Genomic DNA, 57,046 nt, shown 5'->3' with positions numbered 1-57,046 from the left:
CGGGCGCTCCACCCGGGTGGGCGGACGACACGAAAGGAAATAAGTCATTTAATGAACCATTAGCGGCTTATGACGTCTCTTGTCCTTATATGTCCGAAAAAACGAGAGAAGCTAAGAGATGAGGCCGGGTCAGGGACCCGGTGGAAAGCCGAGGGCCGTCATGACTACCGGACACATCGTTATGCTCGCGATCGTCGCTCTCATCATCGTCGCCGGCCTCGCCGTGTCGCTGATCGCCATCACGCTCCGGAACATCAGGGAAGACGGCGGGCAGACGCCTCAGTGGCCGGTGAGCTGGCCGGAGCCTCCCACGGAGCTGCCGCAGCAGCGGGTGAAGCTGCCCCACCAGCGGCGGGCGAGCCTGCCGCGGGCGAAGAGCCGCCAGCCCCACTGAGCGCCCCGCCGTACGGCCCGCCGGGGCCGGGTGAAGGGCCGGTGAGGGCGTCGCGCGGGGAGGTGACGGGAGACCGGCGCGGTCCGCCGAGCCCGATCGCGATCCCGGCGACCACCAGCGCAGCCCCGGCCAGGTCGGGGAGCGTGGGCGCGCCCAGGCCCAGCACGGTGCCCGCGACGATGGCGCCGACCGGCATCATCCCGGCGAACAGCCCGGCGGTCCCGGGCCCGAGACGGGGCAGCGCGCCGTACCAGAGGAGGAACGCGACGGTGGTCACGAGCACCGCCTGGTACGCGAGACCCGCTGCCTCCGCCGCGGACGGCACGCGCAGCATCGCCGTGCCGTCCGCGAGCCATCCGGCGGCGGCCAGCAGCGGCACGGCCAGCGCCGACGAGTAGGCCGACACCCGCACCGCCCCGAACCGGGGCAGCAGCGGCACGGCCAGCAGCGTGAAGGACACCTCGCAGCCCAGCGCCGCCAGCGACCACAGCAGGGCGGGGAGGTCGCCGCTGCCCAGCCCGGTGGCGAGGACGGCCCCCGCGGCCACCACCGTGGCCGCCCCGACCGTCCGCGGCGACGGCCGCCCGCTGATCAGGGCCATGACGATCGGGGACATGCCGAGGACGGTCCCGGCCAGCGCCGGCCCGCCGTGCCGGGCGGCCTCGCTCAGGCACACGTTGAAGGCGGCCAGCCCGAACAGCGCCAGCGCCACCAGCAGGGCCGCCTCCCGGGGGCGGGGCCGCAGGAACCGCAGGCCGGACGCGCGGGCGACGGCGAACAGCAGCACGGCGGCCACCAGGTAACGCAGCGCCTGGCCGCCGTAGACCGGGTAACCGCCGATCGCCTCGGACACCCCGGCCAGGGTGCCGACCATGAACATCCCCGTGGCGGCCTGCACCGGGCCGCGCATCTCCCGGCGTCCCCGGCCGACCGGCCCTCCCCGGGACGCCGTACGGCCTCCCGCCGGGCCCCCGGCGCCGTCTCCGGCCCCGCCTCCTGATCCTCCCCGGCGGGCCGCGCGGCCGGTGAAGGTGACATCCGCTTTCACGCGGTGAATGCTATGGAGCCAATGGTCCCCGTGAAGGGTCCAATGAAGCTGTAAGAATGAGGACCAATTGGCCGATCTGCACCTCACCATCGACCGCGCGGCGGGCGGGATCACCGGCCAGATCGCCCGTGAACTGCGCGAGGCCGTACGGCGGGGCCGGCTCGCCCCGGGAGAGCGGCTGCCGGCCAGCCGCGAACTGGCCAGGGACCTCGGGCTGTCGCGCGGCGTGGTCGTGGAGGCATACGAGCAACTCGTCGCGGAGGGGTTCCTGGTCTCCCGGGTCGGCGTGGGCACCAGCGTGGCCCCGGCGGCGGGCCGGGCGGGCGACGAGGAGGCCCGCGACCTTCCTGCGCCGGCCGCGGAACCGTACTACGGTCCCCGTTCCACCATTCCCGACCTGGGATCCTTTCCCCGGGAACGGTGGCTCGCCGCGCTCAGGCGGACGCTCGCCACGCTGCCCGCCGACGCGCTGGACTACGGCGACCCCGGCGGCGTCCGGGAACTGCGCGAGGAGCTGGCCGCCTACCTGGGACGGGTCCGGGCGGCCGACGTCCGCCCGGAGAACCTGATGATCGTGGGCGGGGTGGCCCAGGGACTGAGCCTCACGGTCCGGGCCCTGGCCGGACCGCCGCCCGACGGCAGGGCCGGGCGTGACCTGGCCTGGTTCGCCGACCGCGCCACGCGCCCGGAGCCGCCCCCGGGCCGGATCCGGCTGGCCGTCGAGGACCCGGCCAGCCTGCGGCAGCTCCCTCTGCTGCACACCGCAGGGGCCGACCTGGTCACGGTGCCGGTGGACGAGGAGGGCGTCGACGTCCGCGCCCTGGCCGCCACCGGCGCGCGGGCGGTGCTGCTCACCCCCGCCCACCAGTACCCCACCGGTGTGGTGCTCTCCCCCCGCCGCCGCGCCGAGCTGATCGAGTGGGCCGCGGGGACGGGGGCGACGATCCTGGAGGACGACTACGACGCGGAGCTCCGCTTCGACCGCGACCCGGTGGGCTGCCTGCAGGGGCTCGCCCCGGACCGGGTGGTCCTGGCCGGGAGTGTGAGCAAGTCGCTGGCGCCGGGCCTGCGCCTCGGCTGGGTGGCGGCCCCGCCGGAGATCGCCGAGTCGATACGGCGGGCCCGCGGCGAGCTGGACCTCGGCTCACCGGTCCTGGAGCAGTACGCGCTGGCGGACCTGATCCGTGACGGCGGCTACGACCGGCACCTGCGGAGGATGCGCCGGGAGTACCGCGTCCGGCGCGACGCCCTCACCCGGGCGCTGGCCGGGCACCTCCCCGAGGTCACGGTGCGCGGCGTCTCCGCGGGACTGCACCTGCTCGCCGAGCTGCCCGGCGACTGGGACGAGCGGCAGGCCGCCGAGGCCGCCGGGCGGTGCGGCCTCGGCGTCGAACCGGTGGGCCCGATGCGGCGCGCGCCGGGGCCGCCCGCGCTGGTCATGGGGTTCGCCCGGCTGCCGGCCCACCGCGCGGCCGAGGCGGTCCGGGCCTTCGCCCGCGAACTCCACGAGTTCCACGAGCCCCGGGAACTCCACGAGTTCCACGAGACCCGGGAACTCCACGAGCCCCGGGAACTCCACGAGACCCGGGAACTCCACGAGCCCCGGGAACTCCACGAGATCCGCGAGCTCCGGGAGTCTTGAGAGAACCCGGGAGGAACCCGGGAACCCCGCGGGACCCACGAGTTTCGGAAGCTTCGCGGGTCCCGCGAGCCCCGCGGAACCCGGGCGGACCACCGGTCCGGCGCCGACGGATCATCGATATGTCCTGACAAACCTTGACTGACCAGGATTCCTTGCCTAGAACGGGAGTTCCAGCGGCTTGTCCCACGGAGGCGTCATGCGCGGTGCTCTGCCGTACGTCAGCCGGCCCGGCGTGCTTCCCGCCGTGCCCCCGGTCGCGCGTTCCCGGCGCGGAACGGCGGTGACCCCGTGAGGACGGCCGGAGCCCCCATCTCGTGGGGGGTGTGCGAGGTCCCGGGCTGGGGCCGCCAGCTCGACCGTTCCCGGGTGCTCGCCGAGATGCGGGACCTCGGCCTGACGGCCACCGAGCTCGGGCCCTACGGTTTCCTGCCCCTCTCTCCGACACGCTGCCGCTCCATGCTGGAGGGGTACGGCCTGCGCGCCGTCGGCGGGTTCGTCCCCGTGGTCCTGCACGAACCCCGCTACGACCCCCTCCCCGAGGTGCGCGCCGCCCTGCGGGCGTTCCGGGACGGCGACGTGGAGGTGCTCGTGCTCGCCGCGGCCGCGGACGAGGAGGGGTACGACAAAAGGCACGCCCCGGGCGCCCAGGGCCGCGACGCCAGACACGTCCCGGACGCCCAGGGCTGGAAGACCCTGCTGGCCAACCTGAAGCGGATCATGAAGACCGCGGAGGAGTTCGGCCGTACGGTGACCCTCCACCCGCACGTCGGGACCGTGGTGGAGAGTGCCGAGGAGGTGGAGCGCGTCCTCGACGGCAGCGCCGTGCCGCTCTGCCTGGACACCGGCCACCTGCTCGTCGGCGGCGCCGACCCCGCCGGGGTGGCCGCCCGGGCCGCCGGGCGGATCGCCCACGTGCACCTCAAGGACGTCGACGCCGGTCTCGCCGCGCGGGTCAGGGCGGGGGAGACGCCCTACGCCCGCGCGGTGCGGGAAGGGCTGTACCGGCCCCTGGGCCGGGGCGATGTGGACGTCGCGGGCGTCGTCACGGGCCTGGCCGCCGCCGGATACGACGGGTGGTACGTCCTGGAGCAGGACGTCGTCCTCGGCCAGGACGACGACGCCCCCCGGCGGCACATGGCGGAGAGCCTGGCCTACCTGCGCGGCCTCGACGGCGGGCCGGCCGCCGGGGAAGAAGGGCCGTGAGCGAGGCCGTGCGGGCCGCCACGCCGCCGATGCCGCTTTCGGGCGGCGATCCGGGGGAAACGCCCGAACGGGCCCGCACCGCCTGGCGCGCGGCGCTCCGGCTCCCCGGCGCGCGGGGGCTTGTGACCGGCCGCGCGTTGCTGTACCCCTCCGATGACGACGTGGCCGCGGCCGGGGACACGGCCGTGGGAATGCTGGAGGTTGCACCGATGAGCGAGCGACCCGACCGCGACACCCGATCCGGGCCCGCCCGGACGCCGCACGCCGGGCCCGCCGCCCAGGCGCCGGCCGGGGAGGCGCCATGACGTTCGTCCCGGCGGGCAGCACGGCGCGGTCCCCCTGGGCCCTGTGGATCACTCCGGAGACGGCGGGCTGGACCTACGCCGGCCTCCGCGTGCTCTGCCTGTCCGGCGAGAGCGTCGACTTCTCCACCGGCGACGAGGAGATGCTGGTCCTGCCGCTGTCGGGCTCGTGCGAGGTCCGCTGCGACGGGACGCGGTTCGTCCTGCACGGCCGTACCTCGGTCTTCTCCGAGATCAGCGACTTCGTCTACCTCCCCGTCGGCGCGAGCGTGCGGATCACCGGCTCGGGCCGTTTCGCGTTCCCCGCCGCCCGTGCGCGGCGCAGCTTCCCCGTCCGGTACGGCGCGGCGCGCGACGTGCCCGTCGAGGTGCGCGGGGCCGGGCAGGCCACCCGCCAGGTCAACAACTTCTGCGCGCCCGACGCCTTCGAATGCGACAGGCTGGTCGCGGTGGAGGTGCTGACCCCGGGCGGCAACTGGTCGTCCTACCCGCCGCACAAGCACGACACCGCCTCGGCGCGCGAGGCGGTGCTGGAGGAGATCTACTACTTCGAGGGCGGGCCCGGCTACCAGCGGGTCTACGGCGGTCACGAGACGCTGGCGGAGGTGGCGGGCGGGGACGTGGTGCTCGTGCCGCGCGGCTACCACGGCCCGTCGATGGCCGCCCCCGGCTACGACCTGTACTACCTCAACGTGCTGGCCGGCCCCGCGGAGAAGCGGACCATGGCCTGCGCCGACGATCCCCGGCACGCCTGGGTCCGCTCCTCCTGGGCCGAGCAGACGATCGACCCGCGCGTCCCGATGGCCAAGGCGCCGTGATGAGCACCGTCCGGCTGATCGTGGCGCAGGCGCTGGTGCGGTTCCTCGCGACGGTCCCCGGCCCGGCGCCGGAGACCACCGCCTGGTGGGACGTCCCGGTCGCCGAGGTGTCGCGGGACCCGGTGACCCGGGCGGCGCGGGAGCGCTACGAGGACGCCAGACGCGACCGGCGCCCCTACCTCTGAGGACCGGGCCCCTGAACCGGGTCTCTGAACCGGGTCTCTGAACCGGGCCTCTGAGGACCGGGGCGGACGCGCGCCCGCTCCGGCCGTCGCGGCGGCTAGGGTCGAAGGCGTGGAAAGTTCTCAGCCTCCGGTCGTCCCCGGTCGCGGGGGAGAGCCTCGCCCCGGCGACCTGCGGGCGGGCATCGCCGACCGGGAGCGGGTGGCCGCCGTGCTCGGCGACGCGCTCGCCGACGGGCGGCTCGACCCCGCCGAGCACGAGGAGCGCGTCGAGGCGCTCTACCGGGCCAGCACCCTCGGGGAGCTCACCGCGCTCACGGCCGACCTGCTTCCCCCCGAGGCCCAGCCGCTGCGGACCGACATCCGCGCGGTGACGGCGTTCTTCGGCTCACAGGAGCGCTCGGGCCGCTGGGTGGTGCCCACCCGCTTCCCCGCGACCGCGATCTGCGCCAACGTCGTGCTCGACCTGCGCGAGGCCATGCTGCAGTCGAGCCGCGTCACCGTCCAGGCCACGGTGCTGTGCGGAACCCTCACGCTGATCGTCCCGGAGGGCGTCCGGATCGAGATGGCCGCCTCGACCGTCATGGGCGGCATGCACAACCAGGTGCCGCCCGCGCCCGGCGGTCCGGTCATCGAGATCACCGGGATGGTCGGCATGGGGAGCGTCGTGGCCAAGCCGCCCAAGCGCCCACGACGCTCCTGGTTCCGCCGCTGACGGCCCCGCCGCTCACGATCCCGTCGCCGGGTCCGCTCCGGCCCGGTCCGTGCGAGGTCCGGCTCACACCGGGCCCGGACGGCGGCGGGCTCAGCTCGCGCTGTCGAAGTTGATCGCGCTGTAGGCGCGCAGCTTCCAGAGCTGGTGCTCGCTCTCGATCCTGCGGATCGTGCCGGACCGGCCCCGCATGACCAGGGAGTTGGTCACGGCGTGCCTGCCGTGGTAGCGGACGCCCTGCATGAGCTCGCCGTCGGTGATCCCGGTGGCCGCGAAGAACACGTCGTCGGACCTGACCAGGTCGTCGGTGGTCAGCTTGGCGTCCAGGTCGAGGCCGGCGTCCAGCGCCCGGCGCCGCTCGGCGTCGTCCTGCGGCCACAGCCTGCCCTGGATGACGCCGCCCAGGCACTTGATCGCGCAGGCCGCGATGATGCCCTCGGGGGTGCCGCCGATGCCGAGCATCAGGTCCACGCCGGTGCCCCGGCGGACGGCCATGATCGCGCCGGCCACGTCGCCGTCGGTGATCAGCTTGATCCGCGCGCCGGCCTCCCGGACCTCCCTGATGATCTTCTCGTGGCGGGGCCGGTCGAGGATGACCACGGTCACGTCCGACGGCTCACCGCCCTTGGCACGTGCCACGGCGGCGATGTTGTCGGCCACGGGCGCGTCGATGTCCACCGCGTCGGCGGCGTCCGGGCCGGTGACGAGCTTGTCCATGTAGAAGACGGCCGAGGGGTCGTACATCGAGCCGCGCTCGCTGACCGCGATCACCGAGATCCCGTTCGGCATGCCGAGGGCGGTCAGGCGGGTGCCGTCGATCGGGTCCACGGCCACGTCGCACTCGGCGCCGCTGCCGTCCCCCACCTCCTCGCCGTTGTAGAGCATCGGCGCGTTGTCCTTCTCGCCCTCGCCGATCACCACCACGCCCCTCATCGACACGGTGTTGATCAGCTGGCGCATCGCGTTCACCGCGGCGCCGTCGGCACCGTTCTTGTCGCCGCGCCCGACCCAGCGGGCGGCGGCCATCGCGGCGGCCTCGGTGACCCGGACCAGCTCCAGGGCGAGGTTGCGGTCGGGCGCGTGCTCACCCGTGGCGAGTGCGGCGGGGACGGACATCTGGTCGGACATGGAGAAGGGCCCCTCTCGTCGATTACGACAACGATCGTAGTTGTCCCCCTTTTCTGCCCGGCTGGGGAGGATAATGTGCCGTCCCGACTCCACCTCCCGCCCGAGAGCGGGGGTTCCCACAGAGGTGATCGATGAGCGGCGAAACGGTACGGCCCGCGGCACGGCCGGTGGCCGGCGCGTCCCAGCGGGGCTCCGAGCGGGGCGCCGCCACGCGCGTCGCGCTCCTGGCGGCCGCGCGGGAGACCTTCGTCGAGAGCGGCTTCGCCGAGGCCGGGGTCACCGACGTGGTCGGACGGGCCGGGGCCAGCGTCGGCAGCCTCTACCACCATTTCTCCGGCAAGGCCGACCTCTACCTGACCCTGTTCGAGGAGTTCCAGACCCGCCAGACCCAGCGGACCAGGCAGGCCGTCCAGGAGGCCCGCGCCGGCGGCGAGAGCGACCCGATGCGGCTGTTCATCGCCGGGGCCCGCGCCTACCTGGAGGGGTGCCTGGCCGAACGCGAGCTGTCCGCGCTGTTCCTGCGCGGCGACGGGCCGCCCGGCTTCGAGGTCGTCATGCGCGACCGGCTGCGCCAGTGGGCCAAGCGCAACGCCACCCTCTTCGACGGGGACGAGGGCGCGCTGGTGGTGGTCCTCACCGGGGCGCTGGCCGCCGCCGTGTCGGAGGTCGCCCTCTCGGAGGACGAGGCCGCCTCCCGCGAGCTGGCCGAGAACGTACTGGCCATCATCGGGCAGATCCGCCGCCCCTGACCCTCCTCGGAGGGCCGTCCCCTCCGGTGGCCCCGGCGGTGCCGGCCACCCGGGAGGACCGGGGGCGTCCCCGGCTCGGGGACGCGGACGCGCCTTCCCGGAGGCTCCGGGACGCCTCGCCGTACCCGCCCCGGAGAACGGACCGCCCCGCCGGGCGGCTAGTCTCGACAATCGTGCGACGGTTCACTCAGGGTCTCTACGGCTACGCGTTCGCGATGCTCGTCTGCCTCGCGGCCGTCGGCCTCTTCCTGCTGGTCACGCCGCAGAGCAGGACCGAGCACATCCCCAGGGTCGACTACTCGATGGACGTGGCCAACCTGCGCCGCTCCGCGCCGTACGAGGTGTGGGCGCCGTCCCAGGTGCCGGCCCGCTGGATCCCGAACAGCTCGCGGGCGACCCAGGAGAAGGGCGTGACGACGTGGCGGCTCGGGTTCGCCACCGCCCGCCGCTCCCACGCGATGCTCGCCCAGAGCGACGAGAAGCCCGCCGCCGGCTTCGCCTCCCGGATGGCCGGCACCACCGAGGTCACCGGGAACATCCAGATCGGCGGCGTGACCTGGGAGCAGCGCTTCCGCGAGGACAAGAACCAGCGCTCCCTCGTCCGGCTCCTGCCCGACGCCACCGTCGTCGTCACCGGCACCGCCCAGTGGGACGAGCTGACCGCCCTGGCCGCCTCCCTCAGGCAGCAGCCGAAGCCGACCCCCTGACGCGCTCCCGGCGAGGCCGGGGGGGCCGGAGATCAGAAGGGCGAGTCGCCCGACAGGTCGGGCTGGCGGCGCTGCGCCATGGCGGCGGCGAGCTTCACCCGCGCGCCCTGCAGCCATTCCTCGCACACGGTCGCGAGCCTCTCGCCGCGCTCCCACAGCTCGATCGACTGCTCCAGCGTCAGCCCGCCCGCCTCGAGGCGGCGGACCACCTCGGTCAGCTCCTCGCGCGCCTGCTCGTACGACGGTGTCTTCTCATCGGCCACGTACCCACCATAGGCCGTACGGCCCGGCTCCCCGGTCCTCCCGCGGCCGTCACGGACACGTCCGCGGCGGAACGCCCGCTCCGGCGCCACCGGTCCGCCCCGGGGCCGTCCCCGGAACCGTTCCGTCCGGTGGTCAGCCGGTCGGCTCCGCGTCCCTCCGGACCGCCACCCGGTCGTCGGAGAACCGGACCGTCAGCTCCTCGCCGGGGGCGGTGTCGCGGGCCAGCCGTACGACGTCGCCCGAGGGGCGCTGCACGATCGCGTAACCGCGTTCCAGGGTCGCGGCGGGCGACAGCGCGACCAGGCGGGCCCGCAGGTGCGTCAGCGAGTCTCCCGCCCGGTCCAGGGAGGCGGTCAGGCTGCGCCTGGCGCGTTCCCTGAGCTGCTCGGCCTGCTCGGCCCGGCGCTCCACCTCGCGGACCGGGTCGGCGAGCGAGGGGCGGGAGCGGACCGCGGACAGCCAGGCCGTCTCGCGGTCCAGCCAGCCGGCGGTCACCCGGCGCCCCCGGTCGCGGAGCTGGCGGATGAGGGTGAGCTGCTCTCCCACATCCGGGACGATCTTCTTGGCCGCGTCCGTGGGCGTGGAGGCCCGCACGTCGGCCACCAGGTCGAGCAGCGGGTTGTCCTGCTCGTGGCCGATCGCGCTGACCACCGGGGTCAGGCACGCCGACACCGCCCGGACCAGCGACTCGTCGGAGAAGGGCAGCAGGTCCTCCATGGACCCGCCGCCCCGGGCGATCACGATGACGTCGATCTCGCCGTCCGCGTCGAACTTGCGCAGCGCCTCGGTGACCTCGGTCACCGCGTACGGCCCCTGAACCGCCACCGGCTCGACCTTGAACCGCACGGCCGGCCAGCGGCGCCGGGAGTTCTCCAGCACGTCACGCTCGGCGGCCGAGTCACGGCCGCAGATCAGCCCGATCGTGCCGGGCAGGAACGGCAGCCTCCGCTTGCGGTCCACCCCGAACAGGCCCTCGGCGGCGAGCACCTGGCGCAGCCGCTCCAGCCGTGCCAGCAGCTCGCCCACGCCCACCGGGCGCATCTCCAGCGCGGTGAACGCGAAGGATCCCCGGTTGACCCAGAAGTCGGGCTTCAGGTTCATGACGACCCGGGCGCCGTCCACCGGCCGGGGGACCGTCGCCTCGTAGACGCCGCGCGGGCAGGTGACCCGCGCCGACATGTTGGCCACGGGGTCGCGCAGCGTCAGGAACACCGTGCCGCCGCGCGCGGTCAGCTCGGTGATCTGGCCCTCGACCCAGACGGTGCCGAGCTTGCCGATCCAGCCGCCGACCATCTGCAGGACCGTGCGGACCGGCAGCGGCTGCTCCGGTGTCGTCTTCGAGCTCATGGCCGGAGCCTACGCGTCGCCGGCGCCTACTCGGCGGCCGCCAGCTTGGCCAGGCGGTTCTCGTACATCCGCACGACCTCCGGGCGGGCCGTGGTGGCCCGCTCGTAGTCCAGCAGCAGCCGGATCTGCTCGGCGGACCTGCCGCGCATCCGGGCGCGCAGCGAGGCGACCGTCAGCCGGCCGTACCCGGGCATCGGCTCCTCGGGCAGCTCGACGGCCGCGATCGTCGGCTCGACGCCCTCGGGCCGGGCGGTCTTCGTGCCGGTGACCTCGACCACGGTGGTGTCGGCCTCGCCGGGGGCGGCGACGCGGACCTCGGTGACCTCGACCTCGGCGGCCGGCGGCGCGGCGACAGCGGCCTCGGTGATCCTGACGGCTTCGGCGGCCTCGGCGGCCGGGGGCTCGACGGACACGGGCTCCGTGGTCGCGGCGGGCTTCTCCCCGGCGTCCGGCGTGGCGGTCGCGGCTCCGGCGGCTTCGGTGGCTTCGGTGGCTCCGGCCTCGGCGGCCTTGGGCTTGGCGGTCTTGGCCGGCTTGGCGGTCTTGTCCTTGGCAGGCTTCGCTGCCTTGGGCTTCGCCGCCTTGGGCTTCGCGGCCTTCGGCGCGGCGGCCTCGGGCGCGGCGGGCTCCGGCTCCGCCACCTCGGCCTCCGCGGCCTCCGCGGCTTCCGCGGCCTTCGGCTCGGCGGTCTCGGCCACGGCGGTCTCCGGGACGGAAGTGCCGGCCTCGGGCTTGGCGGTCTTGGGCTTCGCGGCCTTCGGCTCGTCGGCCTTCGGCTTCGTGGCCTCGGCTTCGGCGGTCTCGGGCTTCGCGGGCTCCGGCTCCGTGGCCTCGGTCCCGGTGGGCTCGGGCTTCCTGGCCTCGGGCTTCGCGGTCTCGGATCCGGCCGCCTCGGGTTCGGCGGTCCTGGACTTGGCCGGGGCGAAGATGACCGGCTCGGGGCGGGCCTTGGCGCCGTTGGACCCCGCCCTGGCCTCCTCGGCGGGGGCGGTCTCCCCGGCCGGGGACGCGGCGGCGTCCTGACGCGGGGCGAAGATGACCGGCGCGCGGCGCGGCTTCTCGCGCGGCTCCTCGTCGGCGTCCCGCGCGGTGTCCAGCCCGGACTGCCCGGCCTGCCCGGTCCGTCCCGCCGGCTCGGCGGCCTCCCCGGCCGGTCCGCGCCGCTCCTCGGCCTCCTCCTGGTTCGTCAGCCGCTTGATCGTGCTCCGTACGCGGTCACCGAGCAGCAGGGCCTGGCCGACCCCGCTCAGCGCCGACTGGAGCATGTGAAGAGGCAGGTCTTTGGCTTTTCTGGTGACATCTCGGATGATGTTGGGGACCGTCATGTCGTCTCCCTGGAGGTCTGTTCCCGGCTACATAGTCTGGCAAGACCTGTGTCGGCTGAGTTCGTCGATGGGTGGGCGGGCCCGGCGGTGGCTCCACGTAGCATGAGAACATGACTTTCGAGACCCCCGCGACTCGGCGCGTCCTCGTGGCCAGGCCGCGCGGTTACTGCGCCGGCGTCGACCGTGCGGTCCAGGCCGTGGAGAAGGCGCTGGAGCTGTACGGCGCGCCGGTCTACGTGCGCAAGCAGATCGTCCACAACACCCACGTGGTCCGGACGCTGGAGAAGCGTGGGGCGATCTTCGTCGAGGAGACCGAGGAGGTGCCCGAGGGCGCCATCGTCGTCTTCTCGGCCCACGGGGTCTCCCCGGCGGTCCACCGGGAGGCCGCCGAGCGCGGCCTGCGGACCATCGACGCCACCTGCCCGCTGGTGACCAAGGTCCACAACGAGGCCAGGCGTTTCGCCTCCCAGGACTACGACATCCTGCTCATCGGCCACGAGGGGCACGAGGAGGTCGAGGGCACCGCCGGTGAGGCGCCCGACCACATCCGGCTGGTCGACGGACTCGACGCCGTCGGCACCGTCGAGGTCAAGGACCCCGACCGGCTCGTGTGGCTGTCGCAGACCACGCTGTCGGTCGACGAGACCACCGAGACGGTCACGCGGCTGAAGGAGCGCTTCCCCAACCTGATCGACCCGCCGAGCGACGACATCTGCTACGCCACCCAGAACCGCCAGGTCGCGGTGAAGGAGATCGCGGCCGCCTCGCAGCTCGTCATCGTCGTCGGCTCCCAGAACTCCTCCAACTCCAAGCGGCTGGTGGAGGTCGCCCTCGACCACGGGGCCGACGCCTCCCACCTCGTCGACGACGCCTCGTTCATCAGGGACGAGTGGCTCGACGGCGTCACCACGGTGGGCGTGACGAGCGGCGCCTCGGTGCCCGACGAGCTCGTGACCGAGGTCCTGGCCCACCTCGCCGAGCGCGGCTTCGCGGACGTCGAGGAGGTCGAGTCGGTGCAGGAGAGCGTCCGCTTCGCGCTCCCGCACGAGCTGCGCAAGGACCTCCGCGCCGGCGTCTGATCCCGCGCCTCACCCGCGCGCCCGCCGTACGGCGGGCGCGCGGCCGCCGGGCCCCGTCCGGGAGAGCCCCGCGGCCACCGGGCGCGCGAGCACCCGGGGCACGGAATCGCGGGAACACCCGGACGCGCAGGAGAACGCCCGCGCGGAGAACGCCCGCTCGGGGGAGCGGCTCAGGCGTCCTCGCGCGGCGTGCCGTACACCTTCGGCTCGAAGTAGCCCTCGGGCTCGGGTGCGAAGGCGCCGGCCTCGCCCCGGCGCGGGCGCGGGACGGTGGCGGGGCCGCCGGCCCGAAGTTCCTCCCGCAGCTCCCGCACGCATCCGGCCAGGCCGCGCCGCCAGGCGACGGCCAGCACCAGCAGCGAGCCGCCGAACAGCCAGGGGGCGCCCGCCGACAGCGTGGTGAACAGGCCCAGGCCGAGCGTCCGGAGCGGCGAGGCCGACCCCAGGGACCTGACCGCCTCGGCGAGCAGCGTCGCCGCGAAGAAGACCAACGGCGGCGAGACCACCAGGGTGAGCAGGTCGCGCCGGTTCACCAGGGCCACCGCGACGGCGCATCCGGCGACGAACGCCGCCCCGGTCAGGGCGGGCGGCCCGAACAGCGCCTGCAGGAGGCAGCCCAGCAGTGTGAACGCCAGCACGGAGACCACGGCGCCCCGGGCGGTCAGGCGGACGCCGCCGCCCCGCCCCCGCTCGTTCACACGATCACCCCGCCAGGCGGCCGTCCGTCGCCTCGACCGTTCACACTCGCTCCCTCGACCCCGGGTCCCTCGTCGCCGCGTCCCGCGCCGCGGCACCGGGGCTCGCGGCGATGAGGGAAAGGCTAGGACAGGTCGTTCGCCAACTTACCGTTCAACCGGGACACAAGAGGCGCGCTTAGCCCCTCTTCTCCCAGCAGTTCCGGGGCGGTGAGCGCGCGGGCGAGGTCCTCGACCGGACGGGGCGCGTCGAGGTCGCCCTCCACCAGCCCCAGGTCGTTCAGCTTCCGCGCGCTCACCAGCACCCGGGTCTCCAGCGAGCCGACGGCCCGGTTGTAGGACTCCACGGCCCGGCTCAGAGACCGGCCCAGCGTCTCCACGTTCCGCCCCATGCTGCCCAGCCGCTCGTACAGCTCCTTGCCGAGGTCGAAGACCGCCCGCGCGTTCTCGCTGAGCGCGGCCTGCTGCCAGGCGTACTGCGCGGTGCGGAGCATGGTGATCAGCGTGGTGGGGGTGGCGATGTGGACGCGCCGCCGCATGGCGTGCTCCAGCAGCTCCGGGTCGCGCTCCAGCGCCGGGGCCAGGAACGCCTCGCCCGGGATGAACAGCACCACGAACTCCGGCGCCGGGCTGAACGCCTGCCAGTAGCTCTTGGCGGCGAGCCGGTCCACGTGCTCGCGCACGTGCCGGGCGTGGGCGTCGAGCCGGGCGGCGCTGCGGCCGGGGTCGCCGGACTCGGCGGCCTCCAGGTAGGCGGCCAGGGAGACCTTGGAGTCGACCACGACGTTCTTGCCGCCGGCGAGCCGTACGACCATGTCGGGGCGGAGCGCGCCGTCGGCGGTGGTGACGCTCGCCTGCTCGTCGAAGTCGCAGAACCGCTGCATGCCCGCGATCTCGGCGACCCGGCGCAGCTGCAGCTCGCCCCACCGGCCCCGGGCCTCTGGCCGCTGCAGGGCGCGGACCAGCGTGTCGGTCTGCAGGCGGAGCCGGTCGTTGCTCTCGCGGACGATGTCGATGTGCCTGGCCAGCTCTGCGTGCGCGGCGCGGCGGCCCGACTCGGCGTCGCGCAGCTGCGCCTCGACGCGGGCGAGGGTGTCCTTCAGCGGCTCGACCAGGTGCTCGACGGCCTGCTTGCGCCGTTCCAGCTCTCCGGCGGCCTCGGCGCGGCCCGCGGCCATCCGGGACTCGGCCATCTCCAGGAACCGCAGGTTGCTGGCGTCGAGGGCGCGGGCCGACAGGGCCTGGAACCGCTCGGCGAGCTGCTCCTCGACGTAGGCGGCCTTCTCCTCGGCGGCCCTGGCGCGCGCCTCGGCGTCGGCCACGCGGGCGCTCGCCTCCGCCGCGCCGGAGGAGGCGCGCGCCCTGCCGAGCAGGAACCCGATCGCGAGTCCCGCGGCGAGGCCCATGGCGAGCTGGAAGACGAGTGCCGTGACATCCACCCCGGAATGATCGCAGGCCCGGCCGTTCCCGGCCTTCCGACACGCCTTTCCGGCCGGTCACGCATTTCACCTGCGAGAGCACGTATCGTCACTCTTGGTACTTGTTCATGCGCGGAAGGTGATGATCCGATGGGCGCGAAAGGCTCGCAGCCGAAGACGGCGCTGGCCCTCGTCGGCGCGATCCTGGCCGTGCTGGCGGCGATCGTCGCCGCGAGCGTGTACGTCTCCGGGCGCACCAGCCCGCGTCCCGCCCCGGGCGCCCTCTCGCTGGCGTGGGAGCGGGGCGCCTGTGTGAGCCGGGACGGCGTCCGCTTCGGCCTGGTGCCGTGCGGGTCGGCCGACGGGCGGGTGCTGTCCGTGGTCGGCGACCGGCCCGAGGACTGCCCGGCCGACACCGACGAGATCGTCGGGCTCATGGAGGTCCCCGCCGGGACCACCCCGGCCCCGCCGTCCCCGCCCTCGGGGTCGTCCGCGCCGCCGATTTCCCAGGTCTCCGGATCGTCCGCGCCGCCGGTCTCCCCGACCCCCGGCTTCTCCTCGCCGCCGGCCTCGTACAGCCGTACGGCGTGCGTCCGCAACCTGGCCGCCCCGCATCCGGGCGACCCCGGCGCGGGAGGCGGGGTGCTGCGCGCCGGCGACTGCGTGACCGCGCGCGGCGGGGAGCGCCCGTGCTCCTCCGGCGGCTGGTACGGCAGGGCGCTGGCCGTGGTGGAGCGGGCCGGGCAGTGTCCGGCGGCCACGCTCGACTCCCTCGCCGCGGGTCCCCGTACGATCGTCTGCCTGGGGCGGGAGGGCAGGATCCCCGCGGTGGGGGACTGCGTGGCCGAGCCGCGTGGCCGGGCCGAGGCCCGTGGCGCGCTCGGCAGGATCCCCTGCGGGTCGGCCCGCGCGTGGGCCAAGGTGACGGCCAGGACCACCGCCGCCGCCCTCTGTCCGCCCGGCTCCGACCGCTATCTGCAGACGAGCGGACAGGCCGTCTACCGCCCCGTGACGTGCCTCCGGCGGATAGCAGTGCGTGATTCACCGTAAACTCGGCTGACGTGAGCCTGAGCATCGGCATCGTCGGACTTCCCAATGTAGGCAAGTCGACGCTTTTCAACGCGCTGACCAAGACCGCCAACGCCCTGGCGGCGAACTACCCGTTCGCCACCATCGAGCCCAACGTGGGCATCGTCGGCGTTCCCGACCCGCGCCTGGAGAAGCTGGCCGAGATCTTCGGCTCCGCGAAGATCCTCCCGGCGAAGGTGGAGTTCGTCGACATCGCCGGCCTCGTCCGGGGCGCCTCCGAAGGGCAGGGGCGCGGCAACCAGTTCCTCGCCAACATCCGCGAGACCGACGCCATCTGCCAGGTCATCCGGGTCTTCGGTGACCCCGACGTGACCCACGTGGACGGCGCCGTCTCGCCCGAGCGCGACATCGAGACGATCAACACCGAGCTGATCCTCGCCGACCTGCAGACCCTGGAGAAGGCGGTCCCGCGTCTTCAGAAGGAGGCCCGGACCAACAAGGACCGCCGGGCCGCGCTGGAGGCGGCCGAGGCCGCGGTCAAGCTCCTCGACGGCGGCACCACCCTGTACGCCGGGGCCAAGGGCGCCGGCATCGACCCGGCCGACCTGCGCGACCTGCACCTGCTGACGGCCAAGCCGTTCCTGTACGTCTTCAACCTGGACGCCGACGAGCTGACCGACGACGAGCTGCGGGCCCGCCTGTCGGCGCTCGTCGCCCCGGCCGAGGCCGTGTTCCTGGACGCCAAGATCGAGTCCGAGCTGGTCGAGCTCTCCGACGACGAGGCGCTGGAGCTCCTGCAGTCGGTCGGGCAGGAGGAGTCGGGTCTGTCGCAGCTCGCCAGGGTCGGGTTCGAGACCCTCGGCCTGCAGACCTACCTGACCGCCGGCCCCAAGGAGACCCGGGCCTGGACGATCCGCAGGGGCGCCACCGCCCCCGAGGCGGCCGGGGTCATCCACACCGACTTCCAGCGGGGCTTCATCAAGGCCGAGATCGTCTCCTTCGACGAGCTGGTCGAGGCGGGCTCCATCGCCGCCGCCCGCCAGGTGGGCAAGGCCCGCATCGAGGGCAAGGACTACGTGATGCGCGACGGCGACGTGGTGGAGTTCCGCTTCAACGTCTGATCGATTCGTTCACGTGGGCCGGGTGTTCTGTCGGGTTCACCGGTGGCGAGGGGCCGGTCTCTTCGGGGGCCGGTCCCTTCGCCTTGCCCGGGGTGTGGTCGAGGCGGATCGACGACGAGCACCGCCTTGTCTACCTGGTCACGGACAAGGAGATCATCACTCTCGCCCCCGGCTACCGCTACTGATCGCTGGGTGCGTTCGAGTCATGCCCGCCGGCGCCACGCCGCCGGTCCTGCGGAGACGCGGGCCGGAAAGGGCCCGGCTCTTCGGAGCCGGGCCCTCAGGCTTTTCCCGGGTCCGGGTCACGGCAGGCGCCGGGCCCGCAGGACGGTGTCGTGGGCGTGGTGCGTGCCGGCGGGCGGCGGGACGACGCGGGGGCGGGTCTCGTCGACGAGGACGTCCCAGGTGCGGTCGAGGAGCCGGGCGATGTCGTCTACCTGGTAGTAGCCGGCGGGGTCGAAGTCCCCCTCCGGGTGTGGGGGCAGGTCGGCGAGGGCGTGGGTGACGAAGAGCAGGGTGCCGCCGGGGGCGACGGCGTCCAGCAGACCGCGCGGCGCGGCCTGGCCCGCCCGGCGCAGGAGCGGGAAGTACTGGACGGACACCAGGTCGAAGGCGCCCGCCGGGGGCGGCGTGGTCATGAGATCGGCCCGCTCCCAGGCCACGCGGTCCTCGACGTCCGTGGCGGAGGCCGCGGCGCGTCGCAGGGCGGTCTCGGATATGTCGATCCCGGTGACCTGCCAGCCGCGCCGGGCCAGCCAGAGCGCGTCGGCGCCCTCACCGCACCCGACGTCGAGCGCCCGGCCCGGCGACAGGTCGGTGATCTCGGTGACGAGCACGCCGTTGGGGTTGCCGCTGAACAGGCGGTCGCGGCTGCGATACATCTCGTCCCACTGGTCTGCGTTCATGGGCTCGGTCCTCTCGTCGGTCTGTCTGGTGGCGGCCGGCCCGGCGAGCCGCCGGGCCGGCCGCCGTCGCGGGTCCGCCGTCCCGCCGGTCGCGGTCGCGCGTCCCGCCGGTTCCGGCGGCACCGGTCGCCGCCGCCTCGTGCTGATCGCCGTCGCCGCCCGGGAACCCCCGGGCGTCGCGGCCACCTTCGCCGCCAAGGTGCCCCCGTTTCGCCCTCCCGGCAAACTTTTTTGCAGAAAATGCAAAAATGTGGACACAGTGGTCGTATGAACGATGACCTCGACACCGTGCTGACCGCGGTCGGGCCCCGGCTGCGCGAACTGCGCCGTCGCCGCGGCGTCACGTTGACCGCCCTGTCCGAGACCACCGGCATCCCGGTCAGCACCCTGTCCCGGCTGGAGTCCGGGCACCGCAGGCCCGGCCTCGAACTCCTGCTGCCCCTGGCCAGGGCCTACCGGATGCCTATCGACGAACTCGTCGGCGCCCCGGCCGATCTCGACCCCCGGGTGTACCCGAAGCCGGTCACCCGCGACGGCGTGACCATCGTCCCCCTGACCCGCAAACCCGGCGGCCTGCAGGCGTTCAAGCACATCCTTCCCGCGGGCCTGACCGACGGCCGCGAGCCCGCCCCCCGATCCCACGAGGGATACCACTGGCTGTACGTCCTCAACGGCCGTCTGCGCCTCGTGCTCGGCGACAGGGACTTCGTCCTCGCGGACGGCGAGGTCGCCGAGTTCGACACCCATCTCCCGCACTGGTTCGGCAACGCCGACGAGCGCCCGGTGGAGTTCCTCAGCATCTTCGGCCCCCAGGGGGAACGCGTCCACATCCGGGCCCGCTACCGCCCCGACGGCCTCTGACCGGTGCGGAAGCGGACCCCGGCCGGCTCCGCCCGTGAACAGGGAGCGACGGTCCGGACGGTGCCGCCCGTCATCCGGCCGGGTGCCCACCTCGCCGGGTGGCGCGCGGGCACGTCAGGCGGATCCGTCAGGCGGGCAGGGCGGCGAGCCAGTCGGTCAGGAGCCGGTTGACCTCGGCGGGACGCTCCTGCTGGACCCAGTGGCCGCAGCCGTCGAGGAGATGACAGGAGAGCAGGCCGGGCAGCGTGACCGGGTACGCCTCGATCGCGTCGGCCAGCCACGTCGTGGAGGCGTCCAGCGCGCCGCCGACGAACAGGGACGGCTGGGTGACGGGGGCGCCCTCGAAGGCGGCGAGGTCCTCCCAGTCGCGGTCCATGTTCCGGTAGCGGTTGAGCGCCCCGGTCATGCCCGTGCGTTCGAACTCTCCGGCGTAGACGTCGAGGTCCCGCTCGCCGAGCCACGCGGGCAGCCGTCCGGCGGGGAAACGGTCGCGCAGCGTCCCCCCTCTGCCGAGGAAGTGCGGATCGGGGGCGCCGGACGCGGGCATGGTGTCGGCGGACAGGGCCGCGTAGAAGCCCGCGAGCCAGCCGCGTACATCGGGTTCGATCTCCGCCTCGGCGCGGCCCGGCTCCTGGAAGTACGAGACGTAGAACTCCTCGTCCCCGCCCAGCCGCGCGAAGACGTCGCTGGGGCGGGGCCCGCCGGGCGGGGTGTAGGGAACGCTCAGCAGTCCCACCGCCCGGAAGACCTCCGGCCTGAGCAGGGCGGACGTCGCGGCGATGGTGGCGCCCCAGTCGTGGCCGACGACGACCGCGGTCTCCTCGCCCAGGGCGTGCACCACCGAGACGCCGTCCTCCACCAGGTCGAGCATCCGGTACGCGTCCGTCGCGGCCGGTGCGGAGGAGCGGCCGTAGCCGCGTACGTCGATGGCGACCGCGCGATATCCCGCTGCCGCGAGCGCCGGCATCTGGTGGCGCCAGGAGTACCAGGTTTCCGGGAAGCCGTGGACGAGCAGCACCAGCGGCCCGGTTCCCTGCTCTGCGATGTGGATCCGGCCCCCCGGTGAGGACACCGATCGATGTGTGATCTCCATGGCCTGTCGCGACATGCGCCCTCCTTCGGGACCGCCGGCCTTCAACGCCCCAGCGGCTCCGTCCGTCGTTCCGTTTCCCCGACCGCCTCGGCGCCGAACATGCCGAGCACGCCGGGCACACCGAGCATGCGGAGGATTCCGCCCGGATGGCGAATTCGTTTGCGGATTCAGCAAATCCGTTCCACCGCGGTGGAACGCGCCGGGTGGTCTCCGGGGGCGTCAGGCGCCGCATGCGCCGAGAGCGCCGGTTCCTGACGGCAGACTCACCGGCCGCGGCGAGCCGAAGGCCGTGGAGGGCGAGGCGGGGACGTCCGTACCGTCGGAGCGCGGCCGTCTGTATGGGCCGGGGCGGCTCAGTCCTCGCCGTCGACGAGGCGCTGGATGGCCGCCCCGTACCGGGCGGCCAGGCTCGCCCGGTCGGCACGGCCGAGCACCGGGTCCCGCACCACGTGCAGGGAGGTGAGCAGACCCCCGATCTGGGCCGCGATCAGATGGGCCCGCAACTCGGCGTCGCCGCCGCGGAGCCGGCCGGCCAGTGGGACGGCGAAGGCCCTCTCGATGGTCTCGCGCAGGGTCTGCTGGACCGGCGCCCGCTCCGAGGCGCGGAAGAGCGCGGACAGCGAGGTCACCGCCAGGGTTCCCGCGGGGGAGGAGGACAGGTCGAGCACATGCTCCACGAGGGCCGGTCCGAGGTTCTCCAGCGGGCCCTCCATGATCGCGGTCATCGGCAGGTCGACGGCCATGACCTCCAGGAAGAGCCGCTCCTTGGAGCCGAAGTAACGGATGACCAGCGCCGCGTCCACGCCGGCGCGGGCGGCGATGACCCGGATGCCCACCGCCTCGAAGCCGTTGTCCGCGAAGAGCTCGCGCGCCGCCTCGGAGATCGCCCGCCGGGTCGCCGCCGCCGACCGGCGGCGTGCCGGGACCTGCGGTCCCACCGTCATGGACGGCCCCTTTCCTTTTCCGCCGAAGAGGTTTGTCATCATAGATGACATACGATGTCATCACTGTTGACATGCCGATGGGGGAGCGAGGGACCGTTCGATGAACCGCCTGAAGGAGAAGGTCGCGCTGATCACCGGAGCCGGCGGCGGCATCGGCCGCGCCGCCGCGCGGCTGATGAGCGCACAGGGCGCCCTGGTCGCCGTGGCCGACCGCGACGGGGAGGCCGCGCTGGAGACGGCCCGGCTGGTCGATGCCGCCGGCGGCCGCTCGCTCCCGCTGACGGTGGACGTCATGGACGAGGACTCCGTGGCGGGCATGGTGGGCGCCGCCGTCGGCGAGTTCGGCCGCCTGGACGTCCTCTGCAACCACGTCGGCGGCACGGACCCGCGCGCGGACCTGGACCTGCTGCGGCTGGACATGGCCGAGTTCGACCGCGCCGTCGCCCTCAACGTGCGCAGCACGCTCCTGGGCTCCCGGCACGCCATCCCCCACATGATCCGGGCCGGCGGTGGTTCGATCATCAACACCGCCTCCGTGGCCGGCCTGGTCGGGGATGTCGTGCAGATCTCCTACGGCGCGGTGAAGGCCGCCGTCATCAACCTCACGAAGTCGATCGCCGTGCAGTACGGCCCGCACCGCGTGCGCTGCAACGCCGTGGCGCCGGGCGCGGTGGTCACCCCCGCTCTGCTGGACAACCTGCCCCCGGACGTCGTCGACGACCTCAAGCGCACGAACGCCCTGCCCTACCTCGGTGCCCCGGAGGACATCGGCCACACCATGGTCTTCCTCGCCTCCGACGAGTCGCGCTACCTCACCGGGCAGCTCCTCGTCGTCGACGGCGGCATGACCGTCCAGTCCCCTGCCGCTCCGGGACGCCGGGCCATGCTCCCGCCCGGCGACTGAACTCCGCGCGCCCGCGCGTCCGCGAGAAAGGATCGGGGCCCGGCCGGGTCGCCGGTGGCGCTGTCCGTACGCCCGCGCGCCCGGGGGAGAGCATGTCCCGGGGCGGGCGGCCGTTCCCCCGCGGGCACGCGGCCCGGCGCCTCGCGGGTGCCTGCCGCGCCGCGACCTCCCGGCGGGCCTGCTCGGCTGAGCAGGTCCGATTCGTCATTCAGTGACGCTGAGTAATGCTTTCCGGGATAAATGCGCAGGTCGGGACAGTCTCGGTGCTGTTTGGTGAGCAATGCGTGGCGTTTCAGTAATCGAGGCATGCGCCGACCTGGAGGAATATGTTTTCTCTCCGCGAACGGCGCAGGTCACCGCGCCGTCGGCGTCCCAGACCCGGTTTGCTCGGTAAGGACGATGCCTGCAGCATAGGCGTGGCTTTCCTGGAACAATCGGCGAGGCGGTTAGAGTAAGTCCTTGACCATGGTTAACGGGGTCGCGGGTAATACGAAACCGCGCCGGCCGGGGGATCGGCGCGAGCGGAGGAATGATGGCTCGAAGGGCAGCGCTCCAGCGTGATCCTCGGATCACCGGCGACGCCGAGCTGTCGGCGTACCCGGGTTCCCTCGACGATCAGGAGCTCGACCCGGCCCCGGCGCGTGGGCGCGGCGCCTCGCGGGGCCGCTGGTCCGGCGGAGGCGGCCGGTGGCTGGTCTGGGTCGGCCGGATCGTCATCTGGGCGCTGATCGTCGTCATCGTGGTGAACGGCGTGCGCGCCATCTTCGAGCGCGCCACCGGGCAGACCGCCGTGAGCGGCCCGTCCGCCGTCTCCGCCGACTCCGGGTTCCCGGTCGGCCGGGCCACCTCCTTCGCCAGCCAGTTCGCGGCGGTCTACCTGAACTTCGACGCGGTCCGGGCCTCGGAGAGGGCCGCCAGGCTGGCCCCCTATCTCCCCGACGCCGCCGAGCCGCAGCTCGGCTGGGACGGGCTGGGGCGAATGGCCGCCGGAGCGGTCCAGCCGTACGACACCGAGATCGTCGACGACCGGAACGCCGTCGTGACCATGGCGTTCCAGGCGGGCAACCGGCGCCAGCTCCTGTCGGTGCCGGTCTACTACGACGCCGAGAAGGGCAGGCTCGTCGTCTCCGGCCGCCCCGGCATCCTCCCCGCCCCGGCCCCGGCCAACCTGCCCCCGGTCGCCGCGCCGGAGAGCGACGAGGCCGCCGAGCAGGAGCTGCGCACCCCGCTGGCCGACTTCTTCAAGGCGTACGCCGCGGGCGACACCGTCTCCCTGCAGCGGTACGCCGCCGCCGGCGTGACCCTGGACGGGTTCGGCGGCGCCTTCACCTTCGCGGAGCTCAAGGACCTCGACGTCCCGCTCGTCGGCGGCGCCACCCGCGAGGTGACGGCCACGGTCGTGTGGGGCGTGCCCTCGGGCTCCGGCTCCTCCACGGACTCCACCACGTCCGACCCCGGGGAGATGAACGGCAAGCTGGAGCAGTCCTACCGGCTCACCGTGGTCAAACAGGGCGACAAGTGGTTCGTCAAGGACATCCGAGGCGCGAAGCGGTCTGTGGGGAGCTCATGATCGAACGGTGCCGGAGCACAGTGAACAGACCCCCCCTGATCGGCGAGCCGGCGGCAGGCGGGTCCCGGCGCGCGTGTCACGCACCCGTGACCGCCCGGCGAGCGCGATCATGAGCACGGAGGACGAGAAGTGACCCTGAAGACCATCCTGCTGAGCGCGATCGACCTCGCTCAGCCGACCGCTCCTCCGACCGGCGTCAACACCCAGGGCCTGGCCGACTTCCTCCGCAGGTTCTTCGCCCCGCTCTTCCTCGTCGTCGTCTCCGTCGTCGCCCTCTTCTTCCTCTTCACCAGGGAGATCACCAGGTTCGTGCAGTTCATCATCCTGGCCATCGCCATCGGAGTGATCTTCTACGTGCCGAACATCATCGAGGTGACGGCCAAGGCGATCGCGGGCGCACTGGGCATCACGGGGGGTTGAGACCGCGTCAGGCGGTCAGAGAACGAGAGGCGGAAAGGAGGAGCGCGTGGATCTGCCCACGTATACCAATATCTGGCGGATTGAGAAGCGGCTCTACAAGCTGTACGACCTACGGCTGCCGATGCCGCTTCCCATTGTCTGGATCGGTGTGTTCGTGGGTGTGGCGGTTCCCTGGTCGCTGCTGCTCGCGCTTCTCGGCCTGCCCTTCGACGCCCCCTGGCACGTGCTCTACATCGTGCCGCCCGGGGTGGTGACCTGGCTGTCCACCCGCCCGGTCATCGAGAGCAAGCGGCTCACCGAGCTGCTGCAGTCGCAGACCCGCTACATGGGGGAGCCACGCACCTGGTGCCGGATGGCGCCGGTCGCCGAGCCCACCGAGATCACCCTGACCGGGAAGGTCTGGCGGGCCGCCCCCCGGCGGGCCGCCGACGTCCGCGTGAAGTCCGCGCGCAAGGCCCGGCACACCCAGGCCGGGCGCGCCGCCTCCCCCCGCGAGGTCCGTCCCGCCGTGGCGGCCGCCGCCGCGGCGGCCCTGGAGGCCACCCAGGACGCGACCGCCCGCGGGTACGCCGCGGAGACGATCGGCGGGGAGCAGACGAGCCGGGGCCGCGCCGCGTGGGGCGCGGTCCGGGCCGCGCGCCGGGGCACCGCTCCGGCCCTCGGGAGCCCCGCCGAGCCCGCTCCGCCCCTCGGGGATCCCGCAGCGCCCGCGCGCGCCGAGCCGCCGGCCGCGCGCCCGCCCGCCGCGGCCGGAACCGCGCCGGTGCGGGCGATGAGCCCGGCGGCGGGCCCGGCGGACCCGGCGCGCGCCGTACCGGCGGCCCGGGAGGCCCCCGCCGCCGCGGAGACGCGCACGGTCTTCACCGGGAAGCGGCCCGCCGCTCCCGAAGCGCGGCCCGCGGCTTCCGGGGGGTCGTCCGCCGCGACACCGCCGATCGACACCGAGGCGCTGCGGCGGCTGCGCAGGCTCGCCGCCTCCGCGGAGGCCGGCCGCGCCGACGAGGCAGGCCGCGTGGGCCGGGCCGAGGAGGTCCCGAACCCGAGAGCCGGCCGTGCCGACGGCGCCGGCCGGGACGGGGAGCAGGCGCCCGCGTCGCTGGAGCGGTTCGCCGAGCGGCGGCGGACGCGGTCCCCGGAGCGCCACGCGGAACCCCTCTCCGGGCACCCGGCGGAGCACCCCTCGGGGCAGCCGGCCGGACATCCCCCCGAGCCGGCGGAGCACCCCGCGGAGCATCCTCCGGCGCGACCCGCGGAGCGCCCCCCGGCGCGCTCCGGCGGGGTCCCGATCCGCGCGGTCCCCTCGGCGACCGGCCCCGCGGCCGACCCGGTGGCGCCCGCGGTGCCGGTGCCCCGCACCACCCGCGGCGACGAGCCCGTCTCCGGCGCGGCCCGGATCCGCCGGGTGGAGTCGGTCGTCGGCCGTGACTCCTCCGGCGGGTGGCGGCGGCTGGCCCAGGTGGTCGTCGGGCCCGGCGGCGGAGGCCGTACGGACGGTTCGGAGATCGACGAGGCGCGGGCCACCGCGCCGTTCCCCGGCAGCCGCCGGGTGGTCGTGCTGGGCTGCACCGGCGGCGCGGGGCAGACCACGACCGCGCTCATGCTGGGGCACACCCTCGCGCGGCACCGCGAGGACCGGGTGCTCGCGGTCGACGCCGGCGTGGGCCGCCACAACCTCTCCAGCCGGGTCAGGGGCGAGTCGCCCGAGACGCTGACCTCGCTGCTGGCCGGCCTCGACACCGTCCACGGATACCTCGGCATGCGCGCCTACACCAGCCGCTGCGCCTCCGGCCTGGAGGTGCTGGCCGGCGACAGCGACGCCGGGGCCGAACAGCGCCTGGCGGACCGCACGCTCTTCTCCGACCGGCGGCTCGGCCAGGCCATGGACACGCTGGAGCAGCACTACAAGCTCGTGGTCGTCGACCCCGCGGCGGCGCTGGCCGCCCGGGTGCTGCCCTACGCCGACCAGCTCGTCCTGGTCGTCCCGGCCAGCGAGGACGGCCCGGACGCGGTGGCCATGACCTACGAGTGGCTCGACGGGCACGGCTGCGCCGACCTGCGGCGCCGCGCGGTCCTGGTGGTCAACGGCGTCAGCCGCCGCAGCATGGGCGACGTCGAGCAGGCCGAGGCGGTCGCGCGCGGCAGGTGCCGGGCGATCGTGCGGGTGCCGTGGGAGGACGAGCTGGCCCCGGGCAGGTCCGAGCTGGTCGAGCCGTCCCACCTGCGGACTGCCGGCCGCCGGGCGTACCTCGCACTGGCCGGGGTCGTGGTCGCGGGACTCGGAACGGCACAGACGGTCCGATCGAGCGAGGAGGAGCTGGCCAAGTGATCCCCCGGGCGGGACGAGACGTGGTGTACGGGCGTGACGAGGTGACGTGGTGAACGGCCGCGCAGGGCGGACGGGCGGGCGGACCGGCGCCGTACGCCTGACGGGTGGCCGGGCGGGTCGCGCCGTACGGCCGGCGGGTCACGCCGGGGGCCGGACGGGGGGGATCGGGTGAGCCGCGCGTCACGGGCGCACAGCCGTCTCGCGGTCCGGTACTTCGACGACCGGATCCTGCTGACCGACTCGGCGGTCTGGGCCTACTTCAGGCTGCCGACGGTGAGCTACGAGTTCGTCACCCCCGAGGAGCGGGAGGCGCTGGCCACCAACATCACCATCGCGCTGGCGGCGATCCGGATGCCGGACGCCGAGGTGCACCTGCGGGTGGCGCACCGCACCTACCCGGCGGCCGAGTGGGCGATGGCGCTGAACGCCACCTCCGACGAGGGGCCGGGCTGGCGCGACTACCTGGAGGACATGTACCGCCACGTGTGGGCCAAGGACTTCTGGTCCAAGGAGGTCTACCTCGGCGTGCGGCTCGGGCCGCGCGGCAGGCAGGTCGGCGACGGCGTGCTCTCCCAGATCTTCGGCTTCTACCAGCGCGGCGAGAAGGCCCTCGGCATCGACGACGACCACGTCCCCAGGACCGAGGTCGCCCGGTGGACCGAGCAGGCCGAGCGGCTGGGCCGGGCGCTGTCGGCCAGCGCCCTGTACGCCCGGCACGCCACCTCCACCGAGATCGCCTGGCTGTTCCAGCACGCCGCGACCGGCTCCCTCGGCGACCCGCCGGCCTCGGCCAGCCCCAAGCGCAGGTGGGGGCAGGGTGAGATCGAGTCGCTGGTCGAGGGGCAGATCCACAACGGCAGGTCGCTGCTGCGGATCGAGCAGCCGTACGGCGACTCCTACGTGGCGCACCTGTCGTTCGCCCGCTTCCCCGACCTGATGCCGTTCCCCGACGGCGAGCCGTGGATGCACTTCGCCGACCAGCTGCCGTTCCCGGTGGAGGTCTCGTCGCGGATGCGGCTGATCTCGCCGGTCAAGGCCAGCAAGGACGTCGCGCGCAAGCTCGCCCACGCCCGCGACATGGACATCCACATCCGCGAGGCGGGCGCCGAGGCGCCGCTGGCGCTGGCCGAGCAGATCGACGCGGCCCGGATGCTGGAGCACGGCATCACCAAGGAACGCCTGCCGTTCGTGTACGGCTGGCACCGGCTGATCGTGTCGGCCCCGACCGAGGAGATCTGCGTGCAGCGGGTCGAGGCGGTCGTGGAGCACTACCGCGACATGGGCATCGACATCGTCAACTCCACCGGCGACCAGTTCTCGCTGTTCTGCGAGGCGCTGCCGGGCGAGCGGGTCCGGGTCAACGCCTACGCCCAGCGGCAGCCGCTGCGCACCATCGCGGGCGGCATGCCGACCGCGACCGTGGACCTCGGCGACCGGGTGGACGAGTCGGGCGCCGGGTGGATGGGACCGTACATCGGGGAGACCCTCGGCCGGGCGCGCAGCATCGTGCACTTCGACCCGCTGGTGGCGGCCACCCGCAACCGCCCGACGGCCATCGCGATCACCGGCGAGCCCGGCGGCGGCAAGACCACGCTGGCGCTGCTGATGATCTACCAGATGGCGCTGCGCGGCGTGACGGTCGCGGTCATCGACCCCAAGGGCGACGCCGAGTCGCTGGTGCAGCTGCTGCGCAACCGGGGCCGCAGGGCGCGGATCATCCCGCTCGGCTCGGCGGCCCCCGGCCTGCTGGACCCGTTCTCCTTCGGCGACGACATCGCCGCCAAGAAGACGATGGCGAGCGAGACCCTGCGCCTGCTGCTGCCGCGCATGTCGGAGGAGCGGGAGTCGGCGATGATCCAGGCGGTCGCGGCGGTCGCCAACGGTGAGGACCCCTCGCTGGCGAAGGTCGTGGAGTTCCTGGAGCAGACCGACGACGCCGCCTCCAAGAACCTGGGCGCGGTGCTGCGCTCCATGTCGGAGATGCATCTGGCCCGGCTCTGCTTCGACCCCTCCGGCGGCGAGCAGATCGACACCGAGGGCTGGACCACGGTCTTCACCCTCGGCGGCCTGACCCTCCCGGACGCCGCCACCGGCCGCGACGACTACTCCTACGAGCAGCGGCTGTCGGTGGCTCTGCTCTACCTCGTCGCGCAGTTCGCCCGGGGCCTGATGAACGGCCTCGACCGGCGGACCCCCAAGGCGATCTTCCTGGACGAGGCGTGGGCGATCACCTCCACCCCCGAGGGCGCCAAGCTGGTGCCCGAGGTGAGCCGGATGGGCCGCTCCCGCAACACCGCGCTGGTCCTGGTCTCGCAGAACGCGGGCGACCTGCTGAGCGAGCAGGTGACCAACTGCCTGTCGTCGGTGTTCGCGTTCCGGTCCACCGAGCGGGTGGAGGTCGGCCACGTGATGGCGCTGCTCGGGGTCGAGCCCTCCGAGGAGCACAAGGCGGTCCTGCGCTCGCTCGGCAACGGCGAGTGCGTCTTCCGCGACCTGGACGGCCGCGCAGGCCGCATCGGGGTGGACCTCATCTCCGACGAGCTGCTGCGCTGGCTCGACACGAACCCGACCCACGAGAGGCCCCCGGCCGACCCCCAGGGTCAGCCCGGGGGAGACCGAGTCAGCAGGCAGGGCGCCGTGGCGGTGGAGGTGCGCTCATGAAGGGCTCCGGCAAGGGGCACGTGAAGTCCCGCGGCGGGCACGGGGGCTCCCGGAAGGGAAAGAGAAGTCCCCGCAGCCGGCTACGCAGGCGGATCGCCATCGCGCTGGTGGCGCTGACCGCCTTCCTCGCGCTGCCCCTGGTGTTCCCCGGGGAGGGGTCCGTCGCCGTCGCCGCACCCTGCGACCTGTCGCCGGACCTCACCCCCGAGGTCGTCGGCTCGGGCGTGGACGGCCTGGTCAAGCCCCCGGACCCGGACCGGCCCGCGGCGTCGGGCGCGTCGATCACGCCGACGCCCGCCCCGGCCGCGCCCGGGACGACCGCCGCGGCGCAGGGCAACTACGCCACCTACGGCATGAGCGGCCAGTTCTGGCACACCTACAACCTGGGCTGCGACGACGTCGCGGCGGTGCTGGGCAACGCCTGGGCCAACACGGTCTTCTCCTGGGCCAAGTCGCTCGACCGGCTGACCATCACCACCTACCAGGCGGCCGCGACCGAGGGCCCACTGGAGTCGATCAAGGATGTCGTCGACGACATCGTGACCAACCTGGCGAACGCCATGTACTGGCCGTACCTGCGGCCGGTCGTGATCCTCGGCGCCATCTGGCTCGCCTGGTACGGCCTCATCCGCAAACGCGCGACCACCACCGCCGAAGGCGTCATCTGGATGGTCCTCGCGGTCACCGTGGCGGTCTGGTTCTTCAGCCGCCCCGGCGACTTCACCTCGCTGGGGAAGGTCGTCACCGACAAGACCGGCGAGGTCGTCAACTCGGCCTTCTCCGGCCTGCCCGGCGCGGGCGGCACCTCCTGCGTGCCCGCCAAGGACGACCCCGCTCCCCAGGTCAGGTCCGGCGGCTACGGCCAGGCCGGCGTCCCCGGGGTCGAGCAGAACGCCGACGCGCTCTGGTCGGTGCTGGTCTGCAAGCCGTGGCTGATGGGCGAGTTCGGCACCGCCGACGCGACCGCCCCGGTCGTGCAGAAGCTCGCTCCCAGGCTGCTGGACATCCAGGCCATCGACGCCGCCGAGATGCGGGCCGCGCAGCTGCCCGCGACCAACTCCCACCAGCTACGGTACGAGGAGGAGATCGCCAAGCCTCTGGAGAACACGCCGATCTTCTTCCTGTTCCAGGGAAAGGATTGGACGAGCCGGCTCGGCATCGCGATCGGCGCCCTGCTGGCCGCGATGGTCGCGGGCGTGCTGATCTTCCTGGTGGCGGTCTCGCTGCTGGTGCTCAAGGTCGGGTTCCTGCTGCTGCTCATCCTCGGGCCGATCTTCCTGCTGCTCGGCGTGCATCCCGGCTCCGGCCGCATCATCGCGATGCGCTGGGTGGAGATGCTGGTCGGCACGCTGCTGCGGCAGGCGGTGCTCGCCCTGGTACTCGGCGTCCTGGTGTACGGCTACGCCCTGATCATCTCCACCGCCATGCCGTGGGGCATGCAGGTGATGTTCATGGCCCTGCTGACGATCGCGGTGTTCTTCTACCGGCGGCCGTTCCAGCACCTGTTCGCCTCCATGGACGGCCACACGCTCGCCACCCGCGTGCTCGGCGACGCCGCCACCGCGCCGACCCTACAGCGGGCGGCGGGTGTGCTGCCGCCCGTCGCGGCGGCCCGGGTCGGCCGCTGGGGCATGCGCAAGGCCGAACCCGCGCTGCAGGCCGCGGCGCTCGCCACCGGCGCGTCCGCGGCGACGGCGGCCGCGGCGGTCGCCCAGGGCAGGGTCCGCGGCGAGGACGGCGGCGCGGCGGCGGGCACGCCCTCCGGCACCCGGGTCCCGGCGGGCGCGCAGCCCGCGCCGCTGGACACCGACGCCCAGGGGGGCGGGCGGCGCAAGGCCGGGGGCCGTCCGGTCACCGCGGCGCGTCCGGGCGCGGCGCCGCCGCTCAACCTCTCCGGGGCGGCCGGCGGCGCGGTGGGCGGCGGGTCCGGCCGTACGGCGGGCGGATCCGGCGCGTCCGGCGGGTCCGGCGGGTCCGGCGGGTCCACGGTCAGGTCCGGCGGCTCCTCCGGGGGCCGCGGCGGAAACGGCTGGTTCGGCGGGCGGTCCGGCGGCGGCTGGGCCCCGCGGGGCGGCTCCTCCCCGGGTGGCGGGTCCGGTTCGACGGCGGGCCGGTCCGCGGCGCCGTCCTCCTCGGGCGGCGGCCGGAGCGGCGCGAGCCTCTTCGGCGGCGGCGGTGGCGGCGGGTCCCGGCGTTCCGATCCGCCCTCACGCGGGTCCTCCGGCGGTTCCTCGCGCGGCTCGTCGCGCTCCTCCTCCGGCGGGTCGTCGGGCGGCTCGCGCGGCTCCTCGGGGTCCGGTGGCGGCCTGTTCGGCTCCGGCGGCTCCTCAGGCTCCAGGCGCGATCCCGGCCGGTCCGAGCGGCGGTCCGAAGCTCCCCCGCTCTGGCTGCCCAGCCGTTCCGAGCGGGACAGGCAGGCCGATGACGCGCCCGCGCCGTTCTGGCTGCGCGCCTCGAAGCCGGAGGCGGACTGACGATGGCAGAAGGCGGCAACCGCCGGGGACTCGTCTTCGCGGTGCTGGTCGCGATGCTCGCCGGCGTCGGGGTCTACCTGACGATGATGTCGGGGCAGCCGGGCGGGGAACCGGCCGGACAGGACCCGGCGCGGGCGGACCGGGCGACGGCGCAGGCGCGGGCGCGGGTGAGCGCCGAACCGCCCCGCCCCGCGGCCACGGCCAGCGACGCGCCCTTCGACGTCTACTCCTACCTGCCGATGACCAAGCAGGAGCTCGCCGCGGCCGCGGACTACGCCCGGCGGTTCACCGCCGCGTACGGCACCTACCGCTACGACGAGGACCCGGCGGCCTACGGCGACCGGGTCGGCGGCTACACCACGACCGAGTTCGCCGACGTCCTGCTGCGCACCTTCTCCTCGCCCGGCACGATCGAGGCCAACAAGGCCGACCAGGTCGTCTCGGTCGGCAGCGCCGAGGTCAAGGCGATCCGGCAGGTGCAGGACACCTCGGTGACCTTCGTGGTCACCGGCACCCAGAAGATCACCACCAAGGCCGGGCCCCGGGGCCTGACCGACGACTACGCCGTCACGCTCATCGAGGTCGGCACCGAGTGGCGGGTCCACAACCTGGAGCCGGCCGACGCGGGCCAGGAGGGGGACGACCGCACCTCGCCGCCAGGGGAGGACGGATGAACGGCGGCCCGCGGTGAGGGCCGGGCGCAGGACGCGGATCCCGTTGATCCTCGGCGTCGCCGGGGTCTGCCTGCTCACGCTGATCATGGCGCCGATGATGATGGTCAGCACGTTCCCGTCGATCGTCGGCGGCGGCGGGCTGCCCGACTGCGAGGCGGCCGTGAAGAACGTCAGCGCCGAGTCCAAGGCCGCCGCCTCGGACATCCCCGCGGACTACCTGAAGCTGTACCGCAAGTACGGCAAGCAGGTCGGCGTGCAGTGGAACGTGCTCGCCGGGGTGGGCAAGCGCGAGACCGACCACGGCCGCTCCACCCTGCCCGGGGTGCGCAGCGGCACCAACTACGCCGGCGCCGCCGGGCCGATGCAGTTCCTGATCGGCACGTGGGGCGGCAAGGCGAAGATCAAAATTCCCTCGAAGTTCAACGGCTACGCCTCCGACGGCGACGGCGACGGCTGGGCCGACGTGTACAACCCCGCCGACGCCATCCTGGGCGCGGCGAAGATGCTCAAGCGCAACGGCGCGCCGGAGGACGTGCGGCGGTCGCTGTTCGTCTACAACCGGGCCTGGTGGTACGTCGACCAGGTCATGGAGATCGCGCGGAGATACGCCGAGGACGGCGCGGTCGCCGTGCCGCCGCAGGCCGAGCCCGCCTGCGACGAGCCGCTGGTGCAGGCGGCGCCCAGCGAGGCGGTGGCCCAGATCCTGCAGTACGCGCTCGCCCAGCGCGGCAAGCCGTACGTGTGGGGCGGCACCGGGCCGGACGCCTTCGACTGCTCGGGGATCATCTACATGGCCTACCGCAGCGCCGGCCTGACGATCCCGCGCACCACCTTCGGTCAGTGGCCCTTCGGGGTGCGGGTCGACGCGGGCGAGGAGCAACCCGGTGACCTGGTCTTCTTCAACGCTGGGCCAGGAACGAGCGCCAACAACCCGGGACACGTCGGCATGGTCGTCTCGCCGGGCAAGATGGTGGAGGCACGGTGCACACTGTGCGGGCCGATCAAGGTGACCACCTACCGCGACCGCACCGGCATCGTCGGGTACACCCGCCCGCTGCAGAACCCGCAGGTCCTCGAACAGCTCAGACTGAAGGAGCAAGGCTGAAGGAGTTCCGCGTGAAGAAGGTCGTCGTCGGGGCCGCGATCCTCGACGGCGACGGCAGATTGCTCGCCGCCCAGCGCGCCGAGCCGCCCGAGCTGGCCGGCGGCTGGGAGCTGCCCGGGGGGAAGGTCGATCCGGGGGAGGACGACCAGACGGCCCTGGTCCGCGAGTGCCTGGAGGAGCTGGGGGTCATCGTCGCGGCCGGGGTCCAGGTCGGCGGCGACTGGCCGCTGACCGGCGACTACGTGCTCCGGGTCTGGATGGCGCGGATCACCGAGGGGGAGCCGGAGGCCAAGGAGCACCTGGAACTGCGCTGGCTGGCCGCCCATGAGCTGTTCGACGTGGAGTGGCTGCCCGCGGACCTGCCGATCGTGCGCGCCGTACATGGTCATCTTGGCGGTATCTGACCCGCTACTCACGGTAGGGTTGTCGTTGCTCAACGTGCTGATGACGCGCGTTCGTAACGGGGGATCGGAGAGATGCGGTGACCGAGTGGTTGCAGCGTGCCCGGGTCGTGTCCGCGGTGGGGGCGGGGGCCCTCATCCTGGGCGGCGTCCCGGCCGCGTACGCGGACGTGACACCGGGGTCGGCCGGGTCGACGCCGGGGGAGGTCGCGGCGGACGCCTCGGCGGTGACGGCGGGCGACTCCGCCGCGCCGTCCGGGGCCGCCGCCGACGAGTTCCGGTTCCGGCTCTGGTTGCAGGGGGCCGGTGACGAGGCGTGGCTGGCCGTCTCCTCGGAGCCCGCGGAGGCGCTCAAGGACGTCGGCTGCCCGCCGCGCGGGGCCGCGGCGGAGGGGGCCCCGCTGACCGAGGGGTCCGGCCGGGACGTCCCGGCCGCCGGCACGCGGGGCGCGCCCGACGTGCAGGGAGCACAGGGGGCGCAGGAAGCGGGGGCTCCCGCGGCGGGAGGCGCCCGCGCGGCGGCCTTCCACCCGGCCCACCCGGCGGCCGGACCCGGCGGAGGACCGCTCGCGGCAGAACCCGCGGTGGACGCCCCACCGGCGGGCGGTACGGCGGACGCCGCCGGGTTCCGGGGCGTCGGCGCGGTTCCGGTGTCCGGTCCGGTGGAGAGGACCGCGGAGGCTCCGGGCGCCACCGGGGCCCGGGACGTCGCGGCCGGTCCGATGGCCGGTTCGGCAGCCGGTTCGGCCGGGGAGGCCGCGGAGACTCCGGTGGACGCCCAGGCGGAGAACGGCCGGGCGGCGGGGGGTGCGCTGACCTGCTCGATGGAGAGGGCCGGCGCTCACGTGCCCGTCGACGTGGTGCTGCGCGCGCCGGAGGAGGCCGGCCAGGTCCAGCTGACCGCGGTGGCGCGGATCCGCGACGCCCGGGGCGAGTGGGTCACCCGGACCGCGCGGACCACGATGCGGATCCCGGCGGCGCGGACCGCGCAGCGCTCCGATGCCGCGGGCGACGTCATGGACGGGACCTCGAACGGGACCTCGAACGGGACCTCGGACAGCGCCTCGACCGGTGCTTCGGACGGCGCCGCGGCGGCGGGTGCCTCCGCTGCCGGTGGGCGCATCCCGGTTCCGGGCAGCGCACGGAGCGCCGATGCGGCCGGAGCCGTCCCGGGCTCGGAAGGCTCCGGTGACGTCACGACCTCCGGAACCGGGACGGGCACCGGAGAGGTCCGGGGCGCCGGCGCTCAGGGCACAGGTCTCCAGGAGGCCGGCGCCCGGGGCACGGGCACCCGGGGCACGGGCACCCGGGGCACGGGCACCCGGGGCACAGGCGCGGCCGGGCTCACCGGGAACGCCGCGGGCACCGCGGTGACCGGGAGCGCCGGAGACGCGGTGCGCCCCGGGACGGAAGCCGCCGGAGCCGTGGGCTCTGCGGGCTCCGGGGGCGTGGCGGCGGGTTCCGCCGGGACCGCCCGGACGCCGCTGACCGGCGGTTCCGCCCTCACCGGGGCGGTCCCCGAGACTATGCCCGGCATGTTCGGGGAGCGCGTGCAGGACGCCGGCCAGGCCACCGGGGCGCTTCCGGACGAGCCGACGACCCTGCTCTCCCGGCCCGGTACGGCCCTCACACCCGGTACGGCCCTCACACCCGGTACGGCCCTCACACCCGGTACGGCCCTCACACCCGGTACGGCCCTCACACCCGGTACGGCCGCCCTCACGCCCGGCGGGCCGGCCGCGCAGAACGGCGCGGTGCGGCCCGAGACCCGGATCCTCGCCGCCGACCCCGGTTCGAGCCCCCGGCAGGCGGGTTCGGAGGAGCGGGGCATGCCGATGGTCCTGGAGGACATCCCGGCGTCCCGGCGCAACCTCCCGGTCTACGAGGACCCCGCATCGCAGGCGCCCGTCGTGCAGGAGCACGGCGTCGCACCGGGGCAGGGGAGCGCTTCTCGCGGTTCCGCCCAGGGCCCGCGGGTGCCGCGGACGGCGATGGCGACCCAGCCGCAGGCCGTCCCGAGGCTCCAGGGCCGGAGGGCGACGCTCAGGAACAGCGCGGCCCAGCGGGCGGCCCGGAGGCAGGGGGCCGTCGGCATGCGGTTGTCCCCGGTTCAGCAGATGCCTCAGCAGATGGGGCAGTTCCCGGTGATGCCGCCGATGCCCCAGCAGATGCCGCCGATGCCTCGCCAGATGGCGCCGGTGCCCCAGCGGATGCCGGTCCTTCCCCAGGTGCCGCCGCAGATGGGACCTCCGCCCATGTTCCCGCAGGGGCAGATGACGCCGGGCCAGATGCCGGTGCTGCCCCAGCAGCCCGGCCAGATGGGTCAGCCCGGCCAGATGGGTCAGCCGGGTCAGATGGGTCAGCCGCCCGTCCAGCAGGGATACCCGCAGCAGGGCTATCCGCAGCAGGGTTACCCGCAGCAGGGCGGTCCCGGAGCGCCGATGACCCCCGGTGTCCCGGGGGCCCCGCTCGCGCCGGGCGTGCCCGGGGCTCCGTCGCCGCTGGCGATGCCGCCGGGAGCGCCGCTTCCCCGGGAGCTCGACGGGTCGAGCGCGAAGATCGAGGCCGCGACCAGTTCGAGCTCAGTGCTGTCCGACGTGCGGGGACTGCCCGCGGTCGGGGCGGCGGTCGGTGGTCTGCTGCTCCTGCTCTGGCTCCGGATGAGGATCCAGCGCCGGCGTAACTGGCGGCCCGCATCGTAGAAAATCGGCGGCCCGTATCGTAGAAAGCGGTTTACTGTTACTTTTGCCCAACTAGTATTTCCTTGGCGGGTTTAAGGCTGGGAAATTCGCGGAGGGCAGGGTTGGCGCGATCGCGACGGACGGCGGCTTTATCTGCCGTCGCCATGTCTCTCGGACTGAGCGGGGCGGTGCTTCTGGCTGCCGCGCCGCTCACCGCTCCGATCTCCGATCCGGCGACCATGCTGGTGGCCGACACCCCCGGTGAGATCCCGGGGTGTGACACCGACCCCTCCGCCCCGTGCGCCGACGAGCCCACGCCGATCGTCACGGTCACGGTCACCGCGCCCCCCGAGGAGGAGCCCCCCGCTCCTCCGAAGCCGGCTCCCCGGACGGTGCACACCACGGTCATCGTCCCCCCGAAGAAGCCCAAGACGCCGAAGCCGACGAAGACCGTGCACGAGACCGTGACGGTGCCGCCTCCGCAGCAGACCTCCGCGGCTCCCGTCGTGCCTCCTCCCACCACCCCCGCCAACGATCCGGTGGCGCCGCCGAGCAGCGACCCGGATCCGTCCTTCCCCAGCACCGAGACGCAGCCGCAGACGCAGCCGACCGCGGTCCCCACCGCCACGCCGCCGCCGAGCGAGACCCCGTTCGAGGAGCCCGCCTCCGCGCCGGTCCGCCACGAGATCCGCAACGCGGGTTCGGAGTTCGACAGCGCCACGCTGAGCGGCCAGCTCGCCATCCCGGCGCTGATCCTGGTGCTGCTGGTGCTGTTCGCCGTACTGATCTTCGAGGGCAGGCTGCGCCGCCTCGCCCACGCGGCGGCCGTCCGCCGGGCGGGTCCCCGCGCCGCGGACTACCGGGGCCCGATCGACCCCGTGGCCTATCCCGCCGGCCCCGCGGGCTATCCCGCCGGTCCGGGTTACGCGGCCGCGCCGGGCTTCCCGCCGGCCTACCAGGGCGGCACGGCCTACGCCCCGATCGTCAGCCTGGTGCCCATGCACATGTATCCGCAGGGGTACCCCGAGGGCTACGCCCCCGAGGCGTACGGCCGGCCGTACGAGCACCCGTACGGCGGGCAGCCGTACGAGACGGCCTACCTGCCGCCGGGCCACCCGGGCCATGAGCACGCACCCGCCGGGTACCCGCCGCAGGGCCACGAGCAGCACGCATCCGCCGGATATCCGCCGTACGCTGAGCCGTACGGTCCGGCGGGGCACGACGGGATGTACGGCGTGCACGACGAGGCGATGGCGCCCGACGTGCCGGGCACCTTCCACGCCCTGGACGAGGACGACTTCCCCGGCCCGGCCGCCCGGCCCGCCGGCCCCGGCGATCTCCTGCCGCGCGAGACGGACGACGACCTGTTCCGTGGGACGGCCGACCGCCCCGGCCCCATCGGTGAGTCCGGGGCCGATCACGCCGGCACGCCGTCCTTCCCCGAGCAGGATGAGCCCGGCGACCGGACCCGGGGTTTCTTCGAGCCGGCCCGGGAGCCCGGCTCCGCCGAGGCCGCCGCCGGTCCCGAGGCCGTTTCCGGGACGCCCTCCGGCGAGGAGGCCGTTCCCGGAGCTCCCTCCGGCCAGAAGCCCGTTCCTGGAACACCTTCCGGCCATGAGGCCCTTCCCGGAGCTCCCGTCGGCCAGGGGCCCGTTCCCGGAACACCCTCCGACACCGGGCTCACGGGTACGGTGACCCATCCCCTGCCGGAGGGGGCCGAGGGCAGGAAGAAGCGCGGGCTCTTCCGCCGCTCGTCCTGACGCGTCCCCGTCCAGACGTCCGCTGACGGTGCGGGCGGGCACGTGCGTCCCGCCGGGGCCGTCCGGGAGACCGGGCGTCGCCGTCGCGTAGGAGCGACTCGGTGGCGGCGACACCGCGCGCCGGAACCTCGTACCCCAGACCTTGCGCCGAGCCCGCGTGCCGGAATCGTGTGCCGAGATCGCGCCGGGACCGTGCGTCGAGTCCGCGTGCCGAGTCCGCGTGCCGAGTCCGCGTGCCGAGATCGCGCCGGGACCGTGCGTCGAGTCCGCGTGCCGAGTCCGCGTGCCGAATCCGCGTGCCGGAACCACGCCCCGGAACCGTGTGCCGAGAGCGCGTACCGGCCGCGTGTCGACGATGTAGGCGGCGAACGCCGGCGGGACCGTCGGCTCCTCATCGGTCGGCGGATCGGCGACCACCGATGTCGCCTCTCGTTCTCCGCCGGCGCGTCCCGGCGTGGACGGCGGCGCCGCGGTCACCGGTGAAACGCTTTTCCGTGCATCGGCGAAGGAGCGCGACCACTCGAACCACGGAAGGCAGCCGATGACACGAGAGAGCCGACCATGACGGCGGCGCCCCAGGTGTCCACCGCCGAAGGGCTCAGCGACGCGGTGATCATCGAACGATCCTGGAACGACCCGGAAAGCTTCGCCGTCGTCTTCGACCGCTACTACTTCCAGATCCACGGCTTCGCCGCGCAGCGGCTGGGTCCGAGCCTGGCCGACGACGTGGCCGCGGAGACCTTCCTGATCGCGTTCGACCGCCGGAAACGCTATGACCTGTCCCGCGACGACGCCCGGCCCTGGCTGTACGGGATCGTCACCAATCTGCTCTCCCGGCACCACCGGGCGGAGGCCCGGCGTTACCGGGCGCTCTCCCGGACGCACCTCAGAGACGTCGACGACGACCACGCGGATCGGGTCGCGGGCCGGTTGGACGCCCAGGCGCACCGTGAGCCGCTGATGGCGGCCCTGGCGAAGGTCTCCAAAGCCCACCGGGACGCGCTGCTGCTGGTCGCGTGGGCCGGACTGAGCCACGAGGAGGCGGCCGAGGCGCTCGGCATCACCTCCGCCGGCGTTCGCACCCGGCTGCACCGGGCCCGCAAGAGGATCCGCGCCGCACTGGACCACATCGGACCGGCCACCACAGAGAAGGAGCTTTGAGAATGGACGACCTCGAGATGCTGCACGAGGCCAGGCCCCGGCCTGCCGCTCCCTCCCACGCCGCCCACACCGCCGCCCGCGAGGCCCTGGTACGGCATGCCGTCGCCTCTCCGGCCGCGCCGGCGCGGCGCGACCGCCGGTTCCTGCCGTCGAGGACACGCATACTGCTGGCCGCGTCGGCGGCCCTGGCCGCGGGCGCCGCGGCGGTCACGGTCGTGGTCGCCGGGCCCGCGGGGGCGCCCGCCGTCACCTCCGCCGTCTCCGCCGGCCCGACGACCGTCGTGCAGAGGTCGGGGCGGCAGATCCTGCTCGCCGCGGCGACCGCCGCGGCGGCCGCTCCCGAGGAACCGGGTGCCTACTGGTACGTCAAGACCGTGAACACGGACACCGTGCCCGGGCAGGAACCGGCGACGTCGTCCGTGGAGACCTGGACCGCGCGTGACGGCAGGTCCTGGGTCCGGCGGAGCGGGAAGGGCGAGGTCGAGAAGAACGACGGCGGCCACGGGCACTGGACCGACGGGTTCGACCTGGAGGGCACCAGGCTGAGCTATGAGCAGATCCAGGGGCTCCCCACGGGTCCGGACGACCTGGTGGCGTGGCTCACCGAGCACGCGACGGGGGTGCTCAACGAGGAGGCCGCCCGTTACGTCCCGCTGCTCGATGTCCTGTCCCGCATGCCCGCACCGCCGGAGGTCCGCGAGGCCGCCTTCCGGGCGCTCGCCGCGCTGCCCGACGTCCGGAGCCTCGGGACCGCCGACGGGGGAGAGAGCCTGCTGCTCAAGGTTTCGGACGGTGAGATCAAGCTGGTGGTGGACGTCGAGGCGGCGCGGCTACGCGAGTCGGCCTTCACCCCGGCTTCCACGAAGCCGGGGAAGGACGGCGCGATCCGCACGGAGAAGGCCGAGTGGACGGACGACCTGCCGGAGACGGCTCACTGACGGGACCCGGCGCGCACGCCGGCCGTACGGTCTCCTCCCGGTGAAAAAGCGGCGGCGCCGGCCACGCGGGGGCGTGGCCGGCGCCGTCAGCGGACACCGCCGTCAGCGGTCATCCGCCGGGGGAGGCGGTCACCGCTTCGTGTCGGAACGCCGGAAGATCTTGTTGCCGAGCCAGACCAGCGGGTCGTACTTCCGGTCGACGACGCGTTCCTTCATCGGGATCAGCGCGTTGTCGGTGATCTTGATGTGCTCCGGGCAGACCTCGGTGCAGCACTTGGTGATGTTGCAGTAGCCGAGGCCGTGCTCCTCCTGCGCGGAGTCCTTGCGGTCCGCCACGTCGTAGGGGTGCATGTCCAGCTCGGCGATCCGCATGAGGAAGCGCGGACCGGCGAAGGCCGGCTTGTTCTCCTCGTGGTCGCGGATCACGTGGCAGACGTTGTTGCACATGAAGCACTCGATGCACTTGCGGAACTCCTGGGACCGCTCGACGTCGATCTGCTGCATGCGGTACTCGCCCGGCTTCACGTCCGCAGGCGGGGTGAAGGACGGGATCTCCCGGGCCTTCTGGTAGTTGAACGAGACGTCGGTGACCAGGTCCTTGATCACCGGGAACGTCCGCATGGGCGTCACGGTGATCGTCTCGTCCTCCGTGAAGGTGGACATCCGGGTCATGCAGCCGAGCTTGGGCTTGCCGTTGATCTCCATGGAGCAGGAGCCGCACTTGCCGGCCTTGCAGTTCCACCGGACCGCGAGGTCGGGCGCCTGGGTGGCCTGGAGCCGGTGGATGATGTCGAGGACGACCTCGCCCTCGTTCACCTCGACGGTGAAGTCCTCCAGCCGTCCCTCGCCGCCCTCGCCCCGCCACACGCGGAACTTCGCCTTGTAGCTCATGTCACTCCTTGACCGACGTGTCGAGACCGGCCAGCTCTTCGTCCGTCATGTACTTCTTCAGCTCGTCGAGCTCGAAGAGCCTGATCAGGTCGTCGCGCATGGACGGCTGGACCTTCTCCTCCACCGTGACCGAGCCGTCCGGGGCCAGGGCGCAGGACAGGAGCCTGCGGCGCCACTCCGCCGACATGCCCGGGAAGTCGTCACGGGTGTGGCCGCCGCGGCTCTCCTCGCGGAGCAGGGCCGCCTTGGCCACGCACTCGGAGACCAGCAGCATGTTGCGCAGGTCGAGGGCGAGGTGCCAGCCGGGGTTGTAGATCCGGCTCCCGGTCGCCCCGACGTGCTGGGCCCGCTCCTTGAGCTTGCCCACCGCCTCCAGCGCCTCGGTGATCTCCTCGGACTTGCGGATGATGCCGACCAGCTCGTTCATCGTCCGCTGCAGCTCCTGGTGGACCACGTAGGGGTTCTCCCCCGACCGCTCCAGCGGCTCCAGCGCCTCGGTCCTGGCCGCCTCCACCGCGTCTTCGGCGACCTTGGGCCGCGTCCGGAGGCCGTCGACGTAGGCGGCGGCCCCGGCGCCCGCGCGGCGGCCGAACACCAGCAGGTCGGACAGCGAGTTGCCGCCGAGCCGGTTGGAGCCGTGCATGCCGCCGGAGACCTCGCCGGCCGCGAAGAGACCGGGGACGGACGCCTGGCCGGTGTCGGCGTCCACCTCGACGCCGCCCATGATGTAGTGACAGGTCGGGCCGACCTGCATGGGCTCCTTCGTGATGTCGACGTCGGCCAGCTCCTTGAACTGGTGGTGCATCGACGGCAGCCGCCGGGTGATCTCGGCGGCGGGCAGCCGGCTGGAGACGTCCAGGAAGACGCCGCCCTGGGGCGATCCGCGACCGGCCTTGACCTCGGAGTTGATGGCGCGGGCCACCTCGTCACGGGGCAGCAGCTCCGGGGGACGGCGGTTGTTCGCCTGGTCGCCGTACCAGCGGTCGGCCTCCTCCTCGGTGGTGGCGTACTTGTCCTTGAACACCTCGGGGATGTAGTCGAACATGAAGCGCTTGCCCTCGGAGTTCCTCAGCACCCCGCCGTCACCGCGGACGGACTCGGTGACGAGGATGCCGCGGACCGACGGAGGCCAGACCATCCCGGTGGGGTGGAACTGGATGAACTCCATGTTGATCAGCTTGGCCCCGGCCAGCAGCGCCAGCGCGTGGCCGTCCCCGGTGTACTCCCAGGAGTTGGAGGTCACCACGTAGGACTTGCCGATGCCGCCGGTGGCCAGCACGACCGCCGGGGCGTCGAAGAGGACGAACCTGCCGTTCTCCCGCCAGTAGCCGAAGGCGCCGGAGATCGCGTCGCCGTCCTTGAGCAGACGGGTCACCGTGCACTCGGCGAAGACCTTGATGTACGCCTCGGCGTCCCCGTGCCGCCGCTCGTCCTCCTGCTGGAGGGCGACGACCCGCTGCTGCAGGGTGCGGATCATCTCCAGGCCGGTACGGTCACCGACGTGGGCCAGCCGGGGGTACTCGTGCCCGCCGAAGTTACGCTGGCTGATCTTGCCGTCCTTGGTGCGGTCGAACAGCGCGCCCCATGCCTCCAGCTCCCAGACCCGGTCCGGGGCCTCCTTGGCGTGCAGCTCGGCCATCCTCCAGTTGTTGAGGAACTTGCCGCCGCGCATGGTGTCGCGGAAGTGCACCATCCAGTTGTCGTCGCTGTTGACGTTGCCCATGGCGGCGGCGGCGCCGCCCTCGGCCATGACGGTGTGCGCCTTGCCGAACAACGACTTGCAGATGATCGCGGTCCGCTTGCCCTGCTGGCGGGCCTCGATGGCCGCCCGCAGTCCCGCACCGCCGGCGCCGATGACGACGACGTCGTATTCGTGACGCTCGATTTCCACAGCAGATCCTTATGCGAACGGGAAGTTGACGATGCCCTTGGCGACCAGCCGGACGTACAGGTCGGCTCCCATGACCGTGAACATCGAGATCAGCGCCAGCTCCTGGTGCTTGGCGTTGAGCTTGGAGACGAAGCCCCAGGCGCGGTAGCGGAGCGGGTGCCGGGAGAAGTGGTTCAGGCGGCCCGCCGTGATGTGCCGGCAGGAGTGGCACGACAGCGTGTACAGGTTGATGAAGACCGCGTTGATGATCAGGATCCAGGTGCCGAGCCCGAACGGCTTGCCGATGAGGGCCTTCACCGCGTCGATGGCGAGGATCAGGCCGATCACGATCGCCGCGTAGAAGAAGTAGCGGTGGATGTTCTGCAGGATCAGCGGGAAGCGGGACTCGCCGGTGTAGCGGCCGTGCGGCTCGCCCACCGCGCACGCCGGGGGCGAGAGCCAGAAGCCGCGGTAGTAGGCCTTGCGGTAGTAGTAGCAGGTGAAGCGGAACCCGGCGGGCAGGCCGAGGATCAGCAGGCCCGGCGGCAGGGTGTACCAGTCGCCGAACGGCGCGAAGCCGAACAGCCGCGCCTCCTCCGGGCAGGTCGCCTGCGCCAGGCACGGGGAGGCGAACGGCGCGTGGTACGGGGAGACGAAGAAGCTCTTATCGAAGATCGCCCATGTGGCGTAGATCAGGAACGCCATGAAGATGATGAAGGTGACCAGTGGGTAGCGCCACCACCGGTCCGTCCGCAGGGTGCGTTCCTTGATCTGCGCACGTTGCCTTCTGGCCGTGTTCTCGGCCGTTGTCTGGGTCATCGTCGACCTTCCACCTCCCGCGAACCCTGCTGCCGGGGGTCCGGGTGATCTAAGTTGTGCGGCGCACCGCGGGTCGTCGTCGCGCCGGCTCAGCGTGCGCGCGCGTATTGGTGGGGGATACGTTACGACGCGGCCCGGGGGTTGTGTGAGAAAGGTCACTCACATTTTCCCACTCTCGGTGTGATTCCTGTCACGTTGGTCAGGAAGGAGTCACCGGCCAGTCAAGACCGCCCGCGAAGGCGGGACGTGGGGAGATCGTCGGTCACGGCGGACGGCGGCTGAGAGGCCCGCAGAGCGGCGGAGCGGGACCGGTGAAGATCAGCAGGTGGGCGTCCGGAGGAGGGGCCGGAGGGGCACGGGAGGCGGCGCCGGAAGCGGACCGGAGGCGGCGCCGGAAGGCCGCGCGGGGGCACGGGAGGCGGCACCCGGAAGGCCGTACGGGAGGGCCGCCCGGGAGGACGGCGGGCGGGCCGCGGGGCCGCGACGCGCGGCGGCCCCGCGCCGGCCGGGCGCGACAGAGGCAGAGAGGAGAGAGGTCAGTACCGCTGGTTGCTGCCGGGCAGCTTGACCACGGTCACGAAGAAGTCGTCGATGCGCCGGACCACGCTGATGAACTGGTCGAAGTCGACGGGCTTGGAGACGTAGGCGTTGGCGTGCAGGTTGTAGCTGCGCAGGATGTCCTCCTCGGACTCCGACGTCGTCAGCACGACCACGGGGATGCCCCGCAGCTTCTCGTCGGACTTTATGTCCTGCAGCACCTCCCGGCCGTCCTTGCGGGGGAGGTTGAGGTCGAGCAGGATCAGGTCGGGCCGGGGGGCGTCGGCGTACTCGCCCTCCTGGCGCAGGAACGCCATGGCCTGCTCGCCGTCGTTGACGACGTGCAGCTTGTTCCGGACCTTGTTGAGCTCGAACGCCTCCTTGGTCAGCAGGACGTCACCCGGGTCGTCCTCGACCAGGAGCACGTCGATCCAGCGCAGGTCATTCATCGGTCTCTCCAGTAGGAAGGGTCCACTTGAAGGTCGTCCCCGTCGTGCCGGGCTCCGGCTGTTCCACCCAGATCCGGCCGCCGTGGTACTCGACGATCTTCTTGCACAGGGCCAGCCCGATGCCGGTGCCGGCGTAGGCGTCCCGGCCGTGCAGGCGCTGGAAGATCAGGAAGATGCGTTCAGTGTATTTGCCGTCGATGCCTATGCCGTTGTCGGCGCAGAAGAACTCCCACATCTCCCCGTCGCGCCGCACGCCGATGCGGACCTTCGGCGGCTCCTCCGAGCGGAACTTCACCGCGTTGCCGATGAGGTTCTGGAAGAGCTGGGTGAGCTGGGACCGGTTGCCGTGCACCACGGGCAGCTCGTCGCAGGTCACGGTCGCGCCGGCCTCCTCGATGGGCGCGGCGAGGTTCTTCAGCGCGGCCTGCAGGGGCACGTCGGCGTCGAGCGTGGTCATCTCCCCGCCGATCCTGCCCACCCGGGAGAAGTCGAGCAGGTCGTTGATGAGGAGCTGCATGCGCTTGGCGCCGTCCACGGCGAAGGTGATGTACTGCTTGGCGCGGGCGTCGAGCTGGTCGCCGTAGCGCTGGTCGAGCATCTGGGTGAAGCTGGCCACCTTGCGCAGCGGTTCCTGCAGGTCGTGGCTGGCGACGTAGGCGAACTGCTCCAGCTCGCTGTTGGATCGCCGCAGCTCGGCGGTCTGTTCCTCCAGCTTGGCCTGCGCCTCGGAGGCGCGCCGCCACTCCGCCAGCATGCGGCGGCGCATGGCGTCGACGTGCCCGGACAGCTCCGACAGCTCCGACGGCCGCTCGACCTTGAGGCGGTGGTCGAAGTCTCCCTGGCCGACCGCGCGGACCTGCTCGGTCAGCTCGGCCAGCGGGCGCAGTACGGCGAAGCGCACGATCAGCACCGCGCCGACCCCGGCCAGGGCCAGGACGGCGACGATCACGCCGAGCGCCACGTAGAGCGCGGACCAGCCCTGGTTCAGCCGGGCGCTCCCCTCGTCGTGCAGCCGGTTCAGATGCGTCTGGAGGGTGGACAGCGATCGGCGGACCTCGGTGAACCGCTCACCGTTGACCGGCGCCATCCGCTGGGCGGACTCGGTCTTGTAGGTCGGCACCGAGGCGATGAGCGGCTCGGCGTAGTCGCGCCGCCAGGCGTCCCCGGTGTCCTTGAGCCGCTGGACCTCGGCGCGGACCGCGTCGCTCTCCGGGATGCGGGGCATGAGCCGTTCGAGCTCGGCCATCGCCCTGCGCTCGTCGGCGACGGCGGAGCGGTAGGCCAGCAGGGAGCGCTCCTCGTTCGTCCTGCCGTACGTCCGCGCGGCGCTCTCCTGCGCGGACAGCGCGTTGGAGATCTCCAGGGTGCGCAGCGCCGCGGGGTCGACGACGTCGACCACGGCGCCCCGCAGCCGGGTGAAGTCCTTCATCGAGGCGACCGCGAAGAGGCCGGTGATCGCCAGGGCCACCGCGATCAGCACGCCGGTGAGCAGGAACCACTGGCCGACCCGGAGCTTGCCGAAGCCCGTCGCGGGCTCGGGGACGGGCAGCGGGCGCAGGCGCCCGCGGTCGCTCATCACGCCTCCTCCCGCTCCTGCCCGCCGGGCCGGGGGACTCCGCCGGGCCGGGAGATGAGGACGGTGGCCAGGTCGTCGCTGAGCGCGTCGCGGTTCAGCTCGATCACCCGCTCGATGAGCCGGTCGAGGTGGATGCCGCCCTGCTCGTGGACCAGCCGGAGCAGCCCCTCGGTGCCGAGCAGGTCGGGGCCGCCGCCCACGGTGGCCTCGATCAGGCCGTCGGTGTAGAGGAGCATCGACCACTCGTCGCCCAGCGGCACCTCGATCTCCGACCAGTCGACGCCCTGGAAGATCCCCAGCGGGGGACCGGAGGGGGTGCCCTGCAGCACGCCGATCGCTCCGTCGCGGATCAGCAGGGGCGGGGGGTGGCCGACCACGTGCATCCGGGCGCGGTCCAGGGATGCGTCGATCGTGGCGATGCAGAGCGTCGTGAAGATCTCCGGGGACTTGCGTTCGAGGCGCAGCACCGAGTCGAGGGTGCGCAGCAGCTCGTTGCCGGTGTGCCCGGCCAGGACCAGGGTCCGCCAGGCGATCCGCAGCGCCACGCCCAGGGCCGCCTCGTCCGGGCCGTGCCCGCACACGTCGCCGACGACCACGTGCACGGCGCCGTCGGGCCCCTGAACGGTGTCCCAGAAGTCGCCGGCGAGCAGGGCGCGGCGGCGGCCGGGGAGGTATCGGGCCTGGTGGTCCAGGCCGTCGGACTCCAGCAGCGGGACCGGCAGCAGCCTGCGTTCGAGGCGGGCGTTCTCCTTGGCCGTCAGCTGGGCCTCGACGAGGCTGCGCTGCGCCAGGTCGGCGCGCTTGCGCTCCATCGCGTAGCTGATCGCGCGGGCCAGCAGCCTGGCCTCCACGTCCTGCTTGACGAGGTAGTCCTGGGCGCCCGCGGCGACGGCCTCGACGCCGACGTGGGTGTCGTTGAGGCCGGTCAGCACGAGCACCGCGGTGTCGGGCGCCATCGACAGCACCTGCTCCAGCGCCTCCAGGCCGCTGGCATCGGGCAGGGAGAGGTCCACGAGCACGCACTGGACGTCGGGGGTGAGCCGCTCCCTGGTCTCGGCCAGGCTGCGCGCCCAAATGATCTTATGAGGGTTCTCCGACTCGCCGAGCAGCTCCTCCACGAGGAAGGCGTCGCCCGCGTCGTCCTCGATGAGGAGGATCGTGAGCGTGTCGTTGGAGGGGGCGGTCACGGACGCCTCTTCATGGATTGGGGGCACCTTGTCAACGTATGAAGAATAGTGTGACACCAGGACTCAACGTGTGATGATCAGGCCCGCGGCCTCGCGGCCCTCTCGCAACCGCCCGGTGGCCCCCTCACGGTCCGGCCGGGCGGCGGCGATCCGGCGCGCCCGTCGTCGCCCCGCATCCATCCTGCCTGGATCCCATCCTGTACGGCCCGCCCGCCTCGCGCGCGCCGATCGGGAAACCGTTGCGCCGTTGTGAGACTTCCGTTGCGCCGGCCGGGGTGACGGCGCCTCGGAAGGGGCCGCGCCGGTTCCCGGCAGGGGCGGCGCCGCGCCGATCCCGCGCCCGGGAGGGCTCCGGGGCCGCGCCGGGTCGTGCCGGACCGACCGTGCCGGACCGCGCCGGGCCGCTCAGCCGGTGGTGATCAGCTCCAGCCCCTCGGGCAGGCTGCCGTCGTGCGCGGCCTCGGCGAGGAAGAACAGCAGCGTGTCGTGGAAGGCGCGGGCCGCCCGGGTGGGCTCGACGTCCTTGCGGTGGGCGATGGCGATGGTGCGCTGCAGCCCCGGGGGCGCCAGCGGGGTGCCGGTCAGCCCGGGACGGCCGTCCAGGACCATCGACGGGACCAGCGCGATGCCCAGCCCGGCCTCCACGAACCGCAGCACGGCGTCCATCTCGCCGCCCTCCACCGACAGCCGCGGCTCGAACCCGGCCTGGCGGCACGCGCTGAGCGTGGCCTCCCGCAGGTCGTAGCCGCGGCGGAACATCACCATCGGCCGCCCGCGCAGCTCCTCCATCCGCAGGTACGGCCGGCGCACCGGCGCGTCGGTGGGGGAGACGACGACGAGGTTCTCCCGCAGCACCTCCTCGGTGGCCAGCGCCGGGTCGTCGCTCTGCAGCGGCATGATGATCAGCGCCAGGTCGAGCTGGCCGCGGGCCAGGGCACGGACCAGATCGCGGGAGCCGCCCTCCTCCACCAGCAGTTCGATGCCGGGGTAGTCGCGGTGGAACCGCGCCAGGGCGTCGGCCATCAGCCCGGCGCACAGCGAGGGCGTGGCGCCGAGCCGTACCCTCCCCCGGCGCAGCCCCGCCAGCTCGGCGACCTCCCGCCGCGCGGTGTCGGCGTCGGCCAGTATCCGCCGGGCCAGCGGCAGCAGGGCCTCGCCTGCGGCGGTGAGCGTGACGTTCCCCCGGGCACGGCTGAACAGCGGCGCCCCGAGGTCGGCCTCCAGCGCCTTGATCTGCTTGCTCAGCGAGGGCTGGGCGACGCGCATCCGCTCGGCGGCGTGGGTGAAGTGCCGTGCCTCGGCGACCGCCACGAAGTAGGCGAGTTGCTGGAGCTGCACGCATTTAGCGTACGGATGCCCCGGGGGCGGATCCGGGGTGGCCCCCTGGGAGGGGGACGATGTGAGATTACTCGCACCCCGCCGCCGGATGCGCGCTCTCAACCTGCGCCGACGCAGAGCCGATAGCCGCGGGCTATGGAAACGAGGCTCACGATGACTTGGACGGCGGAAAGGCCCCGTGCCTAGCGTCGCATCCGTGACTGCCACCATTGAGCGCGGTTCCGCCACCGCGTCGATCAATCCCCCCGGCGACGCCGCCGCCAAGAAGACGGCCAGGAGGCGCGGCGGGTTCCTGAGCTCCTCCAACGGCAAGAAAGCCGTGATGGCCGTCACGGGCGCCGTCATGGTGCTCTTCCTCGTCGTCCACATGATCGGGAACCTCAAGAGCTTCCTCGGCGCCGAGGAGTTCAACTCCTACGCCGCCTCCCTGCGGACCCTCGGCGAGCCGATCCTCCCGCACCGCGTCCTGCTGACCGGGCTGGAGGTCGTGCTGGTCGTCGCGCTGGCGCTGCACGTGTGGGCGGCGGTCTCCCTGGCGCGGCGCGCGGGCCGGGCCCGCCCGGTCAAGTACGCGGTCCGGCGGAGGTCCCAGGCCGGCGGCTACGCCATCCACTTCATGCGCTACGGCGGCGCCGCGATCTTCTTCTTCCTGATCTGGCACCTGCTGGACCTCACCTTCGGCACGGTCAACCCGGCCGGCGGCGCGGGCACGCCGTTCGAGCGGCTGGTGGAGGGCTTCGCCCCCTCGCGCTGGTGGGTGACGCTGTTCTACGTGCTCGCCGTCCTCGCGGTCGGCCAGCACCTGCGCCACGGCCTGTGGAGCGCCTTCCAGACCCTCGGACGGGCCGGTCGCCGCAGCTACCGGACGCTGAACGCGGTCGCCGTCACGATCGCCGTGGTGATGGTCCTCGGCTTCCTCGCGGTCCCCGCCGGCGTCATGGCCGGGATCGTCAAGTGAGCGGGACCCGTACGGCGGGCGCGGCGCGGGCCGCACGGCAGGACTGTCCCCAGCGCGGTGAACGAGGAACGGTGAGCGAGAGATGACCATGAACTACACCGAGGGCGCGCCGATCCGCGACACCAAGGCTCCCGAGGGTCCCATCGAGGACCGCTGGGAGAAGCGGAAGTTCAGCGCCAAGCTGGTCAATCCGGCCAACAAGCGCAAGCTGCACGTCATCGTGGTCGGCACCGGCCTCGCGGGCGGCTCGGCCGCCGCGACGCTCGGCGAGCTCGGCTACAACGTCACGTCGTTCTGCTACCAGGACTCGCCCCGGCGGGCGCACTCCATCGCGGCGCAGGGCGGCATCAACGCGGCCAAGAACTACCGCGGCGACGGCGACTCGATCTACCGGCTGTTCTACGACACGGTCAAGGGCGGCGACTTCCGCGCCCGCGAGTCGAACGTCTACCGCCTGGCCCAGGTCAGCGTGAACATCATCGACCAGGCCGTGGCCCAGGGCGTGCCGTTCGCCCGCGAGTACGGCGGCCTGCTGGACACCCGCTCCTTCGGCGGCGCCCAGGTGTCGCGCACCTTCTACGCCCGCGGCCAGACGGGCCAGCAGCTCCTGCTCGGCGCCTACCAGGCGCTGGAGCGGCAGATCGCGGCCGGCACCGTCAAGATGCACACCCGCCACGAGATGCTCGACCTGATCGTCGCCGACGGCCGGGCACGCGGCGTGATCGTCCGCGACATGGTGACCGGCGAGATCGAGCGGCACACCGCCGACGCGGTCGTGCTGGCCAGCGGCGGCTACGGCAACGTGTTCTTCCTGTCCACCAACGCCAAGGGCTGCAACACCACGGCGATCTGGCGGGCGCACCGGCGCGGCGCCTACTTCGCCAACCCGTGCTACACCCAGATCCACCCGACCTGCATCCCGGTCAGCGGCGACTACCAGTCCAAGCTGACGCTGATGTCGGAGTCGCTGCGCAACGACGGACGCGTGTGGGTGCCGCTCCAGAAGGGCGACGCCCGGCCGGCCTCGGAGATCCCCGAGGACGAGCGCGACTACTACCTGGAGCGCATCTACCCGGCGTTCGGCAACCTGGTCCCGCGTGACATCGCCTCCCGCGCGGCCAAGAACGTCTGCGACGAGGGCCGCGGCGTCGGCCCCGGCGGGCTGGGCGTCTACCTCGACTTCGCCGACGCGATCAGGCGGCTCGGCCGCGACGCGGTGGAGAAGAAGTACGGCAACCTCTTCGAGATGTACGAGCGCATCACCGGCGAGGACCCGTACACCCAGCCGATGCGCATCTACCCGGCCGTGCACTACACCATGGGCGGCCTGTGGGTGGACTACGACCTGCAGTCCACCATCCCGGGCCTGTTCGTGATCGGCGAGGCCAACTTCTCCGACCACGGCGCCAACCGCCTGGGCGCCTCGGCGCTGATGCAGGGCCTGGCCGACGGCTACTTCGTGCTGCCGACGACCATCGGCGACTACCTCGCGAACGGCCCCTACGGGGAGGTCGACGAGGACGCGGTGGCGGAGGCCGAGACCGCGGTGCGCCGGAAGATCGAGCGGCTGCTGACCAACGACGGCACCCGTACGGCCGACTCCTACCACCGCGAGCTGGGCAAGCTCATGTGGGACTACTGCGGCATGGAGCGCACCGAGGAGTCGCTGCGCAAGGCGCTGGAGCGGATCCCCGAGCTGCGCGAGGAGTTCTGGAAGAACGTCAAGGTCTCCGGCACCGCCGAGGAGCTCAACCAGGCGCTGGAGCGGGCCGGCCGGGTGGCCGACTTCTTCGACCTGGCCGAGCTGATGTGCCTCGACGCCCTGCACCGCACCGAGTCGTGCGGCGGCCACTTCCGCGCCGAGTCGCAGGACGCCGACGGCGAGGCGCTGCGCGACGACGAGAACTTCGCCTACGTCGCGGCCTGGGAGCACGGCGAGGAGGGGCCGATCCTGCACAGGGAGGCCCTCGAGTACGAGTACGTCAAGATGACCCAGCGGAGCTACAAGTGATTCGGCGGGCCGGCGAGCACGGCGACGTCGTCCACGCCCGCGCCGGGCGAGTGAGCGAAAACGAGGAGCCGCGGGCATGAACCTCACCCTGAAGATCTGGCGCCAGAAGGACGCCCAGGACAAGGGCCGCATGGTCACCTACCGGGTGGAGGACGTCTCCCCGGACATGTCCTTCCTGGAGATGCTCGACGTGCTCAACGAGCGTCTCATCCTGGAGGGCGACGAGCCGGTCGCCTTCGACCACGACTGCCGCGAGGGCATCTGCGGCATGTGCGGCATGGTCATCAACGGTGTCGCGCACGGCGAGCAGGTGGCCACCACCACCTGCCAGCTCCACATGCGGCACTTCGAGGACGACGCGGTCATCACCATCGAGCCGTGGCGGGCCGCGCCGTTCCCGGTGATCAAGGACCTGGTCGTGGACCGCTCGTCGTTCGACCGGATCATCCAGGCCGGCGGCTTCATCTCCGTCCCGGCGGGGTCCGCGCCCGACGCGCACAGCGTCCCGGTGAAGAAGGAGGACGCCGACGACGCCTTCGACGCGGCCACCTGCATCGCCTGCGGCGCGTGCGTGGCGGCCTGCCCGAACGGCTCGGCATCCCTCTTCACCGCCGCCAAGATCACCCACCTCAGCCTCCTGCCGCAGGGCCAGCCCGAGCGCGAGTCCCGCGCCAAGGCCATGGTCGAGCAGATGGACGCCGAGGGCTTCGGCGGCTGCACCAACACCGGCGAGTGCACCGCGGTCTGCCCCAAGGGCATCCCGCTGGACACCATCGCCCGGATGAACCGCGACTACCTGCGGGCCTCGAAGTAGGTCCCCGCGACAGGGCGGGCCCCGGTCGTCGTCACGACGGCCGGGGCCCGCTTCGCCGTGTCCGGGCCCTGTCGTGCCTGGGGTCCGGCGCCGGGGGGAGGCGCCTCCCGCACCGTGGTCGTCCGTCAGCCGAGTTCGGCGGTGATCTCCCGGCGGAGGGTCTCGGTGTCGATGCCCGCGCCGGTGATGACGCGCGCGCCCACGCCCTGGCCCTCGCGCAGGATCCCCAGCAGGACGTGGCCGTCGGAGATGTGTCCGTGCTTGAGGCGTACGGCCTCGCGCAGTGACAGCTCCAGCGTCTTCTTCGCCCGGGGGCTGAACGGGATGTGCCCGCCGGGCCGCCGGCCCCGCGCGGATCCGCGGTCCAGGGCCCCGGGGCCGAAGACGGCCTCGACCCGTTCCCGGACGGCCGAGAGGTCGATGCCGATGGTCTCCAGCGCCTCGGCGTCGAGGCCGCCGCCCGGCGGCGGGGCCAGGCGGGCGACCTCCCGGTAGGCACGGTCGTGGTCGAGCCCGTGGCGGGCGAGGACCCGCGCGGCGAGGCTCTGGGGCCGGTCGAGCAGGCCGAGCAGGATGTGCTCGGGACCGATGACGCGATGGTTCAGCCTGCGGGCGTTCTCCTGGGCGCCGACAACCGCCTGCCGGGCGTCCCCCTGGAACCGTTCGAACATCTACCTCTCCCTCCTCAGCAGCCCGCGGCCGCCCGCGTACTTCTTGTGCACCGCCTGCCGGCTGACCTCCAGGCAGTGCGCGATCTCCTGCCAGGACCAGCCCTGCTCGCGGGCGTTGTCCACCTGTAGGGCCTCCAGTCGGTCGACGAGCATCCGCAGCGCCCGCACGGCCCGGAGGCCGACGGCGGGGTCGCGGCTGCCGGCGTCGGAGGCCAGCTGTGCCGTGTCGCTCATGTCTGTCAATTTAGGTTGACGCGGTGATTGTGTCAACCAGAGTTGACGTGATCGTTTGCCGGAAAATGATTTGCCTGGTGAGAGGGGATCTTGTCAGGCTATGAGAGCCATGCGCTCCTTACCTGTCGCCGATCCCGGCACTCCTGACGCCCGCAGTCCGTTCCGGTACCTGTGCTGGGTCGCCCGCAACCAGGCCGGCCCCCTGCTCATCGGCGCCGGGTACTCCACCCTGTGGTGGCTGGCGATGGCGTTCGTGCCCATGGTGATGGGCAGGGGCATCGACGCCGTCCGGATCCGGGACACCTCCGCCCTGCTCACCTGGGGCCTCGTGCTGCTGGGCCTCGGCGCCCTCCAGTCGGCCGCCGGGATCCTGCGCCACCGGATGGCCGTCTACAACTGGCTGGCCGGGGCCTACCGCACCGTCCAGGTCACCGTACGGCAGGCCACCCGGCTGGGCGCGACCCTGCCCAAGCGCATGTCCACCGGCGAGGTCGTCAGCGTCGGCAACTCCGACATCGCCCACATCGGCAACGCGATGGACATCCTGCTGCGCGGCAGCGGCTCGGTCGTCGCCGTCGTCGCGGTGACGGTCATCCTGATCGGCACCTCGCTGCCGCTCGGCCTGACCGTGCTCGTCGGCGTCCCGGCCATGGCCCTCGCCGTCACGCCGCTGCTGCGCCCGCTGAACCGGCGTCAGCACGCCCATCGCGACCTGACGGGCGAGCTGTCCACCCGCGCCGCCGACATCGTCGCCGGCCTGCGGGTGCTGCGCGGCATCGGCGGCGAGCAGGTCTTCGCCGACCGCTACGTCACCGAGTCCCAGCGGGTACGGCGGGCCGGCGTGCGGGTCGCCTCGGTCGAGTCGCTGCTGGAGGGCGCGCAGATCCTGCTGCCCGGCCTGCTGATCGCCGCGGTCACCTGGCTGGGCGCGACCTTCGCGACGCGGGGCGAGATCACCGTCGGCCAGCTCGTCGCCTTCTACGGCTACGCCGCCTTCCTGATCACCCCCCTGCGGACGCTCATCGAGGCGGCCGACAAGTTCACCAAGGGACACGTCGCCGCCCGCCGGGTGGTGCGCATCCTCTCTCTCGAACCCGAGGTGGACGGCGGCGCCGCGACCTCCCCGGGCGGACTGCTGCGCGACGTGGCCTCCGGCGTCGCCGTACGGCCCGGCACGTTCACCGCCATCGCCGCCCCCACGCCCGAGGAGGCCGCCGTGATCGCCGACCGGCTCGGCCGCTACCGCGACGGCGACGTGGACTTCGGCGACGTGCGGCTCGACACCCTGCCGATCGCCGAGGTGCGCCGCCGCATCCTGGTCGCCGACAACGACGCCGCGCTCTTCGCCGGAACCCTCCGCGACGAGCTGGACATCGCCGGCACGGCCTCCGACGACGACCTCGCCGACGCGCTGTACGCCGCGTGCGCCACCGACATCGTCGACGCGCTGCCCGACGGCCTCGACGGGCACGTCGCCGAGTCGGGCCGGGAGTTCTCCGGCGGCCAGCGGCAGCGGCTCCGTCTGGTCCGGGCGCTGCTCGCCGACCCGGAGGTGCTGATCCTCGTCGAGCCCACCAGCGCGGTGGACGCCCACACCGAGGCCCGCGTCGCCGACCGGCTGGCCAAGGCGCGGGCGGGCCGTACCACGCTGGTCTGCACGACCAGCCCGCTGGTGCTCGACCGCACCGACCACGTGATCTACGTCGAGGGCGGCGTGGTGCGCGCCCAGGGCACCCACCGCGACCTCCTCGCCACCACCCCTGCTTACGCCGCCGTCGTGACCCGAGGAGAATCGTGAGTAAAAAAATCCTCCCGGTCGCGGGGGAGGCGCAGGTCCGCGCCTACGCGCGCCGGCTCACCCTGAAGTACCCGCGCGCCCTGTCGCTGGCGCTCGGCCTGCACGCGCTGGCCGCCGTCGCGGGCCTGGCCGTGCCGTGGCTGCTGGGCCGGCTGGTCCAGGACGTGCAGGACGGCACCGGGGTGAACGTCACGGCGGTCGCGCTCGGCATCGCCGCGTTCCTGGCCGCCCAGGCGGTGCTGATCAGGTACGCCGTCTACGCCTCCTCCGCGCTCGGCGAGAAGGTCCTCGCCGAGCTGCGCGAGGAGTTCGTCGGCCGGGTGCTCGACCTGCCGCTGTCCACCGTCGAGCGGGCCGGCTCGGGAGACCTGATCTCCCGCACCTCCCGCGACGTCGACTCGCTGTCGCGCACCGTACGGCGCGCCGTGCCCGAGACACTGATCGCGCTGGTCACCTGCGTGATCACCATCGGCGCGCTGCTGGTCGCCGGGCCGCTGCTGGTGCTGCCCTCGCTGCTGGCCGTACCGGTCCTGTGGTTCACCACCCGGTGGTACCTCAAGCGGGCGCGCGACGGCTACCTGCGTGAGAGCGCCGCCTACGCGGACATGACCGACGGCCTGGCCGAGACGGTCAACGGCGCCCGCGCCGTGGAGGCCCTCGGCCTGCAGGAGCGCAGGCACCGCCGTACCGACGACGACATCGCCCGCTCCTGGGCGGCCGAGCGCTACACCCTGGGCCTGCGCACGGTCTGGTTCCCCGCGGTGGAGATGGGCTACGTCATCCCGATCGCGGCGACCCTGGTCATCGGCGGCCTGTTCCACACGAACGGCTGGGTCACGCTGGCCCAGGTCACCACCGCCACCCTCTACGTCCAGCAGCTCATCGACCCGCTGGACCGGCTGCTCATGTGGATCGATGAGCTCCAGGTCGGCGGCGCCTCCATGGCCCGCCTGCTGGGCGTCGCCGAGGTGCCCGACGACCGCGCGCCCGGCGCGCGCGTCCCGGACGGCGAGGAGATGCGGGCCGACGGCGTCCGCTACGCCTACCGCGAGGGCCACGACGTCCTGCACGGCATCGACCTGGTGGTCCGGCCGGGGGAGCGGCTGGCCATGGTCGGCCCCTCCGGCGCGGGCAAGTCCACGCTGGGCCGGCTGCTCGCGGGCGTCCACGGCCCGCGCGACGGCGAGGTCACCGTCGGCGGCGTCCCGCTGGTCGAGCTGCCGCTGGACGGCCTGCGCGGCCACGTCGCCCTGGTGACCCAGGAGCACCACGTCTTCCGGGGCACCCTGCGCGACAACCTGCTGATCGCCCGTCCGGACGCCGACGACGACGCCGTCCACGCGGCGCTCGCCGCGGTGGACGCCGCCGAGTGGGTCGCGGCCCTGCCCGACGGCCTGGACACGGTCGTCGGCTCCGGCGGCCACGCGGTCCCGCCTGCCCACGCCCAGCAGATCGCCCTCGCCCGGCTGGTCCTGGCGGACCCGCACACGCTGGTCCTGGACGAGGCGACCTCGCTGATCGACCCCAGGGCCGCCCGCCACCTGGAGCGGTCGCTGGCCGCCGTCCTCGACGGGCGTACGGTGATCGCCATCGCCCACCGCCTCTACACGGCGCACGACGCCGACCGGGTCGCGGTGGTCGAGGACGGCCGGATCAGCGAACTGGGCTCCCACGACGAGCTGGTCGCGGCGGGCGGCTCGTACGCCGCCCTGTGGAGCAGCTGGCACGGCACCCCGCGCCGGTGAGGTGATCTCGGCGACCTCCACGTCAGGTGCGATGCTCGAAATGAGGAATTCTCATCCGGTAGGCATTGGTCTCAAGTGGCTCCTGATGCTTTTTGCCGGTGATCGTG

At 73.2% G+C, this 57,046-nt stretch carries 50 protein-coding genes; 31 read left to right on the top strand and 19 right to left on the bottom strand.

Going from position 1 to position 57,046, the window contains the following annotated elements; translation table 11 throughout:
• Window positions 1-254: 254 nt before the first annotated feature.
• Window positions 255-1,442: a DMT family transporter gene (locus ACFYSC_RS04845; protein ID WP_389956722.1), complete on the bottom strand. Its 1,188-nt coding sequence runs from the start codon at window positions 1,440-1,442 to the stop codon at window positions 255-257.
• A gap of 67 nt (window positions 1,443-1,509) precedes the next feature.
• Here ACFYSC_RS04845 and ACFYSC_RS04840 point away from each other — a divergent pair, with 67 nt between their 5' ends.
• From ACFYSC_RS04840 to ACFYSC_RS04815, 6 genes are all read left to right on the top strand, one after another.
• On the top strand, window positions 1,510-3,084 hold the full coding sequence (locus tag ACFYSC_RS04840) for a PLP-dependent aminotransferase family protein (RefSeq protein ID WP_389956719.1): 1,575 nt from the start codon (window positions 1,510-1,512) through the stop codon (window positions 3,082-3,084).
• Window positions 3,085-3,372: 288 nt separating this feature from the next.
• On the top strand, window positions 3,373-4,287 hold the full coding sequence (locus ACFYSC_RS04835) for a TIM barrel protein (RefSeq protein WP_389956716.1): 915 nt from the start codon (window positions 3,373-3,375) through the stop codon (window positions 4,285-4,287).
• A complete protein-coding gene (locus ACFYSC_RS04830) occupies window positions 4,284-4,592 on the top strand; it encodes a hypothetical protein (protein WP_389956714.1) in 309 nt (102 codons plus the stop codon). The genes ACFYSC_RS04835 and ACFYSC_RS04830 overlap by 4 nt, the downstream gene beginning before the upstream one ends.
• Complete coding sequence (gene iolB / locus ACFYSC_RS04825; RefSeq protein ID WP_389956713.1) at window positions 4,589-5,407, top strand: 5-deoxy-glucuronate isomerase; 819 nt, start codon at window positions 4,589-4,591, stop codon at window positions 5,405-5,407. The genes ACFYSC_RS04830 and iolB overlap by 4 nt, the downstream gene beginning before the upstream one ends.
• Window positions 5,407-5,592, top strand: coding sequence for a hypothetical protein (locus tag ACFYSC_RS04820; RefSeq protein WP_389956710.1), 186 nt, complete (start codon window positions 5,407-5,409; stop codon window positions 5,590-5,592). The genes iolB and ACFYSC_RS04820 overlap by 1 nt, the downstream gene beginning before the upstream one ends.
• Before the next feature lie 109 nt (window positions 5,593-5,701).
• Complete coding sequence (locus ACFYSC_RS04815; protein WP_389956709.1) at window positions 5,702-6,304, top strand: DUF1707 domain-containing protein; 603 nt, start codon at window positions 5,702-5,704, stop codon at window positions 6,302-6,304.
• A 90-nt stretch (window positions 6,305-6,394) separates the two neighbouring features.
• Here ACFYSC_RS04815 and glpX read toward each other — a convergent pair whose 3' ends face one another.
• On the bottom strand, window positions 6,395-7,429 hold the full coding sequence (glpX, locus tag ACFYSC_RS04810) for a class II fructose-bisphosphatase (RefSeq protein ID WP_389956706.1): 1,035 nt from the start codon (window positions 7,427-7,429) through the stop codon (window positions 6,395-6,397).
• A gap of 131 nt (window positions 7,430-7,560) precedes the next feature.
• Here glpX and ACFYSC_RS04805 point away from each other — a divergent pair, with 131 nt between their 5' ends.
• Window positions 7,561-8,178 carry a TetR/AcrR family transcriptional regulator gene (locus ACFYSC_RS04805; RefSeq protein ID WP_389956703.1) on the top strand — a complete coding sequence of 206 codons (618 nt, stop codon included), beginning with the start codon at window positions 7,561-7,563 and terminating at the stop codon, window positions 8,176-8,178.
• A 173-nt stretch (window positions 8,179-8,351) separates the two neighbouring features.
• Window positions 8,352-8,885: a DUF4245 domain-containing protein gene (locus ACFYSC_RS04800; RefSeq protein WP_389956700.1), complete on the top strand. Its 534-nt coding sequence runs from the start codon at window positions 8,352-8,354 to the stop codon at window positions 8,883-8,885.
• A 32-nt stretch (window positions 8,886-8,917) separates the two neighbouring features.
• Here ACFYSC_RS04800 and ACFYSC_RS04795 read toward each other — a convergent pair whose 3' ends face one another.
• The 3 genes from ACFYSC_RS04795 to ACFYSC_RS04785 all read right to left on the bottom strand — a co-directional run bounded on the left by ACFYSC_RS04795 (window position 8,918) and on the right by ACFYSC_RS04785 (window position 11,821).
• On the bottom strand, window positions 8,918-9,148 hold the full coding sequence (locus ACFYSC_RS04795) for an exodeoxyribonuclease VII small subunit (protein ID WP_179825432.1): 231 nt from the start codon (window positions 9,146-9,148) through the stop codon (window positions 8,918-8,920).
• Between the two features lie 133 nt (window positions 9,149-9,281).
• The gene (gene xseA, locus ACFYSC_RS04790) at window positions 9,282-10,496 is read right to left on the bottom strand and encodes an exodeoxyribonuclease VII large subunit (RefSeq protein ID WP_362943923.1); all 1,215 of its coding nucleotides are present in this window, start codon (window positions 10,494-10,496) and stop codon (window positions 9,282-9,284) included.
• Window positions 10,497-10,522: 26 nt separating this feature from the next.
• On the bottom strand, window positions 10,523-11,821 hold the full coding sequence (locus ACFYSC_RS04785) for a hypothetical protein (RefSeq protein ID WP_389956696.1): 1,299 nt from the start codon (window positions 11,819-11,821) through the stop codon (window positions 10,523-10,525).
• A gap of 110 nt (window positions 11,822-11,931) precedes the next feature.
• Here ACFYSC_RS04785 and ACFYSC_RS04780 point away from each other — a divergent pair, with 110 nt between their 5' ends.
• Window positions 11,932-12,900: a 4-hydroxy-3-methylbut-2-enyl diphosphate reductase gene (locus ACFYSC_RS04780; protein WP_362943919.1), complete on the top strand. Its 969-nt coding sequence runs from the start codon at window positions 11,932-11,934 to the stop codon at window positions 12,898-12,900.
• 170 nt (window positions 12,901-13,070) lie between these two features.
• Here the strand turns inward: ACFYSC_RS04780 and ACFYSC_RS04775 are convergent, their stop codons facing one another.
• The gene (locus ACFYSC_RS04775; RefSeq protein WP_389956694.1) at window positions 13,071-13,598 is read right to left on the bottom strand and encodes a DUF6542 domain-containing protein; all 528 of its coding nucleotides are present in this window, start codon (window positions 13,596-13,598) and stop codon (window positions 13,071-13,073) included.
• A 122-nt stretch (window positions 13,599-13,720) separates the two neighbouring features.
• Window positions 13,721-15,034 (bottom strand): DNA recombination protein RmuC, encoded by a 1,314-nt coding sequence (locus ACFYSC_RS04770; protein WP_389956691.1) that lies wholly within the window; start codon window positions 15,032-15,034, stop codon window positions 13,721-13,723.
• A gap of 129 nt (window positions 15,035-15,163) precedes the next feature.
• Between ACFYSC_RS04770 and ACFYSC_RS04765 the strand changes: the two genes are divergently transcribed.
• The 3 genes from ACFYSC_RS04765 to ACFYSC_RS04755 all read left to right on the top strand — a co-directional run bounded on the left by ACFYSC_RS04765 (window position 15,164) and on the right by ACFYSC_RS04755 (window position 17,348).
• A complete protein-coding gene (locus ACFYSC_RS04765; protein WP_389956689.1) occupies window positions 15,164-16,063 on the top strand; it encodes a hypothetical protein in 900 nt (299 codons plus the stop codon).
• An 11-nt stretch (window positions 16,064-16,074) separates the two neighbouring features.
• The gene (ychF, locus tag ACFYSC_RS04760; protein WP_389956687.1) at window positions 16,075-17,163 is read left to right on the top strand and encodes a redox-regulated ATPase YchF; all 1,089 of its coding nucleotides are present in this window, start codon (window positions 16,075-16,077) and stop codon (window positions 17,161-17,163) included.
• A gap of 92 nt (window positions 17,164-17,255) precedes the next feature.
• A complete protein-coding gene (locus tag ACFYSC_RS04755; RefSeq protein ID WP_389956684.1) occupies window positions 17,256-17,348 on the top strand; it encodes a type II toxin-antitoxin system YoeB family toxin in 93 nt (30 codons plus the stop codon).
• A 117-nt stretch (window positions 17,349-17,465) separates the two neighbouring features.
• Here the strand turns inward: ACFYSC_RS04755 and ACFYSC_RS04750 are convergent, their stop codons facing one another.
• Complete coding sequence (locus ACFYSC_RS04750) at window positions 17,466-18,068, bottom strand: class I SAM-dependent methyltransferase (RefSeq protein WP_389956682.1); 603 nt, start codon at window positions 18,066-18,068, stop codon at window positions 17,466-17,468.
• Window positions 18,069-18,335: 267 nt separating this feature from the next.
• Between ACFYSC_RS04750 and ACFYSC_RS04745 the strand changes: the two genes are divergently transcribed.
• A complete protein-coding gene (locus ACFYSC_RS04745) occupies window positions 18,336-18,929 on the top strand; it encodes a helix-turn-helix domain-containing protein (protein WP_389956679.1) in 594 nt (197 codons plus the stop codon).
• 127 nt (window positions 18,930-19,056) lie between these two features.
• Here the strand turns inward: ACFYSC_RS04745 and ACFYSC_RS04740 are convergent, their stop codons facing one another.
• On the bottom strand, window positions 19,057-20,037 hold the full coding sequence (locus ACFYSC_RS04740) for an alpha/beta fold hydrolase (protein ID WP_389956676.1): 981 nt from the start codon (window positions 20,035-20,037) through the stop codon (window positions 19,057-19,059).
• A gap of 338 nt (window positions 20,038-20,375) precedes the next feature.
• A complete protein-coding gene (locus tag ACFYSC_RS04735; protein WP_389956673.1) occupies window positions 20,376-20,966 on the bottom strand; it encodes a TetR family transcriptional regulator in 591 nt (196 codons plus the stop codon).
• A 100-nt stretch (window positions 20,967-21,066) separates the two neighbouring features.
• On the opposite strand from ACFYSC_RS04735, the gene ACFYSC_RS04730 reads away from it, so the two are divergent.
• From ACFYSC_RS04730 to ACFYSC_RS04670, 13 genes are all read left to right on the top strand, one after another.
• Complete coding sequence (locus tag ACFYSC_RS04730; RefSeq protein WP_389956670.1) at window positions 21,067-21,870, top strand: SDR family NAD(P)-dependent oxidoreductase; 804 nt, start codon at window positions 21,067-21,069, stop codon at window positions 21,868-21,870.
• Window positions 21,871-22,402: 532 nt separating this feature from the next.
• Window positions 22,403-23,440, top strand: coding sequence for a conjugal transfer protein (locus tag ACFYSC_RS04725; RefSeq protein ID WP_389956667.1), 1,038 nt, complete (start codon window positions 22,403-22,405; stop codon window positions 23,438-23,440).
• Window positions 23,441-23,569: 129 nt separating this feature from the next.
• Window positions 23,570-23,860 carry a hypothetical protein gene (locus ACFYSC_RS04720; protein WP_389956664.1) on the top strand — a complete coding sequence of 97 codons (291 nt, stop codon included), beginning with the start codon at window positions 23,570-23,572 and terminating at the stop codon, window positions 23,858-23,860.
• Between the two features lie 46 nt (window positions 23,861-23,906).
• Entirely contained in the window at window positions 23,907-26,186 is a 2,280-nt protein-coding gene (locus ACFYSC_RS04715; RefSeq protein WP_389956661.1) for a TcpE family conjugal transfer membrane protein, read from the top strand.
• A gap of 168 nt (window positions 26,187-26,354) precedes the next feature.
• A complete protein-coding gene (locus tag ACFYSC_RS04710) occupies window positions 26,355-28,847 on the top strand; it encodes an ATP-binding protein (RefSeq protein ID WP_389956659.1) in 2,493 nt (830 codons plus the stop codon).
• Window positions 28,844-31,321 (top strand): type IV secretion system protein, encoded by a 2,478-nt coding sequence (locus ACFYSC_RS04705; protein ID WP_389956656.1) that lies wholly within the window; start codon window positions 28,844-28,846, stop codon window positions 31,319-31,321. The genes ACFYSC_RS04710 and ACFYSC_RS04705 overlap by 4 nt, the downstream gene beginning before the upstream one ends.
• A 2-nt stretch (window positions 31,322-31,323) precedes the next feature.
• Window positions 31,324-31,995 carry a hypothetical protein gene (locus ACFYSC_RS04700; protein WP_389956654.1) on the top strand — a complete coding sequence of 224 codons (672 nt, stop codon included), beginning with the start codon at window positions 31,324-31,326 and terminating at the stop codon, window positions 31,993-31,995.
• Window positions 31,996-32,038: 43 nt separating this feature from the next.
• Window positions 32,039-33,100, top strand: coding sequence for an NlpC/P60 family protein (locus ACFYSC_RS04695; RefSeq protein WP_389956651.1), 1,062 nt, complete (start codon window positions 32,039-32,041; stop codon window positions 33,098-33,100).
• Between the two features lie 11 nt (window positions 33,101-33,111).
• Window positions 33,112-33,504, top strand: a complete 393-nt coding sequence (locus tag ACFYSC_RS04690; RefSeq protein ID WP_389956648.1) for a (deoxy)nucleoside triphosphate pyrophosphohydrolase — start codon at window positions 33,112-33,114, stop codon at window positions 33,502-33,504.
• Between the two features lie 77 nt (window positions 33,505-33,581).
• Window positions 33,582-36,203 carry a hypothetical protein gene (locus ACFYSC_RS04685; protein ID WP_389956644.1) on the top strand — a complete coding sequence of 874 codons (2,622 nt, stop codon included), beginning with the start codon at window positions 33,582-33,584 and terminating at the stop codon, window positions 36,201-36,203.
• 143 nt (window positions 36,204-36,346) lie between these two features.
• Window positions 36,347-37,942, top strand: coding sequence for a hypothetical protein (locus tag ACFYSC_RS04680; protein WP_389956641.1), 1,596 nt, complete (start codon window positions 36,347-36,349; stop codon window positions 37,940-37,942).
• Window positions 37,943-38,503: 561 nt separating this feature from the next.
• Window positions 38,504-39,103, top strand: a complete 600-nt coding sequence (locus tag ACFYSC_RS04675; protein WP_389956639.1) for an RNA polymerase sigma factor — start codon at window positions 38,504-38,506, stop codon at window positions 39,101-39,103.
• A 2-nt stretch (window positions 39,104-39,105) separates the two neighbouring features.
• Window positions 39,106-40,041, top strand: coding sequence for a CU044_5270 family protein (locus ACFYSC_RS04670; RefSeq protein ID WP_389956637.1), 936 nt, complete (start codon window positions 39,106-39,108; stop codon window positions 40,039-40,041).
• Window positions 40,042-40,170: 129 nt separating this feature from the next.
• Here the strand turns inward: ACFYSC_RS04670 and ACFYSC_RS04665 are convergent, their stop codons facing one another.
• The 7 genes from ACFYSC_RS04665 to ACFYSC_RS04635 all read right to left on the bottom strand — a co-directional run bounded on the left by ACFYSC_RS04665 (window position 40,171) and on the right by ACFYSC_RS04635 (window position 48,708).
• Complete coding sequence (locus ACFYSC_RS04665) at window positions 40,171-40,932, bottom strand: succinate dehydrogenase/fumarate reductase iron-sulfur subunit (RefSeq protein WP_362943871.1); 762 nt, start codon at window positions 40,930-40,932, stop codon at window positions 40,171-40,173.
• 1 nt (window position 40,933) lies between these two features.
• Entirely contained in the window at window positions 40,934-42,823 is a 1,890-nt protein-coding gene (locus tag ACFYSC_RS04660; RefSeq protein ID WP_389956635.1) for a fumarate reductase/succinate dehydrogenase flavoprotein subunit, read from the bottom strand.
• Window positions 42,824-42,832: 9 nt separating this feature from the next.
• The gene (locus ACFYSC_RS04655) at window positions 42,833-43,621 is read right to left on the bottom strand and encodes a hypothetical protein (protein WP_389956632.1); all 789 of its coding nucleotides are present in this window, start codon (window positions 43,619-43,621) and stop codon (window positions 42,833-42,835) included.
• A 536-nt stretch (window positions 43,622-44,157) separates the two neighbouring features.
• Window positions 44,158-44,607: a response regulator gene (locus ACFYSC_RS04650; protein WP_362943864.1), complete on the bottom strand. Its 450-nt coding sequence runs from the start codon at window positions 44,605-44,607 to the stop codon at window positions 44,158-44,160.
• The gene (locus ACFYSC_RS04645; RefSeq protein ID WP_389956629.1) at window positions 44,600-46,183 is read right to left on the bottom strand and encodes an ATP-binding protein; all 1,584 of its coding nucleotides are present in this window, start codon (window positions 46,181-46,183) and stop codon (window positions 44,600-44,602) included. Before ACFYSC_RS04645 ends, ACFYSC_RS04650 begins: the two co-directional genes overlap by 8 nt.
• Window positions 46,183-47,397: a PP2C family protein-serine/threonine phosphatase gene (locus ACFYSC_RS04640; RefSeq protein ID WP_389956627.1), complete on the bottom strand. Its 1,215-nt coding sequence runs from the start codon at window positions 47,395-47,397 to the stop codon at window positions 46,183-46,185. The genes ACFYSC_RS04645 and ACFYSC_RS04640 overlap by 1 nt, the downstream gene beginning before the upstream one ends.
• Before the next feature lie 378 nt (window positions 47,398-47,775).
• The gene (locus ACFYSC_RS04635) at window positions 47,776-48,708 is read right to left on the bottom strand and encodes a LysR family transcriptional regulator (RefSeq protein ID WP_389956625.1); all 933 of its coding nucleotides are present in this window, start codon (window positions 48,706-48,708) and stop codon (window positions 47,776-47,778) included.
• 196 nt (window positions 48,709-48,904) lie between these two features.
• Here ACFYSC_RS04635 and ACFYSC_RS04630 point away from each other — a divergent pair, with 196 nt between their 5' ends.
• From ACFYSC_RS04630 to ACFYSC_RS04620, 3 genes are all read left to right on the top strand, one after another.
• The gene (locus ACFYSC_RS04630) at window positions 48,905-49,666 is read left to right on the top strand and encodes a succinate dehydrogenase cytochrome b subunit (RefSeq protein ID WP_389956622.1); all 762 of its coding nucleotides are present in this window, start codon (window positions 48,905-48,907) and stop codon (window positions 49,664-49,666) included.
• Window positions 49,667-49,748: 82 nt separating this feature from the next.
• Complete coding sequence (locus tag ACFYSC_RS04625) at window positions 49,749-51,677, top strand: fumarate reductase/succinate dehydrogenase flavoprotein subunit (protein WP_389956620.1); 1,929 nt, start codon at window positions 49,749-49,751, stop codon at window positions 51,675-51,677.
• A 76-nt stretch (window positions 51,678-51,753) separates the two neighbouring features.
• Complete coding sequence (locus ACFYSC_RS04620) at window positions 51,754-52,491, top strand: succinate dehydrogenase/fumarate reductase iron-sulfur subunit (RefSeq protein WP_362943854.1); 738 nt, start codon at window positions 51,754-51,756, stop codon at window positions 52,489-52,491.
• Window positions 52,492-52,616: 125 nt separating this feature from the next.
• Here the strand turns inward: ACFYSC_RS04620 and ACFYSC_RS04615 are convergent, their stop codons facing one another.
• Both ACFYSC_RS04615 and ACFYSC_RS04610 read right to left on the bottom strand, forming a co-directional pair.
• Window positions 52,617-53,162 (bottom strand): Clp protease N-terminal domain-containing protein, encoded by a 546-nt coding sequence (locus ACFYSC_RS04615; protein ID WP_389956617.1) that lies wholly within the window; start codon window positions 53,160-53,162, stop codon window positions 52,617-52,619.
• Window positions 53,163-53,396, bottom strand: a complete 234-nt coding sequence (locus tag ACFYSC_RS04610) for an RNA polymerase subunit sigma-70 (RefSeq protein ID WP_362943850.1) — start codon at window positions 53,394-53,396, stop codon at window positions 53,163-53,165.
• 109 nt (window positions 53,397-53,505) lie between these two features.
• Between ACFYSC_RS04610 and ACFYSC_RS04605 the strand changes: the two genes are divergently transcribed.
• Both ACFYSC_RS04605 and ACFYSC_RS04600 read left to right on the top strand, forming a co-directional pair.
• Entirely contained in the window at window positions 53,506-55,194 is a 1,689-nt protein-coding gene (locus ACFYSC_RS04605; RefSeq protein WP_389956613.1) for an ABC transporter ATP-binding protein, read from the top strand.
• Window positions 55,191-56,939, top strand: a complete 1,749-nt coding sequence (locus ACFYSC_RS04600) for an ABC transporter ATP-binding protein (RefSeq protein WP_389956610.1) — start codon at window positions 55,191-55,193, stop codon at window positions 56,937-56,939. Before ACFYSC_RS04605 ends, ACFYSC_RS04600 begins: the two co-directional genes overlap by 4 nt.
• Window positions 56,940-57,046 lie beyond the last annotated feature (107 nt).

It is taken from the genome of Streptosporangium sp. NPDC004379 (assembly GCF_042873875.1).
Taxonomy (GTDB): Bacteria; Actinomycetota; Actinomycetes; order Streptosporangiales; family Streptosporangiaceae; genus Streptosporangium.
Note: the sequence above shows the minus strand (reverse complement) of the source record. Positions and strands in the feature narration are given on the sequence as shown.

What these genes read in the sequence shown, in the direction of transcription:
- iolB (WP_389956713.1), top strand. Translation starts at nt 4,589, where the DNA reads ATGACGTTCGTCCCGGCGGGCAGCACGGCGCGGTCCCCCTGGGCCCTG.
- ACFYSC_RS04820 (WP_389956710.1), top strand. Translation starts at nt 5,407, where the DNA reads ATGAGCACCGTCCGGCTGATCGTGGCGCAGGCGCTGGTGCGGTTCCTC.
- glpX (WP_389956706.1), bottom strand. Translation starts at nt 7,429, where the DNA reads ATGTCCGACCAGATGTCCGTCCCCGCCGCACTCGCCACGGGTGAGCAC.
- ACFYSC_RS04805 (WP_389956703.1), top strand. Translation starts at nt 7,561, where the DNA reads ATGAGCGGCGAAACGGTACGGCCCGCGGCACGGCCGGTGGCCGGCGCG.
- xseA (WP_362943923.1), bottom strand. Translation starts at nt 10,496, where the DNA reads ATGAGCTCGAAGACGACACCGGAGCAGCCGCTGCCGGTCCGCACGGTC.
- ACFYSC_RS04785 (WP_389956696.1), bottom strand. Translation starts at nt 11,821, where the DNA reads ATGACGGTCCCCAACATCATCCGAGATGTCACCAGAAAAGCCAAAGAC.
- ACFYSC_RS04780 (WP_362943919.1), top strand. Translation starts at nt 11,932, where the DNA reads ATGACTTTCGAGACCCCCGCGACTCGGCGCGTCCTCGTGGCCAGGCCG.
- ACFYSC_RS04765 (WP_389956689.1), top strand. Translation starts at nt 15,164, where the DNA reads ATGGGCGCGAAAGGCTCGCAGCCGAAGACGGCGCTGGCCCTCGTCGGC.
- ACFYSC_RS04750 (WP_389956682.1), bottom strand. Translation starts at nt 18,068, where the DNA reads ATGAACGCAGACCAGTGGGACGAGATGTATCGCAGCCGCGACCGCCTG.
- ACFYSC_RS04745 (WP_389956679.1), top strand. Translation starts at nt 18,336, where the DNA reads ATGAACGATGACCTCGACACCGTGCTGACCGCGGTCGGGCCCCGGCTG.
- ACFYSC_RS04740 (WP_389956676.1), bottom strand. Translation starts at nt 20,037, where the DNA reads ATGTCGCGACAGGCCATGGAGATCACACATCGATCGGTGTCCTCACCG.
- ACFYSC_RS04735 (WP_389956673.1), bottom strand. Translation starts at nt 20,966, where the DNA reads ATGACGGTGGGACCGCAGGTCCCGGCACGCCGCCGGTCGGCGGCGGCG.
- ACFYSC_RS04730 (WP_389956670.1), top strand. Translation starts at nt 21,067, where the DNA reads ATGAACCGCCTGAAGGAGAAGGTCGCGCTGATCACCGGAGCCGGCGGC.
- ACFYSC_RS04725 (WP_389956667.1), top strand. Translation starts at nt 22,403, where the DNA reads ATGGCTCGAAGGGCAGCGCTCCAGCGTGATCCTCGGATCACCGGCGAC.
- ACFYSC_RS04705 (WP_389956656.1), top strand. Translation starts at nt 28,844, where the DNA reads ATGAAGGGCTCCGGCAAGGGGCACGTGAAGTCCCGCGGCGGGCACGGG.
- ACFYSC_RS04700 (WP_389956654.1), top strand. Translation starts at nt 31,324, where the DNA reads ATGGCAGAAGGCGGCAACCGCCGGGGACTCGTCTTCGCGGTGCTGGTC.
- ACFYSC_RS04680 (WP_389956641.1), top strand. Translation starts at nt 36,347, where the DNA reads ATGTCTCTCGGACTGAGCGGGGCGGTGCTTCTGGCTGCCGCGCCGCTC.
- ACFYSC_RS04675 (WP_389956639.1), top strand. Translation starts at nt 38,504, where the DNA reads ATGACGGCGGCGCCCCAGGTGTCCACCGCCGAAGGGCTCAGCGACGCG.
- ACFYSC_RS04670 (WP_389956637.1), top strand. Translation starts at nt 39,106, where the DNA reads ATGGACGACCTCGAGATGCTGCACGAGGCCAGGCCCCGGCCTGCCGCT.
- ACFYSC_RS04665 (WP_362943871.1), bottom strand. Translation starts at nt 40,932, where the DNA reads ATGAGCTACAAGGCGAAGTTCCGCGTGTGGCGGGGCGAGGGCGGCGAG.
- ACFYSC_RS04655 (WP_389956632.1), bottom strand. Translation starts at nt 43,621, where the DNA reads ATGACCCAGACAACGGCCGAGAACACGGCCAGAAGGCAACGTGCGCAG.
- ACFYSC_RS04650 (WP_362943864.1), bottom strand. Translation starts at nt 44,607, where the DNA reads ATGAATGACCTGCGCTGGATCGACGTGCTCCTGGTCGAGGACGACCCG.
- ACFYSC_RS04645 (WP_389956629.1), bottom strand. Translation starts at nt 46,183, where the DNA reads ATGAGCGACCGCGGGCGCCTGCGCCCGCTGCCCGTCCCCGAGCCCGCG.
- ACFYSC_RS04625 (WP_389956620.1), top strand. Translation starts at nt 49,749, where the DNA reads ATGACCATGAACTACACCGAGGGCGCGCCGATCCGCGACACCAAGGCT.
- ACFYSC_RS04620 (WP_362943854.1), top strand. Translation starts at nt 51,754, where the DNA reads ATGAACCTCACCCTGAAGATCTGGCGCCAGAAGGACGCCCAGGACAAG.
- ACFYSC_RS04615 (WP_389956617.1), bottom strand. Translation starts at nt 53,162, where the DNA reads ATGTTCGAACGGTTCCAGGGGGACGCCCGGCAGGCGGTTGTCGGCGCC.
- ACFYSC_RS04610 (WP_362943850.1), bottom strand. Translation starts at nt 53,396, where the DNA reads ATGAGCGACACGGCACAGCTGGCCTCCGACGCCGGCAGCCGCGACCCC.
- ACFYSC_RS04605 (WP_389956613.1), top strand. Translation starts at nt 53,506, where the DNA reads ATGCGCTCCTTACCTGTCGCCGATCCCGGCACTCCTGACGCCCGCAGT.